Annotated in this window: 47 protein-coding genes (1 of these 47 running past the window's edge); 29 read left to right on the forward strand and 18 right to left on the reverse strand. The window is 32.4% G+C overall.

Going from position 1 to position 57,671, the window contains the following annotated elements:
* Positions 1–347 precede the first annotated feature (347 nt).
* A complete protein-coding gene (locus ACYEKI_RS18370; protein ID WP_459212674.1) occupies positions 348–1,601 on the reverse strand; it encodes an ABC transporter permease in 1,254 nt (417 codons plus the stop codon).
* Positions 1,602–1,877: 276 nt separating this feature from the next.
* On the opposite strand from ACYEKI_RS18370, the gene purH reads away from it, so the two are divergent.
* Genes purH through rodA form a run of 6 tightly spaced genes read left to right on the forward strand, consistent with a single transcriptional unit; the run spans position 1,878 to position 8,946 of the window.
* Positions 1,878–3,410 carry a bifunctional phosphoribosylaminoimidazolecarboxamide formyltransferase/IMP cyclohydrolase gene (gene purH, locus ACYEKI_RS18375; RefSeq protein WP_459212675.1) on the forward strand — a complete coding sequence of 511 codons (1,533 nt, stop codon included), beginning with the start codon at positions 1,878–1,880 and terminating at the stop codon, positions 3,408–3,410.
* Positions 3,411–3,458: 48 nt separating this feature from the next.
* Positions 3,459–4,487 carry a rod shape-determining protein gene (locus ACYEKI_RS18380; protein WP_459212676.1) on the forward strand — a complete coding sequence of 343 codons (1,029 nt, stop codon included), beginning with the start codon at positions 3,459–3,461 and terminating at the stop codon, positions 4,485–4,487.
* Between the two features lie 9 nt (positions 4,488–4,496).
* Positions 4,497–5,321 (forward strand): rod shape-determining protein MreC, encoded by an 825-nt coding sequence (gene mreC, locus ACYEKI_RS18385; RefSeq protein ID WP_459212677.1) that lies wholly within the window; start codon positions 4,497–4,499, stop codon positions 5,319–5,321.
* Positions 5,321–5,827, forward strand: a complete 507-nt coding sequence (mreD, locus tag ACYEKI_RS18390; RefSeq protein ID WP_459212678.1) for a rod shape-determining protein MreD — start codon at positions 5,321–5,323, stop codon at positions 5,825–5,827. Before mreC ends, mreD begins: the two co-directional genes overlap by 1 nt.
* A complete protein-coding gene (mrdA, locus tag ACYEKI_RS18395; RefSeq protein ID WP_459212679.1) occupies positions 5,824–7,686 on the forward strand; it encodes a penicillin-binding protein 2 in 1,863 nt (620 codons plus the stop codon). The genes mreD and mrdA overlap by 4 nt, the downstream gene beginning before the upstream one ends.
* Positions 7,687–7,692: 6 nt before the next feature.
* A complete protein-coding gene (gene rodA, locus ACYEKI_RS18400) occupies positions 7,693–8,946 on the forward strand; it encodes a rod shape-determining protein RodA (RefSeq protein ID WP_459212680.1) in 1,254 nt (417 codons plus the stop codon).
* A gap of 10 nt (positions 8,947–8,956) precedes the next feature.
* Here rodA and ACYEKI_RS18405 read toward each other — a convergent pair whose 3' ends face one another.
* Entirely contained in the window at positions 8,957–9,745 is a 789-nt protein-coding gene (locus tag ACYEKI_RS18405) for a DNA/RNA non-specific endonuclease (RefSeq protein ID WP_459212730.1), read from the reverse strand.
* A gap of 270 nt (positions 9,746–10,015) precedes the next feature.
* Here ACYEKI_RS18405 and ACYEKI_RS18410 point away from each other — a divergent pair, with 270 nt between their 5' ends.
* The 8 genes from ACYEKI_RS18410 to ACYEKI_RS18445 all read left to right on the forward strand — a co-directional run bounded on the left by ACYEKI_RS18410 (position 10,016) and on the right by ACYEKI_RS18445 (position 13,622).
* A complete protein-coding gene (locus ACYEKI_RS18410) occupies positions 10,016–11,614 on the forward strand; it encodes a vitamin K epoxide reductase family protein (protein ID WP_459212681.1) in 1,599 nt (532 codons plus the stop codon).
* Between the two features lie 28 nt (positions 11,615–11,642).
* On the forward strand, positions 11,643–11,801 hold the full coding sequence (locus tag ACYEKI_RS18415) for a hypothetical protein (RefSeq protein WP_459212682.1): 159 nt from the start codon (positions 11,643–11,645) through the stop codon (positions 11,799–11,801).
* 53 nt (positions 11,802–11,854) lie between these two features.
* On the forward strand, positions 11,855–12,010 hold the full coding sequence (locus ACYEKI_RS18420; protein ID WP_459212683.1) for a hypothetical protein: 156 nt from the start codon (positions 11,855–11,857) through the stop codon (positions 12,008–12,010).
* A gap of 270 nt (positions 12,011–12,280) precedes the next feature.
* Positions 12,281–12,487 (forward strand): hypothetical protein, encoded by a 207-nt coding sequence (locus ACYEKI_RS18425; RefSeq protein ID WP_459212684.1) that lies wholly within the window; start codon positions 12,281–12,283, stop codon positions 12,485–12,487.
* Between the two features lie 29 nt (positions 12,488–12,516).
* A complete protein-coding gene (locus tag ACYEKI_RS18430; protein WP_459212685.1) occupies positions 12,517–12,708 on the forward strand; it encodes a hypothetical protein in 192 nt (63 codons plus the stop codon).
* 34 nt (positions 12,709–12,742) lie between these two features.
* Complete coding sequence (locus tag ACYEKI_RS18435) at positions 12,743–12,925, forward strand: hypothetical protein (RefSeq protein WP_459212686.1); 183 nt, start codon at positions 12,743–12,745, stop codon at positions 12,923–12,925.
* A 286-nt stretch (positions 12,926–13,211) separates the two neighbouring features.
* A complete protein-coding gene (locus ACYEKI_RS18440; protein WP_459212687.1) occupies positions 13,212–13,430 on the forward strand; it encodes a hypothetical protein in 219 nt (72 codons plus the stop codon).
* 33 nt (positions 13,431–13,463) lie between these two features.
* Positions 13,464–13,622, forward strand: coding sequence for a hypothetical protein (locus tag ACYEKI_RS18445; RefSeq protein ID WP_459212688.1), 159 nt, complete (start codon positions 13,464–13,466; stop codon positions 13,620–13,622).
* Between the two features lie 62 nt (positions 13,623–13,684).
* Here the strand turns inward: ACYEKI_RS18445 and ACYEKI_RS18450 are convergent, their stop codons facing one another.
* Together ACYEKI_RS18450 and ACYEKI_RS18455 are read right to left on the reverse strand one after the other, a co-directional pair.
* Positions 13,685–14,797, reverse strand: a complete 1,113-nt coding sequence (locus ACYEKI_RS18450) for an ABC transporter permease (RefSeq protein WP_459212689.1) — start codon at positions 14,795–14,797, stop codon at positions 13,685–13,687.
* A gap of 1 nt (position 14,798) precedes the next feature.
* On the reverse strand, positions 14,799–16,931 hold the full coding sequence (locus tag ACYEKI_RS18455; RefSeq protein ID WP_459212690.1) for a carboxy terminal-processing peptidase: 2,133 nt from the start codon (positions 16,929–16,931) through the stop codon (positions 14,799–14,801).
* 261 nt (positions 16,932–17,192) lie between these two features.
* On the opposite strand from ACYEKI_RS18455, the gene surE reads away from it, so the two are divergent.
* The 5 genes from surE (at position 17,193) to ACYEKI_RS18480 (ending at position 22,104) form a co-directional block, all read left to right on the forward strand.
* Complete coding sequence (gene surE, locus ACYEKI_RS18460) at positions 17,193–17,969, forward strand: 5'/3'-nucleotidase SurE (RefSeq protein WP_459212691.1); 777 nt, start codon at positions 17,193–17,195, stop codon at positions 17,967–17,969.
* An 11-nt stretch (positions 17,970–17,980) separates the two neighbouring features.
* Positions 17,981–18,262 carry a hypothetical protein gene (locus ACYEKI_RS18465; RefSeq protein WP_459212692.1) on the forward strand — a complete coding sequence of 94 codons (282 nt, stop codon included), beginning with the start codon at positions 17,981–17,983 and terminating at the stop codon, positions 18,260–18,262.
* Positions 18,263–18,296: 34 nt separating this feature from the next.
* Entirely contained in the window at positions 18,297–19,409 is a 1,113-nt protein-coding gene (lpxB, locus tag ACYEKI_RS18470; RefSeq protein WP_459212693.1) for a lipid-A-disaccharide synthase, read from the forward strand.
* A gap of 12 nt (positions 19,410–19,421) precedes the next feature.
* Positions 19,422–19,979: a C40 family peptidase gene (locus ACYEKI_RS18475; protein ID WP_459212694.1), complete on the forward strand. Its 558-nt coding sequence runs from the start codon at positions 19,422–19,424 to the stop codon at positions 19,977–19,979.
* Between the two features lie 73 nt (positions 19,980–20,052).
* Complete coding sequence (locus tag ACYEKI_RS18480; RefSeq protein WP_459212695.1) at positions 20,053–22,104, forward strand: ComEC/Rec2 family competence protein; 2,052 nt, start codon at positions 20,053–20,055, stop codon at positions 22,102–22,104.
* Here ACYEKI_RS18480 and ACYEKI_RS18485 read toward each other — a convergent pair whose 3' ends face one another.
* From ACYEKI_RS18485 to ACYEKI_RS18500, 4 genes are all read right to left on the reverse strand, one after another.
* The gene (locus ACYEKI_RS18485) at positions 22,105–22,653 is read right to left on the reverse strand and encodes a thioredoxin family protein (RefSeq protein ID WP_459212696.1); all 549 of its coding nucleotides are present in this window, start codon (positions 22,651–22,653) and stop codon (positions 22,105–22,107) included.
* A gap of 153 nt (positions 22,654–22,806) precedes the next feature.
* Positions 22,807–24,375: a peptide MFS transporter gene (locus ACYEKI_RS18490; RefSeq protein WP_459212697.1), complete on the reverse strand. Its 1,569-nt coding sequence runs from the start codon at positions 24,373–24,375 to the stop codon at positions 22,807–22,809.
* Positions 24,376–24,409: 34 nt separating this feature from the next.
* Entirely contained in the window at positions 24,410–25,936 is a 1,527-nt protein-coding gene (locus tag ACYEKI_RS18495; protein ID WP_459212698.1) for a peptide MFS transporter, read from the reverse strand.
* A gap of 36 nt (positions 25,937–25,972) precedes the next feature.
* The gene (locus ACYEKI_RS18500) at positions 25,973–28,144 is read right to left on the reverse strand and encodes a S9 family peptidase (protein WP_459212699.1); all 2,172 of its coding nucleotides are present in this window, start codon (positions 28,142–28,144) and stop codon (positions 25,973–25,975) included.
* A 346-nt stretch (positions 28,145–28,490) separates the two neighbouring features.
* Between ACYEKI_RS18500 and ACYEKI_RS18505 the strand changes: the two genes are divergently transcribed.
* A complete protein-coding gene (locus ACYEKI_RS18505; protein WP_459212700.1) occupies positions 28,491–29,807 on the forward strand; it encodes a hydroxymethylglutaryl-CoA reductase, degradative in 1,317 nt (438 codons plus the stop codon).
* Positions 29,807–30,730 (forward strand): GYDIA family GHMP kinase, encoded by a 924-nt coding sequence (locus ACYEKI_RS18510; RefSeq protein WP_459212701.1) that lies wholly within the window; start codon positions 29,807–29,809, stop codon positions 30,728–30,730. Before ACYEKI_RS18505 ends, ACYEKI_RS18510 begins: the two co-directional genes overlap by 1 nt.
* A gap of 117 nt (positions 30,731–30,847) precedes the next feature.
* Here the strand turns inward: ACYEKI_RS18510 and odhB are convergent, their stop codons facing one another.
* The 3 genes from odhB to ACYEKI_RS18525 all read right to left on the reverse strand — a co-directional run bounded on the left by odhB (position 30,848) and on the right by ACYEKI_RS18525 (position 36,073).
* Entirely contained in the window at positions 30,848–32,062 is a 1,215-nt protein-coding gene (odhB, locus tag ACYEKI_RS18515) for a 2-oxoglutarate dehydrogenase complex dihydrolipoyllysine-residue succinyltransferase (protein ID WP_459212702.1), read from the reverse strand.
* 42 nt (positions 32,063–32,104) lie between these two features.
* Entirely contained in the window at positions 32,105–34,873 is a 2,769-nt protein-coding gene (locus tag ACYEKI_RS18520) for a 2-oxoglutarate dehydrogenase E1 component (RefSeq protein ID WP_459212703.1), read from the reverse strand.
* A gap of 225 nt (positions 34,874–35,098) precedes the next feature.
* Positions 35,099–36,073 (reverse strand): polyprenyl synthetase family protein, encoded by a 975-nt coding sequence (locus ACYEKI_RS18525; protein WP_459212704.1) that lies wholly within the window; start codon positions 36,071–36,073, stop codon positions 35,099–35,101.
* 148 nt (positions 36,074–36,221) lie between these two features.
* Between ACYEKI_RS18525 and ACYEKI_RS18530 the strand changes: the two genes are divergently transcribed.
* Genes ACYEKI_RS18530 through ACYEKI_RS18545 form a run of 4 tightly spaced genes read left to right on the forward strand, consistent with a single transcriptional unit; the run spans position 36,222 to position 42,908 of the window.
* Positions 36,222–36,818, forward strand: coding sequence for a TetR/AcrR family transcriptional regulator (locus tag ACYEKI_RS18530; RefSeq protein WP_459212705.1), 597 nt, complete (start codon positions 36,222–36,224; stop codon positions 36,816–36,818).
* A 3-nt stretch (positions 36,819–36,821) separates the two neighbouring features.
* A complete protein-coding gene (locus tag ACYEKI_RS18535) occupies positions 36,822–38,246 on the forward strand; it encodes a TolC family protein (protein ID WP_459212706.1) in 1,425 nt (474 codons plus the stop codon).
* 14 nt (positions 38,247–38,260) lie between these two features.
* Positions 38,261–39,424 carry an efflux RND transporter periplasmic adaptor subunit gene (locus ACYEKI_RS18540; protein ID WP_459212707.1) on the forward strand — a complete coding sequence of 388 codons (1,164 nt, stop codon included), beginning with the start codon at positions 38,261–38,263 and terminating at the stop codon, positions 39,422–39,424.
* Between the two features lie 7 nt (positions 39,425–39,431).
* Positions 39,432–42,908, forward strand: a complete 3,477-nt coding sequence (locus tag ACYEKI_RS18545; protein WP_459212708.1) for an efflux RND transporter permease subunit — start codon at positions 39,432–39,434, stop codon at positions 42,906–42,908.
* 247 nt (positions 42,909–43,155) lie between these two features.
* Here the strand turns inward: ACYEKI_RS18545 and ACYEKI_RS18550 are convergent, their stop codons facing one another.
* The 3 genes from ACYEKI_RS18550 to ACYEKI_RS18560 form a co-directional block, all read right to left on the reverse strand.
* The gene (locus ACYEKI_RS18550) at positions 43,156–43,506 is read right to left on the reverse strand and encodes a toxin-antitoxin system YwqK family antitoxin (RefSeq protein WP_459212709.1); all 351 of its coding nucleotides are present in this window, start codon (positions 43,504–43,506) and stop codon (positions 43,156–43,158) included.
* 182 nt (positions 43,507–43,688) lie between these two features.
* Positions 43,689–44,996, reverse strand: coding sequence for a RagB/SusD family nutrient uptake outer membrane protein (locus tag ACYEKI_RS18555; RefSeq protein ID WP_459212710.1), 1,308 nt, complete (start codon positions 44,994–44,996; stop codon positions 43,689–43,691).
* A gap of 17 nt (positions 44,997–45,013) precedes the next feature.
* The gene (locus ACYEKI_RS18560) at positions 45,014–48,037 is read right to left on the reverse strand and encodes a SusC/RagA family TonB-linked outer membrane protein (RefSeq protein ID WP_459212711.1); all 3,024 of its coding nucleotides are present in this window, start codon (positions 48,035–48,037) and stop codon (positions 45,014–45,016) included.
* Between the two features lie 240 nt (positions 48,038–48,277).
* Here ACYEKI_RS18560 and aspS point away from each other — a divergent pair, with 240 nt between their 5' ends.
* From aspS to ACYEKI_RS18575, 3 genes are all read left to right on the forward strand, one after another.
* Complete coding sequence (aspS, locus tag ACYEKI_RS18565; protein ID WP_459212712.1) at positions 48,278–50,032, forward strand: aspartate--tRNA ligase; 1,755 nt, start codon at positions 48,278–48,280, stop codon at positions 50,030–50,032.
* 93 nt (positions 50,033–50,125) lie between these two features.
* Positions 50,126–50,389: a hypothetical protein gene (locus ACYEKI_RS18570; RefSeq protein WP_459212713.1), complete on the forward strand. Its 264-nt coding sequence runs from the start codon at positions 50,126–50,128 to the stop codon at positions 50,387–50,389.
* Positions 50,390–50,468: 79 nt separating this feature from the next.
* Positions 50,469–50,660, forward strand: a complete 192-nt coding sequence (locus tag ACYEKI_RS18575) for a cold-shock protein (RefSeq protein WP_459212714.1) — start codon at positions 50,469–50,471, stop codon at positions 50,658–50,660.
* A gap of 64 nt (positions 50,661–50,724) precedes the next feature.
* Here the strand turns inward: ACYEKI_RS18575 and ACYEKI_RS18580 are convergent, their stop codons facing one another.
* Positions 50,725–51,174 (reverse strand): nucleoside deaminase, encoded by a 450-nt coding sequence (locus ACYEKI_RS18580; protein ID WP_459212715.1) that lies wholly within the window; start codon positions 51,172–51,174, stop codon positions 50,725–50,727.
* Between the two features lie 104 nt (positions 51,175–51,278).
* Between ACYEKI_RS18580 and ACYEKI_RS18585 the strand changes: the two genes are divergently transcribed.
* Positions 51,279–53,057, forward strand: a complete 1,779-nt coding sequence (locus ACYEKI_RS18585; RefSeq protein WP_459212716.1) for a 1-deoxy-D-xylulose-5-phosphate synthase — start codon at positions 51,279–51,281, stop codon at positions 53,055–53,057.
* 56 nt (positions 53,058–53,113) lie between these two features.
* Here the strand turns inward: ACYEKI_RS18585 and ACYEKI_RS18590 are convergent, their stop codons facing one another.
* From ACYEKI_RS18590 to ACYEKI_RS18600, 3 genes are all read right to left on the reverse strand, one after another.
* Positions 53,114–55,729 (reverse strand): T9SS-dependent M36 family metallopeptidase, encoded by a 2,616-nt coding sequence (locus ACYEKI_RS18590; RefSeq protein ID WP_459212717.1) that lies wholly within the window; start codon positions 55,727–55,729, stop codon positions 53,114–53,116.
* Positions 55,730–55,840: 111 nt separating this feature from the next.
* Positions 55,841–57,184: a dGTP triphosphohydrolase gene (gene dgt / locus ACYEKI_RS18595; protein WP_459212731.1), complete on the reverse strand. Its 1,344-nt coding sequence runs from the start codon at positions 57,182–57,184 to the stop codon at positions 55,841–55,843.
* A 118-nt stretch (positions 57,185–57,302) separates the two neighbouring features.
* Positions 57,303–57,671: the 3' portion of a ribonucleoside-diphosphate reductase subunit alpha gene (locus tag ACYEKI_RS18600; RefSeq protein ID WP_459212718.1), read on the reverse strand. It continues 2,091 nt past the right edge of the window; 369 of the gene's 2,460 nt are visible here — the last part of the coding sequence; the start codon falls outside the window, past its right edge; its stop codon occupies positions 57,303–57,305.

Genomic DNA, 57,671 nt, shown 5'->3' on the forward strand with positions numbered 1-57,671 from the left:
TACCTCCAATTTTTTCAAAACACCCATTATTTTCTCGAAATTTGCGCTAAAGTTGTGCATATAAATTAAAGTGTCGTTACTTCAATTTACTGCTATTTAGTAGTTTGCACAACTTTCTTCAAATGCACCACGGGTGCATTCTATTATATTCTATTCAAAAACAAGTATTTTTACGTGTTGCCCATAATATCATTAGGGTTGTATCTTGAAACCCAATCAATAATCATATGTGCTCATCTAAAAAAAAGAAATTTTTAAAAATCATTCCAGGCATTGTTATTACTATTATTCTTGTTGCCTTAATTATGAATATCTATCTACTTATATATTTTTTAAACTTATAACAATTACATTCCTGTTCTAATAGCTTCTACAGGATCCAATCTAGATGCCGAAATAGCTGGTATTATTCCCGAAATCAATCCTATTACTGCCGAGATTATAGTTCCTATAAACATATTCCACGGGGATAATATAAATTCAAAATCTCCTGTAAACATAGAAGCTACATAAGACATTATCCATACAAGAACCAGTCCTATTAAACCTCCAATAATAGAAAGAACTATCGCCTCAAATAAAAACTGAAATAAGATAAATCTATTTTTGGCTCCTAGTGATTTTTGTATTCCGATAAGGTTTGTACGTTCCTTTACACTTACAAACATGATATTTGCAATCCCGAATCCTCCTACTAATAATGAAAAACCACTAATAATCAATCCAATAAAATTCATTTGTGTAGTAATATTATCTATAAAATCTGATAAACCTTGTAACTGATTTAAGAAAAACGTACTTACTTCTCCTGGTTTAATCCCTCTAAACGATCTAAGTTTTTGATCTAGATTTGCTTTAAATTCTGCTACATCTACACCTTCTTCAGGTTTAACTACAATTTGAGGAAAAGAAGATCTATTGTTATCACCATAAATTCTTCTTACCATATTCACAGGTAAAAACACCGCACTATCTTTAGAATTCCCAAAAAGTCCTGCCCCTTCTTTTTTCAATACTCCGATTACCGAAAATTTACGTCCATATAATCTTATCTTTTTACCCAATGGATTTTGTTCTCCAAAAAGACCTTTAGCCACCTCATCACCTAATACAATCACAGGTGTTCCACTTACCGATTCAGATTCATTAAAAAAACGTCCTTCTTCAATTTGTAATGCTTCTATATCATAATATTCATGAGATACTGCTCCTATGGCCACATCAGCAACTGTTTGGTCTTCATATTTCACAGCTTCATTCTTAACATTCAGTGCATACGAAGCTGCTTCTAAGTCGGGTAAAGTCCTACTTATATGCTGATATTCTTCAAAAGTAACATCTGGAAATTGTTCTCTCTTCCATTGTGGTATATTAGATGGCCCAAAAGAAAAACGCATAATAATTATAGTACTATTGTCTAAACCACTTATGCTTCCTTTAATTTCTTTTTCTAAGGAATCTACCGCTGCTAATACTGCTATAATTGAAAAAATTCCAATAGTCACTCCTAATAAGGATAAAAAGGTACGAAGCTTATTATTTCTTAATGCATTAATTGCAAAATTAAAGCTCTCTTTTAAGACTCTAAGGTAAATGAGCATATCTAGATTCTTTTAGTTAAGATTATCGATCAATAAAGATAGGACGTTTTCGTCATAGTTTCGTTACACATTTTAACTCGGTTTCTTTTATTAAGCCTATTCTTCACTCTTACCTCCTCTCTTATTTCGCTTCATTTAATAATTTTTTAGTCTCTTATTTTTTACCCTTTATATATTTACCTGTATTCTCTATTATTTTCAAAATTAAATTTGCGTTCATCGTTTTAAACTGATTTCTAAATTGCTACTTTTGCGGTTTATTAACTAAATACACTCATGAACACAACAAAAACGGCAAAATCTGCCTTAATTTCTGTATTTAATAAAGATGGTTTAGCTCCTATTGTTCAACAATTAAATGCATTGGGAGTGACTATCTATTCTACAGGTGGTACCGAAAAATTCATTAAAGATCTAGGTATCGATGTTATTCCTGTCGAAGACATCACTTCGTATCCTTCCATATTAGGAGGTCGTGTAAAAACACTACACCCTAAAGTATTTGGAGGAATCTTAAACCGTCAAAATAATGATAGTGATATTGCCGAATTAGAAACTTATGAAATTCCGCAAATTGATATCGTTATTGTTGACTTGTATCCTTTTGAAAAAACTGTTGCTTCTGGTGCTGATGCTCAAGATATCATCGAAAAAGTTGATATCGGAGGTATTTCTTTAATTAGAGCTGCTGCAAAAAACTTTGCAGATGTAACCTGTGTTTCTTCTGTAGAAGATTATGAAGAGTTTTTACAGGTGATCACAAACGGTAAAGGAGCCATTACTATTGAAGAGCGTAAACGTTTTGCAACTAAAGCTTTTAAAGTATCTTCTCATTATGATACTGCTATCTTTAATTATTTTAATAGTGATAATGAAGAAAAAGCATATAAAGCGAGCTTTACTGAAGGCAAGGTTTTACGTTATGGCGAAAATCCTCATCAAGAAGGTTCTTTTTATGGAGCATTTAATGATATGTTTGATAAACTTCATGGTAAAGAACTTTCTTACAACAATTTATTAGATGTAGATGCTGCCGTAAATTTAATGTTAGAGTTTAAAAATGAAGCTCCTACATTTGCTATTTTAAAACACAACAATGCTTGTGGATTAGCTCAACGAGCAACTGTACATCAAGCTTATGTAGATGCTTTGGCTGGTGATCCTGTTTCGGCTTTTGGCGGAATCTTAATTAGTAATACTGAAATCGATGCTACTACTGCCGAAGAAATTCATAAATTATTCTGTGAAGTAGTTATTGCTCCATCATATACAGAAGAAGCTTTAACAATATTAAAAGGGAAAAAGAATCGTATTATTCTGATTCAAAAAGAAATTGAATTACCTCAACAACAAGTACGTACATGTTTAAACGGGGTACTTGTTCAAGATAAAGACTCAAAAACAGATACTGCAGCAGATTTAAAAACTGTAACTACTGTAGCCCCTACTGCAACACAAATAGAAGATTTATTGTTTGCTTCAAAAATTTGTAAACACACAAAATCAAATACCATTGTATTCTCAAAAGGAAAACAATTACTTGCTAGTGGTACAGGGCAAACTTCTAGAGTAGATGCATTAAAACAAGCTGTAGAAAAAGCAAAAGCTTTTAATTTTGACCTTAATGACGCTGTAATGGCCAGTGACGCTTTCTTCCCATTCCCTGATTGTGTGGAACTTGCACATAAAGCAGGAATTAAAGCTGTCATTCAACCAGGCGGTTCTATAAAGGATCAATTAAGTATAGATTACTGTAATGAAAATGATTTAGCAATGGTTATGACCGGAACTCGTCATTTTAAACATTAATTTTACTAACTTTACCGAATTGTAACCCTATTAACTATAATTGCACCCATGGGATTTTTTGACTTCTTGACCGAAGAGATCGCAATAGACTTAGGTACTGCGAACACATTGATTATACACAACGACAAAGTTGTCGTTGATAGTCCATCTATAGTAGCTAGAGATAGAACCACTGGTAAAATTACTCATGTGGGAAAAGAAGCTGCTATGATGCAGGGAAAAACCCATGAAAATATTAAGACTATTCGTCCGCTTAAAGACGGAGTAATAGCCGATTTTGATGCTAGTGAAAAAATGATCAGTATGTTCATTAAAGACATTCCTGCATTAAAAAAGAAATGGATTACTCCATCGCTACGAATGGTTATCTGTATTCCTTCTGGAATTACAGAGGTTGAGATGCGTGCTGTAAAAGAAAGTGCAGAACGTGTAAATGGTAAAGAGGTTTACCTTATACACGAGCCCATGGCTGCAGCTATAGGTATTGGGGTTGATATCATGCAACCTAAAGGAAATATGATTGTAGATATAGGTGGTGGTACTACCGAGATTGCAGTTATTGCCTTAGGAGGTATCGTTTGCGACAAATCTGTTAAAGTTGCAGGTGATGTTTTTACAAATGATATCATTTATTATATGCGTACGCAACATAACTTATATGTAGGAGAACGTACTGCTGAGAAAATTAAAATCCAAATTGGTGCTGCTACAGAAGATCTTGAATTACCACCAGATGATATGAGTGTTCAAGGACGAGATCTTTTGACAGGAAAACCAAAACAAGTTCAAATCTCTTATCGTGAAATTGCAAAAGCTTTAGATAAATCTATTTTAAGAATAGAAGATGCTGTTATGGAGACTTTATCTCAAACTCCGCCAGAGCTTGCTGCTGACATTTATAATACGGGTATTTATCTTGCTGGAGGTGGTTCTATGTTACGTGGTTTGGATAAACGTTTGTCTCAAAAAACTGATCTTCCTGTTTATATAGCCGAAGATCCATTAAGAGCTGTAGTAAGAGGTACAGGTATTACTCTTAAAAATATTAATCGCTATAAAGGAGTATTGATTAAATAATCCTAAAAGATGCAGCAGATTGTAAACTTTTTTATTAGGAATAAAAACTTCCTATTGTTTCTGCTTCTACTTTTTATTTCTTTGGTCTTAACGATACAGTCACATTCGTATCATAAGAGTAAATTTATTAGTTCTACTAATTTTTTAAGTGGAGGAGTATACGATTGGAGCTATAACATAACTAAGTATTTTAAACTGGCAGACTATAACAAGAGACTGCTAAGTGAAAATGCTTATTTACGTAATCAATTACACCTTCTTGATACCGATACTGTACAACAATATATAGATACCGCTTCTTTTGGCCGTCCATTTACGTTTTCAAAAGCACTGGTAATTCGTAATGATTACAATAAAATAGATAATTACATCCTTATCGATAAAGGGAAAAAAGACAGCGTTCATGCAGATATGGGGGTTGTTACAGATAAGGGAATTATAGGTATTGTAGAGCAAACTTCAAATCACTATTCAAGAGTTATTTCAATTCTTAATAGCAATTCTGAAATCAATGCTGGTTTAAAAAAAACCAATCATTATGGTACTTTAACTTGGGATGGAAAAGATCCTAATATTGTACAATTAGAAGCAATACCTAGACAAGCTCCTATAAAAAAGGGAGATAGTATTATTACAGCTGGGTATTCTACAATTTTTCCTAAAGGAATTGGAATAGGAATTATTGAAGATTTTGATTTAGATCAAAACAATAGTTATTACAACATCAATGTCAAACTACATAATGATATGACAAACATTGGTTTTGTATATACTATTAAAAATAATAATCGAAAAGAGATTGAATCTCTATTAATTGAAGGGGAAACAAATTAATGAATTTAGACATAGCACTTAATCTTGGTAGGTTTATTACATTACTACTGATTCAAGTAATGGTATTAAATCACGTTGATTTTCTGGGGTATCTTGACCCCTATCTTTATATTATATTTATTCTACTTTTCCCTTTAAACGCAAACAGAAGTTTATTTTTATTACTTAGTTTTATATACGGACTTATTTTAGATATGTTTGGAGATTCTGGTGGTATCCATGCAGCTGCATGTGTTACTATTGCTTTTGCTAGGCCTTTAATTCTAAGATCAACTTTTGGTGTTAGTTATGAGTTTCAAACAATCAAATTAGCTAATGTAAGTTTTCTTCAACAATTAGTGTATGTATCTCTTATGGTTATCATACATCATTTTGTTCTTTTTTCTTTAGAGATATTTAACCTATCACATATACTATTATTTGCTAAAAAAGCGTTATTCACTAGCGTTTTCACTATAATACTTAGTATGCTCGTTTTAGTTTTATTTCGAAGAAAAAATTCATGAGGAAATTATTGCTTTATCTTATTATTGTTGTCATTGGAATTGTATTCATTTCTAGGTTATTCTACCTTCAAATTTATAATACTTCTTATGCTGCTTTGTCTGAAGATAATGCGGTAAAAGTTATAAATGACTATCCCGAACGCGGAGCTATATATGATCGCAATGGAACTTTATTAGTTTCTAATCAGCCTTCGTATGATGTGATGGCTATTCCTAGAGAATTAAAACCCTTTGATACCTTAGAGTTTTGTTCTTTATTAAACATTTCTAAAGAACGTTTAATCAAACAAATCGATAAAGCTAAACGTTATTCTTATAGAGTTGGTTCTGTAATTGTTCCTCAACTTACTAAAGATGAGTATGCGTATCTGCAAGAAAAAATGCACAAGTTCAATGGTTTTTATATCCAGAAAAGATCATTACGTGACTATCATACTGATCATGGTGCTAATGTATTAGGGTTTATAGGCGAAGTAAACAATGCTGCTATAAAAAAAGATAATTATTATATCTCTGGAGATTTAATGGGTATACGTGGTGTTGAAAAACAATACGAAAAAATACTACGTGGTAATAAAGGTGTTAAACGTATTTTACAGGATCGATTCAATCGAGCTATAGGACCTTATAAAGGTGGTACTATGGATACACTTCCTGTTCCTGGAAAAGATTTAACACTCACCATAGATAACGAACTCCAAAAATATGGAGAACAGCTGATGGTAAACAAAAGAGGAGGTATTGTTGTTATCGAACCTGCTACAGGAGAAATTCTAGCTTTAATTACAGCTCCTCATTATAAACCAGATTTATTGGTAGGAAGAAAACGTTCTCCCAATTTTACCAAACTGTATAACGATACTATCGCAAAACCTTTATTTGATCGCGGAGTTCAAGGATCTTATCCTCCAGGTTCTCCTTTTAAGACATTAACTGCTTTAATTGGCTTACAAGAAGGTGTTATTGATGATCGTTCGACTTTATTTTGTAGTGGTGCCTATAAATATGGTAAAAAAGCTAAAATGGGTTGTCACTGTGGTACAGGAAGACATAATCTTACTAGTGCCGTTGCTAAATCTTGTAACACTTATTTTGCAACTACATATCGCGGTTTTATAGAAAAATATGACTCTCCTAAAGATGGTATTGATAATTGGAAAGCTCATGCCGCAAGTTTTGGACTTGGTAACTTCTTGAACAATGACCTTTCTTCTGGAAGTAAGGGCTTAATTCCTGATGGAGCATTCTACGATCGTTATTATCCCGGAAATCGTTGGAGAGCTACAACTACACTTTCTAATGCCATAGGACAAGGAGAAGTAAGCACTACTCCTATTCAATTAGCAAATATGACTGCAGCCATAGCTAATAGAGGTTTCTTTTTTACACCTCACATAGTAAAAGCTATTGATAGTATATCTCTTAAAGATGAAAATTATACTGTTCCTAAATTAACTACCATAGACAAAAAACATTTTGCTCCAGTAATTGAAGGAATGCATAGAGTATACACTCATGGTACAGCAAGAGCTTTACAAGTACCCGGTATTGAGATCTGCGGAAAAACTGGTACTTCAGAAAATTATACTAAGATCAATGGCGAAAGAACTCAACTTACAGATCATTCTATCTTTACAGCATTTGCACCTAAAGAGAATCCTAAAATTGCAATAGCTGTTTTTATCGAAAATGGTTATTGGGGATCAAGATCAGCTGGGCGAATTGCTAGTTTAATGATTGAAAAACATATCAAAGGTCATATTACTCGTACTGATTTAGAAAAATGGGTTTTGGAACACAGTCTTGAAGAAGAATATGCAAAACCGTTAAGTGGCGAACCTTTTGAAATTAATAAATAATTCTAGATGGCAAAATCAAGTGTAGCTGCAATAGACTGGCTAACCGTTTTAATTTTTATTTTACTAATTGGTTTTGGATGGGGAAATATCTATTCTGCTTCTTTCAATGAAGACACTATTTCTTTTACAGATCTAAGTCTTTCTTATGTAAAACAAGGATTATGGATTGGACTAAGTCTACTTTTAGTTATTATCATACTCTCTATTGAAGCTAAGTTTTATGAACGCTTTTCTAGTGTCATTTATTTAGCCTCTTTGCTTTCCTTATTAGGTTTATTTGTTTTAGGTAAAAATATTTCTGGAGCTACTTCTTGGTATGTATTTGGCCCTGCAAGTATTCAACCATCAGAATTTGCTAAAGCAGCTACGGCGCTCGCTTTGGCTAAATACCTTAGCGACTTACATACTAATATCAAATACTTTAAACATCAACTTAATGCATTCTTGATCATAATTTTACCTGCATTAATTATCATTCCGCAACCAGATCCTGGAAGTGCCCTGGTATATGCAGCTTTCTTTTTCCCTTTATATAGAGAGGGGTTACCCGCTTTATATTTAATTATAGGGATATCCACTGTGGTTTTATTTGTCCTCACATTGCTATTTGGACCAACTTGGGTTGTTGCTATTAGTGTATTTTTAATTTTTGGGTTATTGTTTATGAATCGTAATCAAAAGCCCAAATACTCAAGATATTTCTTGACTGCTGCTACTATAACTTTATTTTGCTTTTCTGTTAATTATATTTTCAATAATATTTTTGAACAACGACATAGAGATCGTTTTAATATCGTTTTAGGAAAAGAAATTGATACTAAAGGTATTGGTTACAACACTAACCAAAGCGAAATTGCAATTGGTAATGGTAGTTGGTTTGGAAAAGGCTGGAAAGAAGGAACACAAACCAAAGGTGACTTTGTACCTGCTCAGGATACCGATTATATCTTTAGTACTGTAGGTGAAGAATGGGGGTTTGTAGGAGCAACTTTTATCATCCTTCTTTTTGTTATCTTATTACTACGTCTATTACACCTTGCAGAAAGGCAAAAAAATCAATTTAGCCGTGTTTATGGCTACAGTGTCGTAGGTATTTTATTTATTCATTTTACTGTAAATATAGGTATGGTTACAGGTTTATTACCTACTGTAGGAATACCGTTACCTTTCTTTAGTTATGGTGGTTCTAGTTTATGGGGTTTTACAATACTCCTATTTATTTTTATAAAATTAGATGCGAACAGAGTGAATGAATGGTAAATACTCTATTCTAAAACTTCCAAACGCTGGGATATACTTGATTTTCTAATCGAGTTTCTATTTCATCATCAAGTTTAGGGTAGAAATCTATTCCTGTTAACTTTTCTATTTGATCAACTGGTACAATAAAATCTTTTAGCGGTTTGTTTGAATCTTTATGTGGCATCAAAAAACCTATCATTTTTGGATTTGTTGAATTGTTATCCAAAATTACTTTATAAAAATATTCCGGAACAGCCACGTTTTCTTCTCCTATATTTTTTAGATTTTTATGTAATACTCCTCCCGTAACAACATATACTCCATTATATCGCTTTGCCCAATATCTCACTTTCTTTTCTAACTTATTCCATATTCCGCTATTAAATGCATGTTCTTGTGGACTAATATTAGAGGTTAAAAAAGTTTCTTCAAAGGCATCATAAGAAAATCTTCTATCTCCTGCTGGACATAAATGCCCCTTATCATATCCAGATTTTTTATAATTTCTCCAATGAGCAGAAGATGACTTTACCTTTTTATCTTCTTGAAAATATGGCCTTTTAAATTCATTCTTGGATAAATGGTCAGCTTTAAGTTCATAAGCTACCCATTCTGCCTGTTCATAAGCTTCGGCATAAGATAACGTATAGTTATCATGTGTAATAATACTACCCGTAGTAGATGTAGGTAAATAAAAGAAATTTTGTGTTTTTACAACTTCATCTATTTGAGGAGTCTTATCTATATACTCTTCTGCGTATTTAAAGATAGCTGCGACAATAAGAATAAGAATTGGATAAATTAATCTACGGTTAATTTTCATGGTATAGGCTATTTGATGCAAAAATAACAAAACTCTCTATCTTCCTATACCCTCTTTTTATTTCAACATTTACAAAATACGGTTTAAGCGTATTTATTTTATCAATTTACCTCATTACACCGTAACTTATTTATATCTAATTTTAATAACGTTATTTTTTTTAGAATTCAATCATCGTTTCTCCCCCGAATCTAGATATGAAATTCATCCTATGCTAATAGTATTTAATTCAAATTAAACCTATTAATAATTCAGATATATTACATGAAAAACAACATTGAAAGTATTGTTGAAAATGTGTTAATTCATAATGGAATTAACGATTACGACAAGCAAGATTTAGAATTACAATTACAAATCCATCCCAATTACCCTAGTTTCAATGCTATTACCGATACATTAGATTATTTTAATATAGATAATATTGCTGTCGAGGTTCCAAAAGAAGCTTTGGATCAACTACCTGATAGTTATATCTCTTTGGTAACCTCTAGTGAGGATGATCAAGAAATTGTTTCTGTATTAAGAAAAAAGGATACTATTCACATTAAATATCCTGATCAAAAATCTGAAAAAATTTCTATCTCTGAATTTGAAAAAAGATGGATTCCTAAAGTTATTGCAGTAGAACATAATGGCTCTTCTGATTTTACTTCTTCTAGATCTCAATTAAACACACTTTTGATAGCTGGTTTTGCTTTAAGCATAATAGCTCTGACTTTCTTTAAGAATTGGGATATTCAAGCTATTAGCTTTTTAGGTCTTTCTATTATAGGTGGAATTTTTGGTTATTTCGCCGTAAGGGAAAGCTTAGGTTTACAATCACAAACTATGCATCAATTTTGTACTACAGTAGGAAATACAAACTGTGGTGATGTAATCAATAGTGCCAATGGTAAGTTATTTAACAATTTCGGGATTGCAGATGCTAGTTTTGTTTACTTTACTGGTTTAGCAATTTATCAGTTCTTTTTTGGATTCACTTCTGTTTTAGTTTTCCCTTCTTTATTAAGTATTCCTATTATTTTTTATGCATTATATACTCAAGCATTTAAAATCAAAAAATGGTGTGCTATTTGTCTTGCAATTAGCGCCATAACGATTACAATGTCAACTATTGCTATTATTTCATTACCTATAACTTTTGATCTTTTAATTACAGCTCAATTTGTAGCCTTATTGAGTTTAATTACGCTAGGTTATATTCAGGTTAAAGAAAAATTAGTTGAAAATAAAAAGCAAAAAAACGAGAACATCACCCTTAATCGCTTTAAAAGAGATGGTCAAATTTTTAATCATTTATTTTCACAATCAGATCGTATTGAAAATATAAATAGCATTCCTAATGAGATTATTATCGGTAATCCTAATGCTAATTTTAAAATTATAAGTGTAACCAATCCTATGTGCGGGTATTGTAAAGATGCTTTTAAAGCATATGCTAGAGTTGCAAAAAGCTTAGGCGATTCTGTACAAATTGCAATTAGACTCAGTGTACAACATGACAATTTAGATCATCCTGCCACGCAGATCAGTCTTCGTTTAATCGAGATTTATCATCAACAAGGGCAACAAGGTTTTATTAACGCTTATAGCGAATGGTTTGACGATCGTACTCCTACTACATGGATTCAAAAATATGGTAAACATAGTACTGACGAAAAATTCACTACTGTATTGCAAAAACAAGCTGAATGGACTCAAGAAAACAATCTTTTCTACACACCTGCATCATTAATTAATGGTCAGTTTTATCCTAAGAAATATAGTTATGATGAGTTCTATCACTTTGTAAGTATTTTACATGATAGTTATCAATCTGAAGCTTATACTGGAACTCCCGCTAGTTTAGAAATCGTATAATTTAATCTCCATTAATAAAATCAAAATCATGCAAAAACAAATTAAAACTATAAAAGGCATCTCTATAATAGAGAAAATCGACCAACAATATATAATAGGTAGTACCCGTCATACTTTGGAAGCTTTATGCAATACAGATGATGATTGTATAAGTCCTGGAGGGTGTATTGATGGAGCTTGCTTTTAATATAAGTTTTTAACTCACAAATCATTTTATTCTAATCATAAAAAATCAAAATCATGCTAAAGCAAATTCAATTTATTCAAGGGGTAACTTTAATTAAAAAAACTTCTCAACAACAAATTTCAGGTGGTCAAGGACCAAGAGTAGGTTGCAATACAGACGATGATTGTTATGGAGATGCTGTATGTTTAGGAGGTGCTTGCTTTTTATAACCTCTCTCTCTTGTAAATCATTTTACTCTAATCATAAAAATCAAAATCATATTAATACAAGTTTCTAGACAAGGAAAGACATTAACTAAACTGTTTCTACAAACTTTCGATGGTGAGTTGAATACTTGTATGCACAAAAGGTAAAATCGTATGTTCAAAAGGAGAAGAATATAGATAGTCCGGTATTTATCCTGAACAACCTTATACTTGTTAATTGTTATAGGTCTAAATCTTGTTAAATATTAATCTTTAAAAACAGCTTATATCATTATGAAAGAAATTAGAAAAATTAAAACTGCTTCTTTATTAACTAAAAAGGAGCAACAATCTATTCAAGGTGGTATAGGGATCCTAGATACACGAGAAGCTTGTGCTTGTATTGTATTAGGACCTAGAGGGTATCTCGAAATTGTACCTGTAGACTGTGATAGTTTATGTCCAGATGGATCTCAATCCATTTCTGGTCTTGCATATTAATATTAATTTTTAAAACAGCTTATATCATTATGAAAGAAATCAAAAAAATCAAAGATGCTTCTTTATTAACAAAAAAAGAACAACAATCTATCCAAGGAGGAAACCTTCAATTCCCTATTCCTTGCAGATCAAGAAGGGATTGTTTTCTAGCTATAGGGGAACTTGATTGGGCATGTGTATCTCAACCACATTCACCATTCAGTTATTGTCAACCACTATAATTTAATCAAACATTAATCTATAAAGATGCTTATTATGTCTAAAGACCTTTTAAAAACAGCTACTCCATTAACTAAATCTGAGCAGAAAAAAATAAATGGAGGTCAATATACTCCTATTTTATGTAGAACTCGTAGAGATTGTTTTGATGCTACGGGGGAATATGCTTGGGCATGTTCTGCTAGTCCAGGATTTTATGGATACTGCATCCCCTTATAAATTAATTAATCTCAAAAATCAAACATCATGCTTAAAAACATTCTAAACACCAACAAGGTAACAGTTTTACAGAAATCACAACAAAAAAATATCAATGGAGGAGGAGGTTTAAATTCATTTTGCCACAACGATAGTGAGTGTGATCGCGGATTAGTCTGTGCTGGTTGCTTTTGCCGTCCAATAGGTGGACCAGTATAATAAAATAAAGTTAACTTTTTCATAACGATCCAAAATCACTATTACTAGTGATTTTGGATTACTTTTAAATCATCATAAATATATAATCATGAGTCAATTAAAAAAAATCAAAGACATTGTTATTTTAAACAAAAACGAACAAAAAAATATCAATGGAGCTATGTTATCACCTTTTTGTGCAGGAACAGGAACAGGAGGAGTTTCTTCACCTGGGTATTCACAAGCTTGTTTAGGTCGTACAGGAAAATGTATGATTAACGGATATTTAGCTGCTTGTAATCCTAACGGTTCTTTCTGGTTTTACTAATCAATATTAATCATTAAATAAATTACTCTAATCATGTCAAAATTATCAAACATCAAAGGAATTAAAACCTTAGATAAAAGCTCTCAAAAAAATATTGCTGGAGGAGGTCCTCAAGGAGAATTCTCTTGCTATTGTAATGGGACTTACGTTGGAGAAGTTAGCAGCATAGCTGAATGCTGGAATGCTTGCTAATTAAATTCAGTATAAGATTATATTTGAAATTCCATTAATTCTAGAGTTAATGGAATTTCTTTTTACGTTTTTATATCTAAAGCATCTCTTAATGCATTCCCTATTAACATAAATGCCATCACTAAACTCATTATTGCCATCCCTGGTATAATTGCTAGATAGGCTTTTCCTAAAATAATATATGAATAGTGATCTTTTATCATTGCACCCCAACTAGGCATAGGTGGTTGTGCTCCTATTCCTAAAAAGCTCAATCCACTTTCTATCAAAATTGCTCCAGCAAAATTAGCTGCTGAAATTACAATTACTGGCGCAAAACTATTAGGCAATATATGCTTCAGTATAATTCTAAAATTGGTATATCCTAATGCTTTTGCCGCAGTTACATATTGCTGCTGTTTTACGCTCATTACCTGCCCTCTAACTATTCTAGCCACTTCTACCCACATTGTTAATCCTACCGCTATAAAAACTTGCCAAAAGCCTTTTCCTAAAGCTAATGTAATTGCTATAACTAACAATAATGTTGGAATCGACCATGTCACATTAATTAACCACATTATAGCTGCGTCTAATCGCCCTCCATAAAAACCAGCTAAAGCTCCTAAAGGAATTCCTATCAATAAAGATATAAGTACTGCCACAAAACCTATAGCAAACGAAATTCTCGTTCCTATAATCATTCTACTCAATAGGTCTCTACCGTATTTATCTGTACCTAAAACAAATGTTTTAGTCTTTATATATTTTTTTTCAATTTGTTCTAGCGAATATTCTTTAGGAAATTTACTTTTAGATATCCATTTGGTCATCCCATCTTCTTCCCCTTCTCTATAAGGAGTGATCTCGATACCGTCATTTTTAATACTATAACTAGTAATAGGAAGTTCTGTAGCTGTATTTTCTTTTCCAAAAAACAATCGATTTAATGATGATTGCTCTGCTTTATGTCTAGATGGTAGAGTAAGCATCTGAACTGTAAATCCAGGTGCTTTAGAATGAATAGATAAATGCATTTGATTTGCATTTACAGAATTATCTGGAGCTAGTATATATCCAAACAGCGCTATGACTCCACATGCTATAACAAACCAAAAACTCAAAACGCCCCAAAAATTCTTTTTGAATTTTTGGAGCGCTAATTTATTTAGTGATTTAGAAGATTTCTCTTGCACTTTAGTTCTTTATAGTCAACGAATTTGTTTTTGCGTTACGAAGGTTATTAAGCTTCATATCTTCTAATACATTAAGAGCTTCTTCCATATAAACATCTTTGCTTAAGCTTTTATGCCATCTCTTACGCTTCTCTCCTAAAATCGTATCATTTTTAATCAAATCTAACTCGTATGGTAAAGATTTATACTTTAAATCTGTTTTATACTCAGAAATAGCATCAAATCGCTTCGCTTCTTCTTCACCATCTTTGATATTTTTACTGTACTTCTTAAAGTTAAGAGAATATTCATTCACATCTCTTTTATCTTTTACCCATTTTGCATTTTCTCCTATCAATTGCAATTGAGTATTTTTTGACATACGTTCTTTACTATTTGCTATAGTTTTATCAAAATCAATATATCCATCCCAAATCTCATAATCAGCTGCTTTTATTTTATCCCATGGTAATGGATTTTCTTGATCTTTCTCTCCTACATCAATATAACTGTAACGGTCTTTTACTACTACATCACTTTTTACTCCTTCTAATTGAGTAGATCCGCCATTTACACGGTAAAACTTTTGTGTAGTTAATTTTAATGCTCCTAAATCACCTTCATCATTATTACGTACCCATCTGTTTAGGTCCATTACATTTTGAACAGTTCCTTTTCCATAGGTTTGTTTGCTTCCTATAATAATAGCTCTTTTATAATCTTGCATTGCCGCTGCCAATATTTCTGAAGCAGATGCAGACAATTCATTTACTAATAAAACTAATGGGCCATCCCATAAAATATTATGATCTCTATCTGTTAATATCTCTGGAGATTCTCCTCTTCCTTTAACCTGTACTATAGGCCCTTTTTTAATAAATAATCCAGCTATATCAACTACTGTTTGTAATGATCCTCCTCCATTATTTCTAAGATCAATTACTAATCCTTGCATGTCTTGTTTTTTCAGCCTTATGATCTCTTTTTTGATATCACTAGCTGCATTGCGTTGATTATAATCTTGAAGATTAAAATAGAATTTTGGTAAGTTAATTACTCCATATGTTCTTTCGTTTTTCTTTACAACAGAAGATTTTGCATATGTTTCTTCTAATTCTACAACATCTCTTACTATAGAAATATCTTCTATAGTACCGTCTACTTTCTTTATTGTTAATGTTACTGTTGTTCCTTTTGGTCCTTTAATCAAACTTACGGCATCATCTAGTCTCATTCCTACTACACTTACTGGTTCTTCTTCATCTTCTTGTTTTACTTTAAGAATCAAATCACCAACCTCTACTTCTTCACCTCTCCAAGCTGGTCCACCTGATATAATCTCAATAATTTTAACATTATTATTCTTCTTTTGTAAACGAGCTCCAATTCCTTCTAATTTTCCTGACATTGCTATGTCAAAACGATCTTTATCTTGTGGTGCAAAATAATATGTATGTGGATCAAACTCCTCTACTATAGCATTTACATAAATTGCGAACCAGTCTTTACGCTGTAAATCATCAGAAAATTCAAAATACTCTTTTAACGTATTCTTAGTATCTTCTCTAGCTTCTTTTTCTAATTCTTTTAATGATTTTGATTCTTTCTTCTCTTTATCTTCTTCTTGTTCTTCAACTTTATCATAATAATTAGAAAGCGTATTAAACTTTAATTGTTTTCTCCATCTGTTACGCATTTCTTTTTTGCTAGAAACATACTTTAGTTTATCATAATCTGTATTGATATTTTCTTCTTTATCATAATTAAAAGGAGTATCCAAAATTTCTTTATACAATACCCTAGATTCTGCCATACGCTCTTGCAAACGATCATACGTAAGATTAAAGAATGTCAAATCTTTATTTATAATCTGATCATCAATCAATGTTTCATAAGCTTTAAAATCTTCTATATCACTCGCGTAAAAATAACGTTTTAACGGATCTAAAGCATCTACATAGTCTTTATAAACTTCTTTTGAGAAATCATCATTAACGTCCTTTGCATCATAATGTAACTTATTGAGAACATAGCTAATTAAATCAATCAACAGTTTATCTTTATCTGTATCTCCTTCAAACTTCTTTGAAGTGAAACTACAAGATGCACCTGCTAAAATAACAGCCAACATCACTACTAAAAAACTCTTCTTCATATATGTATTTTATATTCTTAATTGGTTCAGGCAAATTACATTAAAAACTATGCCAAGAATAAGTAATAATACTAAATTTTTCTTAAATGAACTAATGGGTTATCTGCAATACTGTTAATTATTTCTAATCATCACATATCTGCCTTTACCTAATTCATTATATACTAGGATATCTATAGTTTTCTCTACTTTTTTTATTTCACAAGCTATACTTCTAATTCCTGTAAAAAACGTAGTTTTACAGCTATAAACTTATAGCTTATGAACTCTGAAAGACCTCTTATTTTAGTCACTAATGATGACGGAATTACAGCTCCAGGTATTCGCGCATTAATTGAAGTCATGAACGAAATCGGTGATGTATATGTAGTTGCGCCTGATAGTCCTCAAAGCGCCATGGGACATGCTATAACAATTAATAATACGTTATACTGTGATAAAATCATTATTGATGCTGATGCGCCTCAAAAAGAATTCAGTTGTTCTGGAACTCCAGTAGATTGTGTAAAAATAGCTACTCATGAGATTTTAACTCGCAAACCTGATTTGTGTGTAAGCGGTATTAACCATGGTTCAAATTCTGCTATAAATGTAATTTATTCTGGAACTATGAGTGCTGCCGTAGAAGCTGGTATTGAAGGAATTCCTGCTATTGGCTTTTCTCTACTAGATTTCTCTATGAATGCAAATTTTGAACCTACAAAACCTTTTATTAAACGTATTGTTGCTAATGTACTTCAAAATGGTTTACCTAAAGGTGTTGTGCTCAATGTAAATTTCCCTAAACTTGAAGAAGATCAAATTAAAGGAATGAAAATATGTAGACAAGCAAATGCACATTGGGAAGAAGAGTTTGATAAGCGAACTAATCCTATGGGTCGTGATTATTATTGGTTATCAGGAAAGTTTGTGAATTCGGATAAAGGAGAAGATACCGATGAATGGGCTTTGGCTAATGGCTATGTTTCTATTGTACCCACTCAATTTGATCTAACCGCCCATCATTATATTCAAGAATTAAATTCTTGGGAATTATAACTTATTATTTTATGAAGGTTAAAGAAATTTTAATTGGTTTTACAGTTGGTCTTATTGCAAACGCTTTGGGAATCGCTCTTTATATTTTAATGTTTTCTAAAATAAGTATTAAAGAAACACTTAAAGCTGCAATGGAACAAGGTTTTTTAGGAAGTCTCATCGCGCTAGGTGCTATCTTAAACTTGGTTGCTTTTTTCTTATTTTTAAAACAGAATAAAACCTTTCGCGCCCGTGGGGTGTTACTTGCTACTGTTATAGCTGCCGTAGTTATTGCATTAAGCAAAATGTATTAAACGTCTATTACAGACAATCTAATTTTATTGTTATATGAAATATTACTTAATCGCAGGAGAAGCTTCTGGAGATTTACATGGATCAAATCTTATGAAAGCTATCCTCAAAAAAGATCCTAATGCAGAGTTCAGGTTCTGGGGTGGTGATTTAATGCAGGAAGTAGGAGGTGTTTTGGTAAAGCATTATCGAGAATTAGCCTTTATGGGCTTTATCGAAGTATTATTTAATCTTTTTACCATTTTAAAAAATATTAAAATGTGTAAACAAGATATTATTGACTTTAATCCAGATGCTATTATTTTTATTGATTATCCCGGTTTTAATATGCGAATTGCAAAATGGGCAAAACCTCTTGGATATAAAACACTCTATTATATCTCTCCACAAATCTGGGCATGGAAAGAAGGTAGAATTAAAGATATTAAACGTGATGTAGATCAAATGTATGTTATTCTTCCTTTTGAAAAATCTTTTTATGAAGACAAGCATAACTACCCTGTTCATTTTGTAGGACATCCATTACTTGATGCTATTGATAATCGCAAAGTAATCTCTCTAGATGATTTTAAAGAAAAAAATCAATTAGACGATCGCCCTATCATTGCTTTATTACCTGGTAGTAGAAAGCAAGAAATCACAAAAATGCTTAATGTAATGCTAAGTGTTACAGATGACTTTAAAGCCTATCAATTTGTTATCGCAGGAGCGCCTAGTCAAGATATTTCTTTTTACAACACATTTGTGCAGCAAAAAAATGTAAATATTATCACCAATCAAACTTATGATTTATTAAGTCATGCTCATGCTGCTTTAGTAACTTCTGGAACAGCAACTCTAGAAACGGCTCTTTTTAAAGTTCCTGAAGTTGTTTGTTACAAAGGCAGTTCTATTTCTTATGAAATTGCTAAACGTATCATTAAACTAGATTATATTTCTCTTGTTAATCTTATTATGGATCGCTCTGTTGTTACAGAGTTAATTCAACATGAGTTCAATCACACTCAATTAAAACAAGAATTAGCCCAAATTCTAGATGGTGAACGCAGACAAGCTATACTTGCAGATTACAATGATCTCGAGCAAAAATTAGGCGGCAAAGGAGCAAGTGATAATGCTGCTCAACTCATTATTGATTTTTTAAACTAATTTAATTTACATATGCTAAGACTACTCCCCTACCTACTATTTATTATCCTACTTGCGTCATGTGGTTCATCCAAACGTGTTCATCAATCATCAAAAAAAACAACTACTAAAACTAAAAAAGTTACATCTACTTCAAGTAAATCCACCTCAAAAAAAACTAAAGCAACAGCAAAATCGACTTCAAAAAAGAAGATTAAAAGCATTATTAATTATGCTGAAACTTTTAAAGGCACACGATATAAATTTGGTGGTACTACAAAAAAAGGAATGGATTGTTCTGGTTTAGTATATACTTCTTTTAAAAAAGAAAACATCACCTTACCTAGAACTTCTAGAGCAATGTCTGTAAAAGGAAAAAAGATCTCACTAAGTAAAGTAGCTCCAGGTGACTTAGTATTCTTTAAAACGAATAAAAATAAAAATGTAATCAACCATGTAGGTTTGGTTATTAGTACCAAAGGTAAGGTACAATTTATACATGCTTCTACTTCCAGAGGAGTAATGGTTTCTAGTTTAAGCGAACGCTATTGGAGAAGTAATTTTGTAAGTGTACGTAGAATCGTCCCCTAATTCATTTATCACAAAAGCTATGTAATCTCATAAGAATTAAGCGTCTAACTTATATATACTATGCTTAATTTTTATGAGATTATTAAATTTACCACTTCTATTTATTACTATAGGACTGTGTTTAGGCATTGGTTTAGGCTATTATTTACCTACAATTAATTTCATTCATTATCTATTCTATATTTTATCTAGCATATTCCTATTATTAGTAATTGGACATAAAATTGCTTCATTTTACACTGCTTTTTCTTCTCTTTTCTTTAAAATTTCAATTTTTATAGTTTTTACTATTCTTGGATATACCTTACTCCATCTTCAAGATGATCGCATATCGACTTTACACTACACTCATCACCAAAATCTAACTACTGATCATACTTTTGTCTACCATATAACAGAACAGTTAAAGCCGAGTTCTTTTTATAAAAAATATAAAATATCATTACAACAGATTGACAGTGATGCTTATCATGGAACGCTATTACTGCGTATACCTAGAGATAAAAACATTCCTGATTTAGTTATTGATTCTTCTTATGTTTCTTTTCTTAAGTTAGCACCAATTCCTAGTACTAAAAATCCTTCTCAATTTAATTACAAAAGCTACTTAAAACGACAACAAATATTCCATCAAGCTACTTTAAATAATACGCCTATATATTCTTTTTTAAGAACCGATTTGTCTTTATTGGATTATGCTTATAAGCTACGTGATCATCTTAAACAAAAATTAAAAGCTACTCATCTATCTCAAGAAACTTTAGCTATTACTTATGCTTTGTTATTAGGACAACGTCAAGATATTGATCAAAAGACACTCACTACATATTCTAGAGCAGGCGCCATCCATATCCTTGCACTATCAGGATTACATATTGGTGTTTTACTCTTTTTCGGAAAGTTTCTTCTTTCTTTTCTATTGACCTTTAAACATGGTAAACTTATAAGGGTTATCTTATTAATGATTTTCTTGTGGTCATTTGCTTTTTTAACTGGATTTTCTCCATCGATCCTCAGAGCAACAACCATGTTTACATTTCTTATGATTGGTCAATACACACCTTCAAGAACCAATTCTTTTAATGCCTTACTTACTTCGTTCTTTATATTGTTATGTTTTAATCCTCTTTTTTTATTTGATGTAGGTTTTCAGTTAAGTTATATAGCAGTTTTTTCCATTCTATGGATACAACCATTACTTGCTTCAGTTTACAAGCCTAAGTCACGGTTTATTCGCTTTTATTGGGATACTTTTACTGTTACTATTGCTGCTCAACTAGGGTTATTACCGCTTTCGTTATTTTACTTCCATCAATTCCCAGCATTATTTATGCTCACTAATCTTGTTATCATTCCTCTATTAGGTATCATATTAGGCCTTGGATTATTGGTTTTACTTTCAAGTCAATTTGATCTAGTATCATTTGACTTTTTGACTTCCTCTTATGATTACAGCATACAAACTATGAATGCATTTATACATTGGATAAGTCAACAAGAAGCTTTTTTATTTTCTAATATCACATTTTCTGGAAAAGCCATGATAATTTGGTATTTGGTTCTCATTTTAAGCATTTCTCTTATTAAAAGATTTCATCCAAAAAAAGTATATGCATTAGGAGTGAGTTTATCTTTATTACTATTTATATATACTTATGAAATTCATATTGCTAATAAAGAACAACGTTTTATAGTCTACCATCAATTAAAAAACAGCATTATTGGTATTCATAAACATCGTCATTTATCTATTTTAAAGTCGAAAGAGATTCCTTCTTCTACATTTAATTATCTATTTAATAATTATCTTATTGAAAAAGACCTCACAGGAATTACTACTAAAACTCTGAAAAATAGCTATCAATTTAATGATAATACCATTCTCATTATTGATAGTACAGCTGTATATCCCAAACATCATTTTGATATTCTTATATTAAATCATTCTCCCAAGGTAAACTTAACTAGATTACTTCATGATATTACCCCAAAACTTGTCATTGCCGATGGTAGTAATTATTCTTCATATATTTCTCGATGGGAACAAACATGTAATAAAACAAAAATCCCTTTTCATCGTACTGACAAAAAGGGAGCTTTTATTTTAGATCTTAAATCTTATTAGTTAATCATTTGAAAATGTACCTACAAAAGAAGATTCATATTCATTCCATGCTTTTTCGGTCTTAATATTCTTATAGGCATCTGTAGCTACCATTTTAAGGTAAATCTCTAATTGCTGTGGTGTTCTATACCCTACTACAGGTGCAATTACGTTTCCTTCTTCATCAAAGAAAACCATACTTGGATATCCTGATATTTTTAAAGCATTGGCAAAAAAGTGTTGGCTATTTCTACCTTTTTTACCTGGTTGATAATTAGGATTTGTATATGTAAAATCATTGTAAACTATTTCCTCTGTTCCTTCAGCATTAAACTTAACAGGATAGAAGTTTTTATTTACATAAGTTACTACATCTTTATTACGAAACGTTTTCTTATCTAATAATTTACATGGTCCACACCAATCTGTATAGGCATCCATAAAAATCTTTTTAGGATCTTTTTTCTGAGCAGCCAAAGCTTCGTTCATAGTCATCCATTCTATCTCTTGAGCCTGCATTGACATTGTGCCTACAACTGCAAGAAATAAGGCTATTATTATTTTTTTCATAAGTAGTATATTATTCGGGTATTAAAGGTAAAAAAAATGCTTTTATTTATTCTTTATATGTCGTTAAAACCTTATATGCTTACTAACAAAAAGCGTTCCTAAAAATTAGGAACGCTTTTTTATACCTTACAAACATAAAAATTATGTTTGTTATTATTTTACTCCGTGCATTAATTTTTTCAATATAGGATTTAATAAAATCATGATTAAACCTGCTATAGCAGGAACTACTGTAAAGATCAAGAAGAAAGTTGTTAATGAATATTCTTTTGTGATTGAATCAATCATTCCTCCTAATTTTCCTGCAGAGAAATTACCTATAAAAATTGCCAAATACCAGATACCAAACATTAATCCGATTAATTTAGCTGGAACCAGTTTACTTACATAAGACAATCCTACAGGTGATAAGAATAGTTCTCCTAGTGTATGAAATAAATATGCTAGAATTAACCATGCCATACTTACTGCTGCAGTTTCTGCTCCTTGTGGTATAGATGACGCTCCAAAGGCTAATATCCCGAATCCAAATCCTAATAAGATTAATCCTATTCCAAATTTAACGGCTGCTGATGGATTGTATTTACTCTCCCAAAGTTTTGAAAACATAGGAGCAAATGATATAATAAATAATGAATTTAATATACCAAACCAAGAAGCTGGTACTTCTGCTGCATCTGCACTAAATTCTCTATATAATTTCCATCCAACAATTCCCCAAATAATAGCAAAACTAAATCCTAATATAATATTTGATAAGGAGATTTTCTTAAATGTTTGTACAAATAATTTATATAAAACCCATGTTATAATCAACAATGGAACTACAGTAATTAACGTATCTACAATTTTAAATATCATTGCAGCATTACCTTCTAACAATCTATTAGTGTATTTACTAGCAAAAATTGTCATTGATCCTCCTGCTTGCTCAAATGCAGCCCAAAAGAATATGGTAAAAAATGCCAAAACTCCTACTACAATATAACGATCTCTTTGTACTCCAGAACTCGTTTTAACTTCTTCAATAGTATCTTCAACTTTGTCTTCTATAACATCGTCAATATCATCAAGCTCAACAGTTTCGTTAGGTGGTAATCCTACATTACCTAAAATACTTCTACCAAACCAGAATTGTAACATCCCCAAGAACATAAAAATTCCTGCAAGACCAAATCCCCAGCTCCAGCTTACTTTTTCTCCTACATATCCACATAACATAATCCCGATAAAAGCACCTGCATTTACTCCCATGTAATAGATAGTATATGCACCATCTTTCTTCTCTTGATGCTTTTCATATAATCCACTTACTATCGAAGTTAAATTAGGTTTAAATAAACCATTACCTATAATCAAACAGGCTAAACCTATATATAAAAACGTTGGTGTTTCTAATGCCATAGAAGCATGTCCCATAGTCATTACAAGAGCACCTAATGCTACAGCTTTTCTATATCCTAATAGTTTATCTGCTATAAAACCACCAAAAATTGGTGTAAGATATACTAAACCTGTATATATTCCGTAAAGTTCAAGAGCATCTTCATTACTCCAACCCCAACCACCTTTGGCTAGTTCTGAAGTTAAAAATAATACAAAGAGTGCACGCATTCCATAATATGAAAAACGCTCCCACATCTCTGTAAAGAAAACCATAAATAAGGATGGTTTATGCCCTAATAAACTAAATACTTTTGAGTCGTCTTGAGTAGTCGTCATACGTAATTATCTTTTCTTTTAGTTATACCTTTATTTAGTCCTCTATTAGCTCTCTTTCGTTATCTTCAGCTCCATGCGTTAGACGCTTTAAAGGCTTTAATAAGGCTATTACTAAGATTCCGAAAACTACTGTAAAAATTGTAATCCCAGCAAAAATTGAATATTCTCCAAAGTCTGAAGCTTTTTCTCCTAATATACCTGCTACTTTGTTTCCTAAACCAGTAGCTGCAAAATATACTCCCATCATTAATGATGCATATTTTACTGGAGCTAACTTCGTAATAAAAGATAATGCAACTGGAGATGAACATAATTCACCTATAGTATGGAATAAATATGCTAAAACTAACCAAATCATACTAGAGCTTCCTCCGCTTTGAAATTCAGAAACAGCAATAATCATAAATACAAAACCAAGTCCCATGATTATTGTTCCTATTGCCATTTTAAATAAAGATGATGCCTCACCTCCTTTAAGTTTTCTTTTTGCCCAAAAACCTGCTATTCCAGTAGCTAAAAGAATAATAAACCCAGCATTTAAACCTTGAAACCAAGTTGCTGGTATTTCCCATCCAAATAACATTCTATCTGTTTTTGTTTTAGTATAGATACTCATCAATCCTCCAGCTTGTTCAAAAGCTCCCCAGAAAACAATTACTATTAAAAAAGAAAGTAATAAGACTAAGAATCTATCTTTTAAAATTTGTGTTTCTAAACTTTTGTAAATCATCATCATGATCCCTGCTACAAAAGCTATAAATATATAAAGTGCTGTATATCCCCAACTATCAACTCCAGCATAAGATAATCCTGCATAAACTGCATATCCTATAATTAATACGACGATACCTAATTGTAATGGTGATTTGAATAATTCTTTAATTAATACTCCTAGAGAAACGTCTTCTTTTTTATCTTCATCAGTAGGTTTATTACCAACATGTATTAAATATTTTTGCCCGTAAAGATATACTCCTAAACCAAACAACATTGCTATACCTGCTAAACCAAACCCATAATGCCATCCTATTTGTTCTCCAACATATCCAACAATGAACGTAGCTAATAAAGATCCTAAATTTATTCCTATGTAGAAAATACTGAATCCCTTATCTCTACGGATATCTCCTTGCTTATATAATCCACCAACCATGGTAGATATATTAGGTTTAAGCAATCCTACTCCAAGTATAATCAATATTAACCCTGTAAAGAAAGCCCACATCTCTTCTACAGCTAAAATTCCATGTCCTGCAACAAGAACTAATGCTCCATATAAAACGGCTTTTTTCTGACCTAAAATCTTATCAGCAATCATTCCTCCTGGAATTGACATTACATATACTAACATGGTATACCATCCATATAACATTATGGATTCAGAATCTGCCCATCCTAATCCTGCATTTGGATCAGTTGTTTTTTGTACTAAGTACAATGTTAATAATGCACGCATCCCATAGTATGAAAAACGTTCCCACATTTCAGTAAAGAACAATATATACAGTCCCACTGGATGTCCAAAAAGCTCTTTTTTATGAGCTGGTAATGTTGCCGACATATGAAAATTATTAAGTTAGTATTCTTTTTTTATATCTTATAAATTCGATTTTACAAAGTTGTGCATTTTAGTATATAAATGTAACCTTGTATTTCCTCCGTAAATTCCGTGATTTTTATCTGGATAGATTGCCCAGTCAAATTGTTTATTAGCTTGAATCAATGCTTCTACCATACGCATTGTATGTTGTACATGCACATTATCATCTCCAGATCCATGTACTAATAAATATTTCCCTTTTAATAATTCTGGGTAATTAAATGGCGAATTATCATCATATCCATTTGGATTTTCCTGCGGAGTCCTCATATAGCGTTCTGTATAAATCGTATCATAGAATCTCCAGCTTGTTACTGGTGCAACAGCTATTGCCATTTTAAATACATCACTTCCTTTTAACAAACAGTTTGTAGACATGTGTCCTCCAAAACTCCATCCCCAAATACCTATTCTATTTTTATCTATAAATGGTAAATCTCCTAACTTTTTTGCGGCAGCTATTTGATCTTCTGTCTCTAATTTTACTAGATTTAAGTATGTAGCTTTTTTAAACTTAGCTCCTTTAAATCCAGTTCCTCTTCCGTCTACACAAGCAACAATATATCCTTGTTGTGCAAGCATATGATACCAATAATCATTTGATCTATTCCATGTATTTGCTACAGATTGTGATCCTGGTCCTGAGTATTGATACATTAACAATGGATATTTTTTTGATGGATCAAAATCTTTAGGCTTGATCATCCACATATTTAAATCTTCTCCATTAACTGCTATCGTAGAGAATTCTTTTGTAGCCATATCATATGTAGCCAAAAGTTCTTCTACTTCCTCATTATCTTTGATATTGCGAACTACCTTTCCATCTTTTGCACTATTCAATGTAAATTCTGGAGCAGTAGCTGCACTAGAAAACTGATTGATATAATATGTAAAGTTTGTACTAAATGATGCGTTATTTGTTCCTTCTTTACTACTTAATCTCTTTTTACTTTTACCATTAAGCTTAATAGAATATACATCTCTGTTAATACTTCCGTTTTCTACACTCTGATAAAAAATTCTTTTACTCTTACTATCATAACCATAATAAGAAGTTACATCCCAAGTTCCTTTGGTTACTTGATTGATTAGTTTTCCATCTTTTGCATAGTGATAGATATGATTGTACCCATCTTTTTCACTAGTCCAGATAAAACTATTATCATTTAAAAATGTAAGATCATCTGTTACATCAACATATGCCGCATCTTTTTCGTTAAGAATTACACTTGCTTTATTTGTCTTATTATCTATAAATAATAAATCCAGATTATTTTGGTGACGATTAATTACTTGAGCACTCAAAATATCTGGATTTTCTGTCCATTCTATTCTTGGAATATAAAAATCTTGATAATCTCCTAATTTGATTTCTGTAGTTGCATTTTTTTCAAGATTAGTAATATGTAATGAAACTATCGCATTTTTTTCTCCAGCTTTAGGATATTTAAATACATCTTGTTGTGGATATAATTGCTTACCGTAAACATCCATTGAGAATTCAGGTACTTTTCTTTCGTCAAATCTAATATGAGCGATATGAGTTCCTGTTTTATTCCAATCAAAAGCTCTTACAAAAGCAAATTCTTCTTCATATACCCAGTCAGTTAATCCATTTATAATTTTATTTTTCTTTCCATCTGTAGTAATCTGCTGTGTTTTTCCTGTTTTTAAATCTAATACATAGATATTGTTAGCAAATACATAAGCTACTTTTGATCCATCTGGCGAAAATGTAGGTTCTTGTATTTTATCTTCTCTTACCTTAGTTAGCTTCTTTGTAGAAGTATCATAAACATGAAAAATCCCTCTTGACGAACGTCTATAAATTGCCTCAACATCACTTGATAACAATAGTTTCTTCTCGTCTGCACTAAATTCGTATCCTGAAAAATAAGGTAAAGTGGCTAGGTCTCCACTATTAACAAGTGTTTTTGATTTTTTTGCTGTTGCATAATCATAAACATCTACCATCGTTGTTCTCGCCTTACGGTCAACATTCAATACCGAGTATTGTTGTCCGTTATTCATAGAGTGTAATGACTCTAATGCTGAAGTTCTAAAAGTTCCTCCCCAAATATCTTCAAGGGTAAATTGTTTGTCTTGTGCTGTTACCAACGTACTTAAAAAAAGCACTGCAGCAGTAAACAATTGTGTGATTTTCATTAATACCAGTTTTTAATGCTATTAATTATAAATAGCGAATTCTTCTTTTCTCTTTAACAAACGTAGATTATAAACCATTATTTTTTACTAGGTTTTAATGGTTTCAAAAAATCTAACGTCAAGAATACTAAAAATTATGTGAAAAATATAACATTTGCTGTTAAATAGCGTAAAAATCGTTTCTATTTTCTTGTTTTAATTATCAATATTACAATTCGATATCTTTTCCCTTTCTTAATCTACTGATACCTAAAGTACTATTACTAAGCATGCTCTTATTCTTTAAATAGTACAAATAGTCATTGATAATGCTATCTTTGTGCACTTATTATTATCAGTATATATTATGATACCACCTATTTCAGGTTTTTCTAAACTTTCTAAAACTGAAAAAATTGAATGGCTTGCTCAGCATCATTTTGACAACAGTGATGCCGCAATAACTGTGCTAAAAACATATTGGAACTCTGATCAACAATTGCAACAATTGCATGATGAGTTTACAGAAAATACCGTTTCTAATTACTATCTACCTTTTGGTATTGCTCCCAATTTTACTATTAATGGGCAACGTTATACCATCCCAATGGCAATTGAAGAAAGTTCTGTTGTTGCAGCAGCTAGTAAAGCTGCCAAGTTTTGGGAATCAAGAGGTGGCTTTAAAGCTTCGGTTATAAGTACTACAAAAATAGGTCAAGTACATTTTAGCTATACTGGTGATTATAAAAAGTTAGAAACCTTTTTTAACTATATAAAACCACAGTTAATTAGCGAAGCTTACCCTATCACAAAGAATATGGAAAAACGTGGTGGTGGTATTTCTAATATTGAATTAAGAGATAAAACTTCTGATCTTGAAAATTATTACCAATTGCATTGTTCTTTTGAAACTGTTGATGCAATGGGAGCTAATTTTATTAATTCTTGTTTAGAGCAATTTGCGCTTACGCTAAAGAATGCCGCATTACAATTTGAAGCATTCAATGATGAAGAAAAGAATATTGAAATCATCATGAGTATTCTGTCCAATTATGTTCCAGAATGTCTTGTACGTGCCGAGGTTTCTTGCTCGATTAATGAATTACCAAATACCAACGATTTAACTGCACAGCAATATGCTGAAAAGTTTGTTCGTGCTATTACTATTGCTCAAATTGAACCATATAGAGCTGTAACTCATAACAAAGGAATCATGAACGGTATTGATGCCGTGGTATTGGCTACTGGTAATGATTTTAGAGCTATTGAAGCTGGAGCACATGCTTATGCTTCAAAAAACGGAAAATATGCTAGTCTTACTCATGCTGAAATCAAAAATGACGCACTTCATTTTAGTATTGAAATTCCATTGGCTTTAGGTACCGTAGGAGGATTAACAAGTTTACATCCGCTTGTAAAATTAGCATTACAAATGTTAAGTTTCCCTAATGCCAAAGAGTTAATGATGATTACTGCTGTAGCTGGTCTAGCTCAAAATTTTGCAGCAGTTAATTCTTTAATCACTACAGGTATTCAACAAGGGCATATGAAAATGCATTTGATGAATATTTTAAATCAATTTAATGCTACCGATACAGAAAAAACATTCCTTGTAGATTATTTTAAATCTCACACGGTAACACATAGTGAAGTGGTTACTCAAATAGAAAAACTACGCAGCTAATGAAACATACCTTTTACAGTCATGGAAAACTCTTATTAACTGGAGAATATCTTGTATTAGATAATACTAATGCATTGGCTTTGCCTACAAAAAAAGGGCAATCCATGACTGTAGAAGAAACCAATGCTAATAGCATTATCAACTGGAGAAGTTATGATGTACATCAAAAATGCTGGTTCGCTTTTGATTTCTCATATAGTGATTTATCTAAATTGCTAGGTATTACAAAATCAGATAAAATTCAACATACTCTTCTTCATCTTTTGTATACAGCACAACAATTAAATCCTAGTTTTCTATCCTCTCAAAAAGGTTTTAAAGTAACTACTTTTTTAGAATTTGAACGTTTATGGGGTTTAGGTTCTTCTTCTACTTTAATTAACAATATTGCTCAATGGGCAAATGTTAATCCTTTTGAACTTTTATATAAAGGTTTTGGTGGTAGCGGATATGATATTGCCTGTGCTCAACACAATTACCCTATTCTTTATAACAGAAATAACAACAATCCTACAGTCAATAAAGTAGATTTTAATCCCATTTTTAAAACACAGTTATTTTTTGTTTATCTCAATCAAAAACAAGACAGCAAAAAATCTATACAACATTATAGATCTTTACCTTCAACTGATCTTGATCTTGCTAAAAAACGTATCGAAGAGCTCACTTCCAAATTATTAATTTGTGATTCACTTCAAGAATTTAATGCTCTTATTGATCTTCACGAAGAAATTATTGCAACCATTATAAAAACTCCTACTGTTAAATCTCGACTATTTTCAGATTATACCGGAAGTATTAAAAGTCTCGGTGGTTGGGGAGGTGATTTTATCATGGTTACTGCTGCATCTCCAGAGCAATTATCATATTTCAAACAAAAAGGTTTTGATACTATTATTCCTTATCAAGAAATGATTTTATAAGATAATGGCGGTTAGTCTTATCGTTTTTGAGTTTATGAACTAAAATATGATTTGATATTTAATAAAAAACCGCTTAAAACGAATTTTAAGCGGCTTATTTTTTATTTAAAAAAGGTATTATAGCTCTAACGCCTTATTAACATTGTTATCCATTAATAACTCTACAGGATTTTCTAGCGCTTCTTTTACCGCTACTAAGAATCCTACAGACTCTCTACCATCAATAATTCTGTGATCGTATGAAAGTGCCACATACATAATAGGAGCAACAACAATTTGTCCATCTCTTACGATAGGACGCTCAACGATGTTGTGCATTCCTAAAATAGCACTTTGCGGAGGATTAATAATAGGTGTTGATAACATACTACCAAATACACCACCATTAGTAATAGTAAATGTACCTCCAGTCATTTCATCAACTGTAATCTGCCCGTCACGTGCTCTAATTGCCAAACGCTTAATTTCTGCTTCAACTCCTCTAAAACTTAAGTTCTCTGCATTACGCACTACAGGTACCATTAATCCTTTAGGTCCAGATACTGCAATACTGATATCTTGGAAATCATAAGATATTTTATAATCTCCATCAATCATTGAATTTACATCTGGGTATAATTGTAATGCTCTTGTTACTGCTTTAGTGAAGAAAGACATAAAACCTAAACTTACACCATGCTTAGCTTTGAAAGCTTCTTTATGTGCTGCACGAAGGTCAAATATTGGTTGCATATCAATCTCGTTAAATGTAGTCAACATTGCTGTTTCATTTTTTACAGCAACTAGACGTTGTGCTACCTTACGACGTAACATTGATAACTTCTTACGTTCTTCTCCTCTGCTTCCTGGTCCAGGAGTTCCCATAGATGGCTTTGCATTTACCGCATCTGCTTTTGTAATACGACCATCACGTCCCGTACCTGTAACTTGAGTAGCATCTATACCACGTTCTGCCAAAACTTTCTTTGCTGCTGGAGATGCTGTTCCTGTAGCATAAGTTTTTGCTGGAGCAGCTGGTGCAGGAGCTGGAGTTTCAACTTTCTTTTCTTCAGCTTTAGGTGCTTCTGCTTTAGCTTCGCTACCTTCAGGTTTAGCTGCATCAGTATCTATTAAACATACTACTTGCCCTACTGCCACTGCATCACCTTCTTCGGCTTTTAGGGTTATAATTCCACTGGCTTCTGCCGGTAATTCTAGTGTAGCTTTATCACTATCTACTTCAGCAATTGCTTGATCTTTTTCTACATAATCACCGTCTTCAACAAGCCATTGTGCTATTTCAACTTCTGTAATTGATTCTCCCGGTGATGGGACTTTCATTTCTAAAGCCATTATTTTACTTTTTAGTTGTATTTATATTTCTGTGGCGTTTTATTAACGCTGATTATTTTTTGTTTTATCGAAAACATAGTCGATTACCTCTGCATGACGTCTTTTAGATCGTGTAGCACTACCTGCTGCTGGTGCTCCATAAGGCCTTCTACTTGCAAATCTAAAGCTTTTTGCTTCATCTAGATGCATCAACATATGACTTAATGCTCCCATGTTGCGAGGCTCTTCTTGTGCCCATACTACATCCTCTGCATTATATTTTGTCATTGCAGTTCTAATCTCCTCTGCTGGTAACGGGAATAATTGCTCTACTCTTACTAGTGCTACATCTTCTCTTTCTGTAGTTTCTTTACGCTCTAATAAATCATAGTAGAACTTTCCTGTACAGAATACTAATGTTTTTACTTTTGTTGGTTCTGCAACTGGATCATCTATGGTCGGCATGAAACTTCCGTTTGCAAAATCGTCAACAGATGAAACTACTTTAGGATGACGTAATAAACTCTTAGGAGTAAACACTACTAAAGGTTTTCTATAATTCGCTTTCATTTGTCTACGTAACAAATGGAACATATTTGCTGGTGTAGTAACATCTGCAATAAACATATTATCTTTTGCACATAATTGCAGGTAACGTTCCATACGTGCCGAAGAGTGCTCTGCTCCTTGCCCCTCATATCCATGAGGTAATAACATTACAATACCATTTTGTAATTTCCATTTATCTTCTGCAGAAGATATATATTGGTCAATCATAATTTGTGCTCCATTACTGAAGTCTCCAAACTGTGCTTCCCATATAGTTAAGGTTTTAGGACTTGCCATCGCATATCCATAATCAAAACCTAGTACTCCATACTCTGATAAGAATGAATTATATACATAGAAATCCCCTTGTTCTCCTTTTAGGTTATTCAACAAGATTACTTCTTCTTCACTTTCTTCTACTTTAATAACTGCATGACGGTGAGAGAATGTTCCACGCTCTACATCTTGACCACTTAAACGTACATCATACCCTTCTTTTAATAAAGATCCATAGGCCAACATTTCTCCCATAGCCCAGTCTAATTGGTCTTTCTCAAAGAATTGTGCATTACGATCTTTAATTAAACGCTCTATTTTACGCAAGAACTTTTTATCAGAAGGTAAGTTAGTTACAGCTTCTGCTATTTCTGTAAGTTTATCTTTAGGATACGAAGTATCAACAGTTTCCATCATTCTGTCTTCTTGAACACGATCAAAACCAGACCATTCGTCTTCCATAAACGGAGTAATAACCGTTTTATCTTGTTGACGAGAAACTTCTAATTCTTCTTCTAGAGAAGCTTTATATTCTTTTTCTAATTGCTTTACATAATTTTCGTCAATAATACCTTCTGCAATCAATTTTGTTGCATAGATATCTCTTGCGTTTTTATGTTTTGCAATTGCTTTATATAATTTAGGTTGTGTAAAACGAGGTTCATCTCCTTCGTTATGACCGTATTTACGGTATCCTAATAAATCTATAAATACATCACGTTTAAATTTCATTCTAAAATCTAAAGCAAATTGCATTGCATGTACTACTGCTTCTGCATCGTCTGCATTTACATGCAATACTGGAGACAATGTGATCTTTGCAACATCTGTACAATATGTAGATGAACGTGCATCTAGATAATTTGTAGTAAATCCTATTTGATTATTTACTACAATATGGATAGTTCCTCCAGTTTTATAACCGTCTAATTGTGCCATTTGCACAATCTCATAAACTAAACCTTGTCCAGCTACAGCTGCATCTCCATGAACTACAATAGGTAATACATCACAAGTATTCTCGGCATAATGGCGATCTTGTTTTGCTCTTGTAATCCCTTCTACAACTGCACCTACAGTTTCTAAGTGAGATGGGTTAGGCGCAATATTCATATTAATTGCCTTACCAGAATCAGTACTACGTTTTGACGTCCATCCTAAATGGTATTTTACATCTCCATCAAAGATTGCTTCTTCATAATCTTTTCCGTCAAACTCACTAAAAATATCCTTTGCACTTTTACCAAAGATATTTGTTAAAGTACTTAATCGTCCACGGTGAGCCATACCCATAACGAATTCTTTTACTCCTTGATCGGCTGCTTTTTCTATTAAAGCATCTAAAGCTGGAATTAAAGATTCTCCACCTTCTAGAGAGAAACGTTTTTGTCCAACATATTTGGTATGTAAGAAACTCTCAAAAGAAACTGCTTGATTCAATTTCTTAAGAATATGTTTTTTCTCTTCGGCAGTAAACTTAGTATGATTATCGTTTACATTAAGTTTATTTTGTATCCATGCAATTTCTTCTGGATTACGGATATACATATATTCTACTCCAATAGCATCGCAGTAAATATTTTCTAAGTGTACTACAATATTGCTTAAAGTAGTTGCTCCTAATCCTAGAATTTCTCCTGCACTAAATACTGTATTTAAATCTGCTTGACTAAGTCCAAAGTTTTCTAAAGCAAGTGTTGGAGTATATTTTCTACGCTCACGTACAGGATTTGTCTTTGTAAAAAGGTGACCTCTTGTTCTATAGCCATCGATCAACTTAACTACTTGAAATTCTTTTTGTAGATTTTCTGGAACTGCTATTTTTTCTCCAGAACCAGGTGTTTCTACATAAATAGTTTCGGTTTCTGCACTTTCAAGTCCAAAATCAAACCCTTGAAAAAATGCACGCCAACTTGGTTCTACACTATCAGGGTTTTGCAGATATTTATCATATAAATCTGCAAAAAATGCGGTATGAGCCGCATTTAAAAATGAATATCTATCCATAATTATGGTTACAATGTTCTTTTAATAACAAAACGCAACAAAAATACAATAAATACGCTATACTAAACACGCAATTAATCATATTTATCTAGCAATCTTTTATAACTTTAACATCTATTGTTATTTCTTTATCACCTTTTTATTGCTTTGGGATTAGTATCTTCAATTTTTGATTCCTTACATTGAAGACTTTTCTTATCCCATAACGGTACTTTATTTTTAAAATTATACCGTTCTATTCATTAAGTCTTGACCAAAACTTTTTAGTAATGTCTTGGCATCATCTTTAATTTTTAATTCTTCTAATACAGCGAAAGCCTCTTCGGTATATTTTTGAATTTCTTTTCGTGTACGTTCTTTTGATCCTGTACCTTCAAATATCATCTTTACAGTTGCTATCTTCTCTGTAGGATCTTCTGGGTTTAATGTAAACAAGCTTTTTAATTGTTTAGCTTCTTCTTCATTAGCATATTCTAGTGCCTTGAGATATAAAAAAGTCTTTTTATTCTCGATTATATCTCCTCCCACTTGCTTCCCAAATGTCTCTGGATCACCAAAAGCATCTAGATAATCATCTTGCAATTGAAATGCAACTCCTAACAACCTACCAAAATCATAAATCTTCTTTTTGCAATCTTCTGTAGCATTTGCAACTATAGCTCCCATCTGCATTGCTGCCCCCACAAGAACAGCAGTTTTATATTCTATCATTTTGAGATACTCAGGAAGTGTTACATCATCTCTAGTTTCAAAATCTATATCATATTGTTGTCCTTCACAAACTTCTATAGCTGTTTTGGTAAACAACATGGCTAACTGTCTAAATGTATCACTTTCGTAATTTTCAAACAATTGATACGCATTAATCAACATTGCATCACCAGAAAGAATACCTGTATTTATATCCCATTTTTCATGAACAGTTTCTTTTCCTCTTCTTAATGGGGCTTTATCCATAATATCATCATGAACCAAAGAAAAATTATGAAAAACCTCAACTGCTAATGCTGCATCTAAAGCCTTTTTGTAATCTTCCCCAAAAATCTCGGCCGTCATCAATACCAATACCGGTCTTAATCGTTTTCCTCCTAAATTGAGAATATATGAAATAGGCTCATATAAATTCTTAGGTTCTTTATTTATCGTCTTTTGAGTTAAGTATTCTAAAAAATAGTGTTGATAATCAAGTATTGTATTCACTTCAAAAAATTTTATGCTAATGTAAACGAATTCCGCAAAATTGTGGTACAACTTTGATAGAATATTATTTTAACACAAAACTTTGGAAACTTTTTTTGTTTAGAAAGTTTCCGTGTTATAAATTTGCACAAAAAACTCAACTATGTCAATGAAACAAAAAATAATAGAGACTGCATCAGAGATGTTCTTGTCATATGGATTTAAGAGTGTCACTATGGATGATCTAGCTTCTAATATTGGTATTTCTAAAAAAACGATATATGCTCATTTTAGTAATAAAACCAAATTAGTGGAAGCTACAACACAACATAGTTTTGATACTGTTTGTTCAAAAATAGATATCATCATTGATGCAGATTTAAATCCTATTGAAGAATTATATACGATAAAAGCAGAAGTAATAAAGCATTTGAAGTATGAAAAAAATTCACCTTCTTTTCAATTACAAAAGTATTATCCAAAAATATATCAAGAATTTAGAACAAAGCAATTTAAGATAATGCAAGAATGTATTCTCAACAATTTGGATCGCGGAATTGCATCTGGCATTTTTAGAAAAGAAATTGATACACAAATCATATCACGTATTTACTTTATGGGAATGACAGGTATCAAAGATCAAGACTTATTTCCATTATCAGATTTTTCGGTGACTCAGCTTATGGCGCACTATTTAGAATATCATGTAAGGGGAATTTCAACAGAAAAAGGACTCACCATACTTAAAAATTTTACAAACAATTAACTTATGAGAAACAACCTTTGGTTATTCATGATTTGCTGTTTCTTCTCTACAGCAATTATGGCACAACAACCGACCTCGAGCAAGTATAGCTTTTCATTGCAAGAAGCTATTGACTTTGCTCTTGAGCATAGTTACACAAGTCTTAATGCAAGACGTGATGTAGCCAAGGCACTACAAAGGAAATGGGAAACAACGGCAACTGGTTTACCACAAATCAATGCTAAAGTCGACTATCAAAATCAATTAAAACAGCCTGTGTCATTTTTACCAGCAGCTGCTTTTGATCCATTTAGTCAAATCAGAAATCTTGAGGATTATTATAATGTAACACCTAATCCTAATAACCCTGTTCCAGATGTACCTGACGGATTTATTCCTATTGTCTTTAGCCCAAAACAACAAGTAACAGCTACTGCAACTTTAACACAGTTGATCTTTGACGGTTCATACTTAGTAGGGTTAAAAGCAGCAAAAAGCTTTTTGAACTATACTTATACTAGTGAAGAAAAAACGCAACTAGATGTACGTAAAGGAATCATTAATGCTTATGGTAGTGTTTTATTGGCTAAAGAAATTGTAGCTGTAACTACAAATAATAAAGAAACTTTAGAAAAAAACCTTTCAGATATTACTCAAGTATTTGAAAACGGTCTAGAGGAAGAAGAAAGTGTTGAGCAATTGCAAATTACATTGGCTCAAATCGAAAGTCAACTTAACAATGCAAAACGTACTGAAGCAATCGCGATTCAAATGCTTAATCTTGCTTTGGGATTAGATGTAGAAACACAACTTAGTTTAACAGATGAACTAGAGACACTTACTCAACAAAATATGGATATAGCAATTACAAAATCTACATTTTCTATTGAAAATAATATAGATTATAAACTTGCTTATCTATTAACAGAGCAACGTAGTCTTGAATTAAAATTAGAAAAGAGTAGAGCTTTACCTACTGTTTCTGCTTTTGTAAATTATGGAACAAATTCTTCTGGAGATAAGTTTACATTTTTTGATAGCGATCAAAGATGGTTTCAATCATCAATTTTTGGAGCATCTGTCAACATTCCTATTTTCAGCTCATTAGGAAGAGCTTCTAAAACGAAGCAAGCAAAAATTGCGCTAGAACAAGCTAATACACAATTTACAGAAGTACAACAACAAATAAAATTAGGTATCAATCGTGCTAAGAGTGATTTTCAGTTTGCAGTTGAGAACTACTCTACTTCAAAAAAGAATCTAACTCTTGCCGAACGCATTGAAAATAAAAATCAAATAAAGTTTAAAGAAGGACTTGCTACAAGTTTTGAATTAAGACAAGCACAATTACAATTGTATTCTGCCCAACAAGAGAGTTTAAGTGCTATGCTTGATATCATTCTTAAAAAAGCCGAATTAGAAACGATTTTAAATACACCATCTAAATAAAAATATCATTTATAATGAAAAAAATATTTTCAATATTCACTATATCTCTTCTTGTAGTCTCTTGTGGAGACAATAAGGCTCCATCTGTCGAGGCTGTTATCGAAAGTAACAACCTTAACGCTATACGATCTAAGAGAACAGAAATTGTTGCTCAACAACAAGAAATCGCAAATCAAATTAAAGAATTAGATCTTGCCATTTCTAAATTGGATACCCTTAAAAAATTACCTCTTGTAACAACTATAGTTGCCAAGGATTCTTTATTTAATCATTATCTAGAATTACAAGGTAATGTTGATACTAAACAAAATATTGTAATCGTTGCTGAGGCTCCTGGTATCATCAATCGTGTTTATGTAAAAGAAGGACAACGTGTAAGTAAAGGACAATTACTAGCTTCTATAGATGATGGTGGATTAAGCCAAAACTTAGCTCAATTAGAAGTTCAAGCAGAATTAGCTAAAACTACTTATGACAGACAAAAAAGGTTATGGGATCAAAAAATTGGTTCCGAAATTCAATACCTTCAAGCAAAAACCACTTATGAAGCTCAACAAAATGCTATTGGTCAATTAAAGAAGCAAATTGCCAAAACGCAAATCACAGCTCCATTCAGTGGTGTATTAGATGATGTTATCTCAGAACAAGGAAGTATTGTTTCTCCTGGTGCTTCTGTATTTAGAATTGTGAACTTAAACAATATGTACATTCAAGCTGATGTACCAGAAAGTTATATCAGTAATGTTACTAAAGGTAAAGCTGTAGAAGTATTCCTTCCTATTTTAGGAAAAACAATTCAAAGTAAAGTTAGACAAGCTGGTAACTACATTCACCCTAGCAACCGTACGTTTACTGTAGAAATAGCAGTACCAAATGAGAAATCTTTGGTTAAACCAAATCTTACTGCTAAAATCAAAATTAACGACTATACAAATCCTAAAGCGATCTTAATACCTCAAAGTATCATTTCTGAAAATGCAGAAGGTGTACAATATGTATATGTTACTACAGGTAAAGACGCAAACAAAGAAGCTACTGCAAAAAGAGCATTTGTAAAGACTGGAAAAACACAAGGAGATTTAATAGAAATTCTAGAAGGAATTAATAATGGTGACGCTATTATCCTAGAAGGAGCTCGAAGTGTAAAAGATGGTCAAAAAGTAAAAATCTTAAACTAAGCATTCTATGCAAGTAAATGATAAAAAAGTAAACAAAGAGTTTGGACTCTCCTCTTGGGCCATAGACAATAAGACTACGATCTATGTGATGATGGGACTCTTTTTAGTTCTTGGTCTTTCGGCTTATTTTTCGATGCCTAGAGAAAATTTTCCAGAAATTAAAGAGACTAAAATATATATCAGTACACTCTATCCAGGGAATACTGCCGAAGATATCGAACGTTTAATTATTGATCCTTTGGAGGATAAATTAAAAAACGTAAGTAATGTTGTAGAAATTGAGTCTACTGCTCAAGAAGATTACGGAATCATTACTATTGAATTTGATGAGGAACTTACCGTTGCCGAAGCCAAACAAAAAGTAAAAGACGAAGTTGATAGTGAAAAAGCTAATGAAGACTGGCCAACTTTTAATGATGCAAAAGTTGAACCTAACGTTTTTGATCTAAGTATCTCTGAGGAGACTCCGATTATGAATATCAATATCTCTGGAGATTATCCTGTAGAAAAACTTAAAGAATATGCAGAATATCTTGAAGACGAAATCGAGGATTTACCAGAAATCAAGAAAGCTGATATTCGTGGTGCACAAGACAAAGAAGTCGAAGTTGCTGTAGATATCTATAAAATGATGGCTGCTCAAGTGAGTTTTGACAATGTTCTTAATGCGATTAGAAATGGTAATGTTACTATGTCTGCAGGTAATTTAATAACTAGTGGACAACGCCGTACTTTACGTATCTTGGGAGAGATTGATCAACCTATAGAATTAAATGATTTTGTAGTAAAATCACAAGGTGGTCCTGTATATCTTAAAGATATTGCTAAGGTTTCTTTTAAAGAAGAAGAAAAAACTACGTATGCACGCGAGTTTGGTCATAGTGTAGTTATGCTTGATGTTAAGAAGCGATCTGGTAAAAACATGGTTGAAGCTGTTGAGAAAATTAATGTTATTCTAGAAAATGCTAAAAAAGATATTTTCCCAACCGATCTTTCTGTTACTGTTGCAAATGATCAATCTGCAAAAACAATTAACCAAGTAAATGACTTAGTAAACAATATCATATTTGGTATTATCTTAGTTGTAGGAGTATTAATGTTCTTTTTAGGATTTAGAAATGCCTTGTTTGTAGGATTTGCAATTCCTATGTCTATGTTCATGTCCTTTATGATTCTATCCGCGCTAGGATATACAATGAATACCATGATTCTTTTTGCTTTAATCATGGGATTAGGGATGCTTGTAGATAATGGTATTGTGGTAGTAGAAAACGTATATCGCTTGATGGACGAAGAAGGAATGTCTCGTCTTGAAGCTTCAAAAAAGGGTATTGGTGAAATTGCCTTCCCTATCATTATTTCTACAGCAACTACTGTTGCTGCTTTTATTCCTTTAGGAATGTGGCCTGGAGTTATGGGACAATTTATGATCTATTTCCCTATCACTTTATCTGTAGTACTTGGATCTTCATTATTCGTTGCCATCTTTATCAACTCTATGTTGGTATCTCAATTTATGGAAGTAGGGCAACGTGTATTGACCACTAAACAATTAATTAGATTAAGTATTCTCTTAGGTGGATTCGGAATTTTAATCTTAATCATTGGAGATGAAGTACGAGGTCTTGGTAGTGTTATGATTTTTACTGCTATTATGTTCTGGTTATACAAATATGTATTAAAGAAAATGGCAAACTTTTTCCAAAGTAGAATTCTTACTTGGTTAGAAAATAAATATCAAAATTTCTTAAGCTTTGCGCTAAAAGGGTGGAGACCTTATCTATTCTCATTCGGTACTTTTGTTTTACTTATTGTTGTATTTATGGCCTTTGGTGCATCTATAGGAAGTAAGCGCACTAGTGTTGAATTCTTTCCTGATAATAAGCCGAACCAGATTACAGTATATATAGAGTATCCTCAAGGTACTGATATCGAAAAGACCAATCTTATTACCAAAGAGATTGAACAACGTGTATATGATGTAGTTAACGCTCCAGAATATACTGAAGCAGATGGATATAATTTCTTAGTAGAATCTGCAGTTTCTCAAGTTGGTGAAGGAGCTGGTAACCCTCAAACTGATGGTGGTAGTAATGCAGAAATGCCTCACCGTGGTAAGATTACAGCTACTATGAGAGAATATAAATATCGTAAAGGTAAAGACAGTGAAATTCTAAGACAAAAAGTACAAGAAGCTTTAAAAGGAATTTATCCTGGAGTGGCTATCTCTGTAGAAAAAGATCCTGTTGGACCTCCTGCTGGTTATCCGATCAACATAGAAATTGAAGGTGATGATTATGATGAATTAATTGTTGTTGCCGAAAAAATGCGTGACTTTATCAATACCAAAAACATTGCTGGTATTGAAGAATTAAAAATTGACGTAAACAAAGGTAAACCTTCAATGCAAGTAGTAGTTGATCGTCAAAAAGCAGGTGAGCTAGGCGTTGCTGCAGGACAAGTAGGAAACCAATTAAGACGTTCTATTTTTGGAGATAAAGGTGGTGTTTATAAAAAAGATGGTGAAGACTATGATATCTATGTTCGTTTTGATAAAGATATTAGATACAATTCAAGTGCTTTATTTAATCAAAATATCATTTTTAGAGATCCTACTGGCCAGATTAAAGAGATTCCAGTTTCTGCTTTAGCAAATCAAAAGAATACTTCTTCGTTTAGTGCTATTAAACACAAAGACACAAAACGTGTGGTTACTGTTTATTCTGCATTACAACCTGGATATACAGATGCTGGTGCGATTGTAGCACAGATTCAAACAGAAATGGCAAACTTTGAGGGACAACCAAAAGGTGTTAAAATTGATTATACTGGACAAATTGAAGAGCAAGCAAAACAAATGTCTTTCTTGATGGGTGCATTCTTTGCTGGTTTAGGTTTAATCATGTTGATCTTGATTTTCCAATTCAGTTCTATTTCTAAACCTACCATTATCATGATTGCTATTTTCTTGAGTTTTATCGGTGTATTTGGTGGTATATTAATTACAGGAGCATCTTTTGTAATCATGATGACTATGATGGGTATTATATCTCTCGCAGGTATCGTGGTAAATAACGGGGTGGTATTACTAGATTATACACAATTATTAATTGATCGTAAGAAAGTAGAATTAAACATTCCAGAGAATGAATTATTATCTAATGACGAGGTAATGAAATTAGTCGTAAAAGGAGGTAAAGCGCGTTTACGTCCAGTATTATTAACAGCTATTACTACAGTTTTAGGGTTAATTCCATTAGCAATAGGATTCAATATTGATTTCTTCTCTTTATTTACGGAGTTCGATCCTAAAATATATATGGGTGGAGATAACGTAATTTTCTGGGGACCTCTTGCATGGACTGTGATCTATGGATTAATTATTGCCACATTCTTGACATTAATTATTGTTCCTGCTCTATTCTTTATTGTTAATCGCTTTAAAGTATGGATAAGATCAAAAAGAAAACCTTCTATTGCTTAATTAGAAGAACTTTAAACTAAATAAAAACAACGGTTGTAATATATCAATTACAACCGTTGTTTTTATTTATAGCACTCTTTAAATTGAATGTAATTAGAATTTAATCGATTCTCGTTACAACTATACAAATTCTATAACTTAATAACTAATCCTGATCAACTCTTTATTTTTTCTTTTAGAAATCATAGTATATAAAAAGAGGCTTGAAAATATCAAGCCTCTTTTTATCACAAAAATTAAATAAATATTAATTACTTACTAAACGCTTTGAGTTTTCCCAACTCGTTACTTCAGTAATTTGGTTTGAAGCATAGTCTACTTCAGTTAATTTTTTCTCATTCCAGAAAAACCACTTTCCAGTTTTCTTTCCGTTAAGGTATTGTCCCATTGCGATTTTTTCACCTTCCGCATTATATGAAATCCACTCACCATCTAATTTACCTTGTTTGTTGTAATATCCTGATTGGCGAACTGTCCCATTATCGTGAAAAAAGGTTCCTTTTATTTTTTCTCCTTCTTTTTCAAAGGTAGGCTTATCGTTTTGCGCCATTAAAGCTACTGAACAAAACATCATCGCCATCATTACTGCATTTTTCATATGTAGGATTGTTTTAGGTTCTTTTAAATCAATATATTAACAAATCTAACATTAATTTTACTTTTAAACAACAATTACATAACAATAAATTAACATACAAACCGTAAAAATATTACTGTCAACACTTTAAAACACAAAAAGCAGCACAAAATGCTGCTTTTCAGATAATTTAAGTTCTTTTTTTATTGATTCTCATTTGCTGGTATAGGAAATTGAGAAAATGTTGCATCTCCTGCTCTATCAATTGGTAAATCTCCAAGCCTATCAAATCTTCTTAAATCAATCCATCTATGTCCACCTTCTGCAAACAAAGAGTATCTTCTTTGATTTAAGATTTCGTCAACCAATTCTGCTGCAGTATTTCCTCCAGAATAATTAGGTAAACCCGCTGCATTTCTAATAACATTTATAGCATTAACTGCTTCTGTAGGATTAGAAATATGATTAGCTTCAGCATAAAGAAGTATTAACTCTTCGTTTCTAATAATCGGTACAGAAGCTACATTACTATCATAAATAAACACATCATATTCTCCTGTCAAGTTTGATTGTGTTAAAGGTTGATCTCTTAACACCACTTTATTAAGTCTAGTATCCCCTACTTCAGCATCTGTGATAAAAGACGGATGTGCTATCCTAGCATTTGCCCCAGTTGAGTTTAATGCAAAAAATAGTGGGTTTGCTATATCTGCTCCAGTTAGACTAAAAGTCATATTTACTCCTGTATTTAAATCTCCTCCCATACTCATAAATGAATCTTGTAAAAAGGAATTTGCAGCATTATAATCTCCTCTATATACTTCAACTCTAGCCGCTAATGCATTTACAAAAGTCATAAAAGAAGAAGGTTCATTTACTAAATCAAAACCTGAAGGTATTGCAAAAGGGAAACTATTTCCACCATTAGCTAAATCTGTTAATGAAGAGGTTAATAACCCCATAATTGTTGTCAATGCTTGATCATAGCTTTCAAAAGCCCCTAGGTTATCTGGGTCAGCAACATCTGTTCTTATTCCATTTTGATATTGTAGATTCAATACCATTAACAATTCATGTGCTTTAATCGCATTAGCAAAACCTCTAGTAGCAGCTGCTTCTTCATCTGTAAATCCAGCAGTTGAATTTGAAAGCCCTTCTAATAACAAATTAATGTTTTTTATAGTCGCATATCTAGAAGCATATGGTGCTGTTGTATAAAAAGTATTGTTATCCAAAGTTCCTGTTAACAAATCTGCAGTCCATCTAGGGTCAGAACTCTGGAATCTCCAGTATTCTCTACCAGCTACAGCCTGAGCATCAATTTGTGTTCCTAGTCTATCTCTCATATCAGATAAGACTCCCGCCATTGTTTGTATTAATTCTGCTCTAGAAAGATCTTCGGCTATAGAGCTTGTTGTTGGTCCATTCAAATTTTCTCCATCTTCTACATCACATGATATCATGAAAATTGAAGAAAAAACTATTATTAAAAATGTTCTTAATATTTTCATTTCTTTATTTTTTTGTATTAAAAATCAACTGCTAAGTGAAATAAATATCGTTTTGAAGATGGAAATGGTGTTACTTCAACTCCAGTTGATAATCCATTTGATCCAAAGTTTGACACTTCTGGATCATAACTATTGTAGTCAAAAATGTTGATTAAATTATTTCCTGAGAATCCTAATTTCACATTAGAAACATATCCTCTAAATACTCCTTTTAAAAATTTATCTGGTAAATTATAATATAGTCCTATTTCTCTTAATCTTAAATAAGAAGCATCCTCTACAAAAGGCGTCGCATTTCCATTTCTAAATGCATTAACTCTAAAAGGCCCATTTCCTAATTGTCCTGTAGGGTCTAATTCTATATCATCATAATCTGCACTTGTACCTCCAAAATCTGTTAATAGATTCGTTAAATTAACATTATCTCCACCTTGTTTCCAATGCCACAAAAATGATAATGTGAAATCTTTATATCTTATATTATTTGTGAATGTAACCTGAAAATCAGGTTCTGCATCACCTAATACAACTAAGTCACCATCGGCATTATTTCCAACAATTTGAGTAGCACTTTTTCCTTCTTCTATTCTAAATGTTCCTAATCCAGCTCCAAATCCACCTAAATTAAAAGCAGGAACATCTAATTCTGTAATTTCTGATTTATTCTTAAAAAACAAGATACCAGAGTTCCATTCAAAATCTTCTCCTTTGAACACATCTGCATTTAACGAAACTTCCACCCCTCTATTGGCCAAATTTCCTGCATTAGCAAATCTTGATGTAAAACCTGATGAAGGTTCCGTATTTGCTTCTAGAATAAGATCATCTACTGTTTTATTATAGTAAGAGAATTCTAAATTTATTCTATTGTTAAAGAATCCAGAATCAAAACCTATTTCAAATTCTTTTTGTCTCTCTGGAGAAATAGAAGGATCACCTAAAGTAACAGGTACTACAATTCCTACATTTCCATCAATTAATGAATTAGTGTATGCAGTAAACAATGCACCATTAGGAGCAAAGTTTCCAGCCTCTCCATAAGCTGCACGTACTTTCATTTGATTTAAGAATCCAACTTTCCAAAAATCAAACTTGTGCAAATTAACTGCTGCTGAAGCTTTTGGATAATAAAACAATTTATTAGCATCTCCATTATTACTTGATTTATCCCCTCTTATCCCTATTGTTCCTATAACTTTATCTTGATAATTGATTTCTTCTTGTATAAAGAATCCTGCATCTTCTTGTTCTTGTCTAAATTGGGTTACACTTACATTTGCTCCTTGATCCAAATTTGTTTGAGTTGCTATTAAATCTGAAGTTATATTTCTAACGGTATTTCTAGAAAATGTCTGCTTAGTTAAACCTCCCTGAGTTGTAAAACTCAACTCATTATTGGTATTATAATTATGTACTAAAAATGCCGAGTAATTTGCGTCTTTATTCTCTGTTGTACCTAAAGCCGAAACTCCATTTAACCCTTGAGGTGGTCTTTGAAATTGCAGTGTTTCAGGAAAAATAGCTGTTGTAATTAATTCATAATAATCAACTCCTCCTCTAAGTATTAATTTTAAATTAGATTTCTCACTTTCAAATAATCTAACATCCAAAGTACCTCCAGTAATAAATCTATTTACATCTTCTCTATTTGTAATCAAATCTCTTGTTTGTAGTGGATTTGATGCTGCATATGGATTGTCCGGATATACGCCATTTTCATCTGGGAATAAATCTGCCCAAGGTAATGTTGAAGTTAAAGCAACTCCGATTGTTGTTCCTGTATTATCATTATTAAAGAAACCTCTATCTGAAGATGAATTAATATAATTACTAGTCAATGTTAACTTTGCCCTATTTTCCCAAAAATTATGCCCTATATTAAACCTAATCGATTTCTTATCATATCCTGTATTCTTTACAATTCCATCTTCAGAATTATTAGAGAATCCTGCATAAAAAGAAGTATTTTCACTTCCTCCAGAAACACTAACATTAGTATTGGTAATAAATCCTTCTTCACCAAAAATTTCTCTTTCATAGTCCACTAATCTACCATTATCTCTAGCGTCTCTAAAGAGTGCTACTTGTGCATTAGCAGCATCTCTAGATTCCTGTTCTTCAACAGGGTCACTACTTGGATTAAAAAAGAAATCAAATACTCTATCTTCAGTAAAATTTCTTTGTCCTCTAAAGTTAATGATAGTATTAAAACCTACATCTTGAGAAAATGACACTTTTGTTCTTCCTTTTTTACCTCTTTTAGTCGTAATTATAATCACCCCTGCTGCTGCTCTAGCTCCATATATAGCCGCTGCAGACGCTCCTTTTAGTACTTCTAGACTTTCAATATCCTCAGGATTAATATCTGCTATCCTGTTTGATGGGTTATCTTGATTAGAAGCATTTCCTCCACTCGCTGCTCCAGAAACAGCATTTAATCCTGCTCCAGCTATACTATTATTATTAACGTATACTCCATCAACAATATATAATGGCTGAGAATTACCATTAATCGAAGTAACTCCTCTTAATTTTACTGAGATACCTCCTCCTGGTGCTCCAGAATTTTTAGTAACCAAAGCTCCTGCAAATTTTCCTGCTAATGCTCCATCTAAAGTAACTGGCGGAGTATTTCCTGCCAATTCCTCAGCTGTAATTGAAGCTACTGCATTTGCAGCATTACTTCGTTTAACCGAAGATGCTAATCCTGTTACAACAACTTCTTCTAATGCTGCTGCAGATTCTTGTAGCACAACATTTACTGTTCTGTTACTTTCTACTGTGATTTCTTGTGTTTCAAAACCTAAAGATGAATACACCAGAGTCACAGGAAACCCTCCTACTCTTATCGAGTAATTACCATCAATATCACTTGTTGTTCCATTGGAGGTTCCTTTTTCTATAATGTTTACAAATGGTATAGCTTCCCCCGAAGATCCATCTGTTATTTTCCCTAAAATGGTTTCTTGCGCCCACAAGACCACTGGAAAAAAAATAAATAATAGCAATAATAAATTGCTATAGCCCGCTTGTTTTTTCATAATGATTCGCTTAAATATTTCTTTAAAGCTATCAAAGATTGTCTAAAAAAAATGTTAACAAATAGCTAATCCTTGTAAATAACCATCAAATAAAAACACAAAAAACTATTTATTTAATTAAAAAAATCAATACTAATCATTAAAAAAGTTAATTTGATAACAATTTAATTTCTATTGATACTTCTCAATTTTTAGTACAAACTTCTTACTTTTGCATCTTCAAATATTAAAGACATCATCATGTATAGATCGCATACTTGTGGCGAATTGAATGCTACACATATTAATACTACTGTAACGCTTTCTGGTTGGGTTCAAAAAAGCCGTGACAAAGGGTTTATGATTTGGGTTGATTTACGTGATCGTTATGGAATCACTCAACTTATATTTGACACAGAAAGAACACCAAAAGATGTTGTTGAAAAAGCAAAAACATTAGGTCGTGAATTTGTTATTCAAGTTAAGGGATCTGTGATCGAACGTGAATCTAAAAATCCTAATATAGCTACTGGAGATATTGAAATTCTTGTAGAAGAATTAATTGTACTTAACGAAGCATTATTACCTCCTTTTACAATTGAAGACAATACTGATGGTGGAGAGGATATTCGTATGAAATATCGTTATCTAGACATTCGTCGTAATCCTGTTAAAAATAGTTTGATGTTCCGTCATCAAGTGGGTATGCAAGTGAGAAATTACTTATCAAATCAAGGATTTATCGAAGTAGAAACTCCTTATTTGATTAAATCTACACCAGAAGGTGCTAGAGATTTTGTAGTTCCTTCAAGAATGAACGAAGGGCAATTCTATGCATTACCTCAATCTCCTCAAACTTTTAAACAACTATTAATGGTCGGTGGAATGGACAAATATTTCCAGATCGTAAAATGTTTTAGAGATGAGGATTTACGTGCAGATAGACAACCTGAATTCACTCAGATTGACTGCGAAATGGCTTTTGTAAATCAAGAAGACATTCTTTCAATTTTTGAAGGTATGACACGTCATCTTTTAAAAGAAATTAAAGATGTTGCTATAAATAAATTCCCTCGTATGACTTATGACGAGGCTATGCGTACTTATGGTAATGATAAACCAGATATTCGTTTTGACATGAAATTTGGTGAATTAAATGCTGTTGCACAACATAAAGAATTCAAAGTTTTTAATGATGCTGAATTGGTAGTAGGAATTGCTGTTCCTGGAGCTGCTTCTTATACAAGAAAAGAAATCGATAAACTTATTGATTGGGTAAAGCGCCCTCAAGTTGGTGCTTTGGGAATGGTTTATGTTAAGTGTAACGAGGATGGCTCTTATAAATCTTCTGTAGATAAATTCTATGACCAAGACGATTTAGCAAAATGGGCTGAGGCAACAGGTGCCAAAGCTGGAGATTTAATCTGTGTGCTTTCTGGTCAAACTAATAAAGTTAGAGCTCAATTAAGTGCATTACGTATGGAAATGGCAGAGCGTTTAGGATTACGTAATCCTGAAGAATTTGCTCCTTTATGGGTAGTTGATTTTCCTTTATTAGAATGGGATGAAGAAACTGAACGTTACCATGCTATGCATCACCCATTTACTTCTCCTAAACCAGAGGATATTCCTTTATTAGAAACTGATCCTGGTAAGGTTAGAGCAAATGCTTATGACCTTGTTCTTAACGGTAATGAAATTGGTGGAGGGTCTATTCGTATTCACGATAAAAATACACAAGCATTAATGTTTGATCATTTAGGATTTACTCCAGAAGAAGCCAAAGCTCAGTTTGGATTCTTAATGGATGCATTCCAATATGGTGCTCCTCCACATGGTGGTTTAGCATTTGGTTTTGACAGACTAGTTGCTATCTTAGGTGGCCAAGAGACTATTAGAGATTTTATTGCTTTCCCTAAAAACAATAGTGGTCGTGATGTTATGATTGATGCTCCTGCTGCTATTGATAATGATCAATTACAAGAATTAAGTATTCAACTTTCTATTCAAGAATAATATACTTATATCATATACACTAAAAAGAGCTCTATAATAGAGCTCTTTTTATATCCTTTAAACATATCGTATCTTTGCTAAAATTCATTTCAAATGAAATATGTTATTCGCATCTTATTTTTTGCTTTATTAATTTCTGGAAGTATTGGGTTCTATATTAAATCTCAAGATCCAATTGTAGGAAATCGCATTATAGGTATTACTGTTTTGGCTACTTCTTTTATTTTAATGCCTTTATTTATTTATCACCGCTGGAAAGGAAAAAATGTAAAAGATTATTTGCTTACTGATGATAATCTTAAAAAAATGAAAGATTTTAATAATAGTAAGGAAAAAAACAACACTAATTCACTGTAATAATTTACATTTATTTAACAAACCCTTTTTTTTTAACACTTACCTTTGTTATATTAAATTACATTATTACGTTATTACAATGGAAGGAACAGTTAAGTTTTTTAATGAATCTAAAGGTTATGGATTCATTGTGAATGATCAAACAGGAAGAGACATTTTCGTTCACGCAAGCGGTTTAAACGGTGAAGTTTTAGCCAAAGGAGATAAAGTAGAATATCAAGAAGAAGAAGGTAGAAAAGGGGTTATTGCCTCTAGAGTACGCGTTCTTTAAAACATATATATTCAAAATATTTCGAGGAAAGAGGCTGTTGATATCAAAACAACCTCTTTTTTTGTTAATTCGTTTTTCTTCTTTCTTTAAAAAATCGTTGTAATAACTCACTACATTCTCTTTCCATTACTCCTCCATTAAGTATTGTTTTGGGATGCAATTTGGTTCCTAAAGCAATGCAGCCTCTTTGTTCATCTCTTGCTCCATAGACAATACGACCTATTTGGCTCCAAAATAATGCTCCCCCACACATTTGACAAGGTTCTATAGTCACATACAATGTGCAATCTTTTAAGTATTTTCCTCCTATAAAATTTGCTGCCGAAGTAATTGCTTGCATTTCTGCATGTGCCGTTACATCATTTAATCGCTCTGTAAGATTATGTGCTCTTGCGATTATTCTATCCGCTACTACAATCACTGCTCCAATAGGAATTTCGCCTTCTTCAAAAGCTAATTCTGCTTCTTGATAAGCTTTACGCATAAAATACGCATCGTCAAAAGGTGTTATCATCTAATTATTATCATCGATTATACTGCAAAAATACGATTTCAAAATAGTATTTTTGTTTTCGCTATAGCTTTATATATTGTAAGCAAAGCTTTAATTATTTTTTTATGAAAGCATCCTTACTTTCTAATATTACCTACCCAGAAGATCTTCGGAAATTAAAACCAGAAGAATTACCTTTTTTAGCTAAAGAATTACGTGATTTTATTATCAATATAATAGCTACCAAAGAGGGGCATCTAGGTGCTAGTTTGGGTGTTATTGAATTAACTATTGCTTTACATTATGTCTTTAATACGCCTGAAGATTTACTTGTGTGGGATGTAGGGCATCAAGCTTATCCCCATAAAATTCTTACTGGTCGTAAGGCTATTTTTCATACGAATAGGCAGCTTAATGGTCTTAGTGGCTTTCCTAAACGTAGCGAAAGTATTTATGATACTTTTGGAGTAGGTCATTCGTCTACTTCTATCTCGGCTATACTAGGTATGGCAATTGCTTCAAAATTATCTGGTCATCACCATAAACAACACATCGCTGTGATAGGCGACGCATCAATTGCTAGCGGTATGGCTTTTGAAGGTTTGAATCATGCTGGAGTCACTGATACAAACCTTTTAATCATTCTTAACGATAATGCCATCGGAATTGATCCTAGCGTAGGTGCTTTAAAGGAGTATCTCACCAAAGCTCTAATTGGAATTAAGCCTCATCATGATAATATTATTGAAGCCTTAAACTTTAATTATTTTGGTCCTATCGATGGTCATGATTTTAATAGTTTATTGGACACTTTAGAAAAACTAAAGAATACTCCCGGACCTAAACTACTTCATATCATTACAACAAAAGGAAAAGGATTAAAAAAAGCCGAGGAAAATCAAGTAAAATATCACGCTCCAGGTAAGTTTAATAAACATACGGGTGAGTTATTACCTAAGCCAGATACGCCACAACCACCCAAATATCAAGATGTTTTTGGTCATACCTTAGTTGACTTAGCAAAGCAAAATGAAAAAATCATAGGAATCACTCCTGCTATGCCTACAGGAAGTTCTTTAAAATATATGATGGAAGCATTTCCTGATCGGGCATTTGATGTAGGTATAGCTGAGCAACATGCTGTAACTTTAGCTGCAGGTATGGCTACTCAAGGTTTAATCCCTTTTTGTACCATTTATTCTACATTTTTACAACGTGCTTATGATCAAATTATTCACGATGTAGCCTTGCAAAATCTTCCTGTAATTTTTTGTATAGATAGAGCTGGATTAGTAGGTGCAGATGGCGCTACACATCACGGTATTTTTGATATCGCTTATTTACGTTGTATTCCTAATATGGTAATAGCAGCACCTGCAAACGAAATTGAACTTAGAAACCTACTCTATACGGCTTCTCTTGGCATTTCATATCCATTAGCTATCCGTTATCCTAGAGGTAGAGGGACTATCTTAGATTGGAAAAAACCATTTAAGGCTATTACATCTTATAAAGCTAAGTTAGTACATCAAGGATCACAACTTGCCATATTATCTACAGGCACTATTACAAAAAATGTAAAAGAAGCTCTTCAACAGCATGTTTCGCCTCATTTAATAGCGCATTATGAGTTTTGTTTTATCAAGCCTTTAGATTTAGATACATTACATACTATTTTTAAAAGTTTTAAAACCATTATTACTATTGAAGATGGTTGTATTACAGGTGGGTTTAGTTCAAGCATATTAGAATTTGCTAATCAGCATCATTTTACTGCTCACCATATTGATGTTTTAGGAGTTCCTGATGAGTTTATACATCAAGGCACTACCGAAGAGCTTTATGATTTATGTGGTATCTCTCCTAAAGCTATTTTATCAAAAATAAATTCGTATTTATCATAAATTAAAAAAGCCTGAGAGCATATGTTCTCAGGCTTTTTTAATATCATATCTTAGTCTTATTGCACAACTAATTTTGATGTAGTAACCGCTGAGCCATCTTCTGCCTCAATTCTCAATACATATACTCCTGCATTAAGATCTGCACTTACTTGATATACGTTTTCTAATTGCGCATTTTGCTTAAATACTGTTCTACCATTAAGGTCATAAATAGTGATTGCACTATTACCAATATTTTGCTTCACTCTAATGTTAAATACTCCATTAGAAGGATTAGGTTCTATAATGAATACTCCTTCATTAAAATCATCTGTACCTAATGTTTGACAATCAAGCTCTGATGCTGGTGGCATATCAAAAGCTACTGTTTGATCTGTTCTATTATTTGAGGATCCTTGATCTGCGCTATATCCAACTCCTCTTCTTGCAAAAACTTCCCAAATTAAACATTTGTTAGCTTCGCTATTTGGTAATTGATCTGCTGCTGCCAGGATACCATCTCTACCGTCAACAAAACCTGGACTACAGCTTTGTAACTTCATTCCGTCCATTACTAATTGCATAGCCAAGTTATTTCCTCCATTTCCGTTATAAAGATCGGCATCAAAACCATCTCTTTCTATAAATGCCCATGATAAATCCCAAAGGATAGCTGCCCAAATTGATCCTATTCCGTGAGGTCTAGTAAATTGTGCTTCGTTAGCAACATCTTCATAAGTAACTGGATTTACAGTCATATCTGTACTGTATGGGAAAGGCCTGATTCCTCCTCCTGTAGTAGGCTGACCAATAGCAAAAGTTCCTATTCCTCTTGCATCTGTTCCTTGATCCCCAGGTTCTATCGTCATCATTAAAGCTACCCAGTCTGACCAACCTTCACCCATTTGCTCAACATTTCCTAAACAGCTTGCATTAGCTGGTCCTCCTGTTAATCTATTTGAGATTCCATGACCGTACTCATGTGCTATAATTCCGTTATCAAAAGATCCGTCTTCTGCTACATAATCTTCAATTCTTACTCTACCAATAGTAGCATTCATTGATTCTGACGATAGCGCTGAGATAATTGTCTCTCCATCTGTTCTATTGATACTCATTGCTGGGATAGTAATAGCTCCATCGCCACCTCCCATTGTTATGTTTCCATCTTGATTATTTACCACTAATACAGCAACTGCTCCTGCATTTTGACAAGCTATTACTTTTGCTGTAAAGTTACAGGAACCTCTTCTTACTACTGCTATTTTACCATCAAGCTCAGCTCCATTTGTAATTGCACTACAAGCATCATTAGGATCTGGATCTGCATTGTCATCTATAGCTAAGGCAACATCTGCAGTAATTCCAGCTGGTAATAAAGGTGGTTGTACATTTCCTGGGAAAAAGTTGTTATCTATCGCTCCATAATTTCCTGCAATAGAAGTATTGTTTATAGTAAAACGAACTACTTCATCCGGGTTCCATACAAACATCGACATCACTGGATTAAATCCATCTGGTGGTGTTCCAAAAGTTGCATTATTTAATCCTGATCCGTCTTGAGCATCTGCTAAAACGTGATCGTTTCCTGTTCCTCCTTTTCCGTAGTTATTAGTCTGGAAGTTACCTGATTCTTCATCAAATCCATACTTATACCATACATCGTGAATTACATTATTCACATAGAATAAATTTGTTATTGATGCGTCTTCATAATCTGCTATTCTATCTGATGCATCATAATCATAATCAAAAATTAAATCTGCACCTCCGTCAGGTCTATGCCCAACCCCATTATTTCCGTTTCTATCTTCTGTAGCTAAAACATTGTTTCCTGTAGTAGTTGTATGCTCTGCTCCAGCAACACCATTTGTATCGTGCCACCCAAAAGGAGAAGCTTCATTATCTTCTTGACCAGAAACTAACTGTCTTGCTCCATGGTTAGGACTTTCTACATATGGTAATGGAAATACTCTATATGATGGATTCATCACCATATTTGCACTTTCTGCTTTAGATTCTAATACAGAAGTAGTGTTTATCTCTTTTGACTTTACTTGAGCATGTCCATGATTTTCGAAAGTACATTCTAATATCCAATCATTTTTTTCTAAGAGTTTTCCGTCTTTAGCATCAACTCTTACGCTATACCAGTTTTTACCATCTACTGTATGGATACTTAAATCCCATGATAGTATTAAACGGTCGTCTTTTTGCTGATACATTAAACGTACAGGGATATTATCTACAGATACATCTCCTCCAGAAAATAAAATATCATTTCCTGATTTTCTTTCAATAACATCAAGCCCTCCTGCATTTCCAAGCTCTAAGGCAGCTACTGCTTTTCTTATAGCTTCTTCTGCATTAATTTCTGGGTTAATTCTATTAACCTTTGTTGCTAAGTCATTAATGTATTTTCCTGCAAAGTGAACAACTTCGCCATTTTTAATTGCAAAGCTACCTACAGCATTATGTACAGGAATGTTCTTATATTCCTGTATTGCATAGACATTAATAACTTTAGACTTTTTTGAATTTGACATAGATTGGATTTTTAATCCTTCTACGTCTGCATTACGCATTCCTGAATTTCTTAAATAATCTTTTAGAATTTCGCCATCGACGTTTTGTGCTGAACAAAGATTTATCCCTAACACAAACATCATTAGTTTGAGGTAAAATCGTTTCATAAGTAATAAAATTGAGTTTTAAGTTAATTGTGTGATATTTTGCAATTTATTAAAAAACATTTTATTACAAAAACTGTTTTTTACCTCTTTAATCTACAAGTGTAATATTATTTACACTTTTAATCCTTTAATTTTTTGAAACTTCATTAATGCATTTCCATCCGTTAAACTCGCTACATACTTGCAAATACTGATTAATCTCGTATAAATATCAAGACTTTTATAGTCAAAATGCTCGCCTTCAGCTTTTAGGATTAAAGTATCATAATTGGATAATTTATTATCATTATATCGATCTGCTGCTCCGCAGTATTTATCTAATAATGTCGCTAATATCTCATAACCAGCTATTTCCTTTTCCACAACTTCTCTACTCTGATATATTTTTGAGACACATAATTTTATAATATCATTAATTTGTGCTTCATATTTACTTTTATCGATTAATGCAGCATCAAATGTTCCTAATAATATCTTTTCTTCGTTCGCTACAAAAATAGCGGCAGCTTCTTGTATAAGTGTATTAATAGCTAATGCTCTTAAATAACTTAATCGATCTGCTGTAGTTGATAAGCTATGATATTTTGAAGTATTTATAGATTCTTTAACCAAATTGATTAAATATTCTAGCGCGTATTCTTCTTGAATCAATCCTAAATTAATTCCATCTTCAAAATCTATAATGGTATAACATATATCGTCTGCGGCTTCAACTAATAAGGATAACGGATGACGACTATAAGTCATTTCTCCATTAATAATATTAGGTATCAAACCTACTTCTTCTGCTATATCTTTAAAAAACGCTTTTTCACTTTGAAAATATCCAAACTTTTTATGTGCTACATGAGCTGTTGGTTTTTTGGGTAACGATTCTTTAGGATATTTCATAAAAGCTCCCAAAGTTGCATAAGAGAGTCTTAATCCTCCTTCTATTCCTTTTCTAGATTCTGTTAATATTTTAAATCCGTTAGCATTTCCTTCAAAATCTATCAAGTCTTGATATTGTTTAGGAGTCAAATACTCTTTATAAGCTAATCCTTTTCCTGTTTTAAAATATTCTCCTATAGCTTTTTCTCCAGAATGTCCATAAGGAGGGTTTCCTATATCATGTGCAAGGGCTGCTGCTGCTACAATAGCTCCAAAATCATTAAAATGATATCCGTGAACTTCGGCTAAATGAGGATGTTTTTCTATAATTTTCTTTCCTACTACTCTTCCTAACGAACGTCCGACAACTGATACCTCTAGACTGTGTGTTAATCGTGTATGAACAAAGCTTGTTTTGGATAAGGGTATTACTTGTGTTTTATCTTGTAAACTTCTAAAGGCTGACGAAAATATTACACGGTCATAATCTACTTCGAATCCTAATCGTGTTTCGTCTTGTTCTATACGTAATCGTTTATTTGTATCTCCAAATCTTTTAAGTGACAGGAGTCTTTCCCAGTTCATCATCTATTTTAATATATAAAAATACTGTTGCTTCTATTTTGCTTCAAAAATAACTAAAAAGAGAAGCATACAAACGTAGCTTCTCTTTTAATATTGCGTTTAATAATTTTTATTAGGGTTAAGAACCACACATTAAACAATCATCTCCCTCACTTTCTTTTGATTGTTGTATTATTGCTTTTAGTTCTTCTGGTGTTAATGCACTTCCTTCTACAGATACTGGTTGCGTATTCATCATAGGTTTTGGTTTTGATTCCATCACCTGAGCTGCCGCTGCTGCTACCTGTTTTGTTTGAGGAGTTTCTTTTTTATCATTACTCAATGTAAACTTAATAGCATCTACTGCAGATTTTGTTCTTAAGTAATACATTCCTGTTTTTAATCCACTTTTCCATGCATAAAAGTGCATCGATGTAAGTTTTGCCATCGTTGCTCCTTCCATAAATAGGTTCAACGATTGTGATTGATCTATAAAGTATCCTCTATG

It is taken from the genome of Aquimarina rhabdastrellae (genome assembly GCA_947387485.1).
GTDB lineage: Bacteria > Bacteroidota > Bacteroidia > Flavobacteriales > Flavobacteriaceae > Aquimarina.

What these genes read in the sequence shown, in the direction of transcription:
- ACYEKI_RS18540 (WP_459212707.1), top strand. Translation starts at nt 38,261, where the DNA reads ATGAAAAAAATATTTTCAATATTCACTATATCTCTTCTTGTAGTCTCT.
- dgt (WP_459212731.1), bottom strand. Translation starts at nt 57,184, where the DNA reads ATGAACTGGGAAAGACTCCTGTCACTTAAAAGATTTGGAGATACAAAT.
- ACYEKI_RS18380 (WP_459212676.1), top strand. Translation starts at nt 3,459, where the DNA reads ATGGGATTTTTTGACTTCTTGACCGAAGAGATCGCAATAGACTTAGGT.
- ACYEKI_RS18520 (WP_459212703.1), bottom strand. Translation starts at nt 34,873, where the DNA reads ATGGATAGATATTCATTTTTAAATGCGGCTCATACCGCATTTTTTGCA.
- ACYEKI_RS18590 (WP_459212717.1), bottom strand. Translation starts at nt 55,729, where the DNA reads ATGAAACGATTTTACCTCAAACTAATGATGTTTGTGTTAGGGATAAAT.
- ACYEKI_RS18425 (WP_459212684.1), top strand. Translation starts at nt 12,281, where the DNA reads ATGAAAGAAATTAGAAAAATTAAAACTGCTTCTTTATTAACTAAAAAG.
- ACYEKI_RS18455 (WP_459212690.1), bottom strand. Translation starts at nt 16,931, where the DNA reads ATGAAGAAGAGTTTTTTAGTAGTGATGTTGGCTGTTATTTTAGCAGGT.
- ACYEKI_RS18410 (WP_459212681.1), top strand. Translation starts at nt 10,016, where the DNA reads ATGAAAAACAACATTGAAAGTATTGTTGAAAATGTGTTAATTCATAAT.
- ACYEKI_RS18570 (WP_459212713.1), top strand. Translation starts at nt 50,126, where the DNA reads ATGAAATATGTTATTCGCATCTTATTTTTTGCTTTATTAATTTCTGGA.
- odhB (WP_459212702.1), bottom strand. Translation starts at nt 32,062, where the DNA reads ATGGCTTTAGAAATGAAAGTCCCATCACCGGGAGAATCAATTACAGAA.
- ACYEKI_RS18485 (WP_459212696.1), bottom strand. Translation starts at nt 22,653, where the DNA reads ATGAAAAAAATAATAATAGCCTTATTTCTTGCAGTTGTAGGCACAATG.
- ACYEKI_RS18420 (WP_459212683.1), top strand. Translation starts at nt 11,855, where the DNA reads ATGCTAAAGCAAATTCAATTTATTCAAGGGGTAACTTTAATTAAAAAA.
- ACYEKI_RS18475 (WP_459212694.1), top strand. Translation starts at nt 19,422, where the DNA reads ATGCTAAGACTACTCCCCTACCTACTATTTATTATCCTACTTGCGTCA.
- ACYEKI_RS18530 (WP_459212705.1), top strand. Translation starts at nt 36,222, where the DNA reads ATGAAACAAAAAATAATAGAGACTGCATCAGAGATGTTCTTGTCATAT.
- ACYEKI_RS18445 (WP_459212688.1), top strand. Translation starts at nt 13,464, where the DNA reads ATGTCAAAATTATCAAACATCAAAGGAATTAAAACCTTAGATAAAAGC.
- mrdA (WP_459212679.1), top strand. Translation starts at nt 5,824, where the DNA reads ATGAGGAAATTATTGCTTTATCTTATTATTGTTGTCATTGGAATTGTA.
- mreC (WP_459212677.1), top strand. Translation starts at nt 4,497, where the DNA reads ATGCAGCAGATTGTAAACTTTTTTATTAGGAATAAAAACTTCCTATTG.
- ACYEKI_RS18440 (WP_459212687.1), top strand. Translation starts at nt 13,212, where the DNA reads ATGAGTCAATTAAAAAAAATCAAAGACATTGTTATTTTAAACAAAAAC.
- ACYEKI_RS18505 (WP_459212700.1), top strand. Translation starts at nt 28,491, where the DNA reads ATGATACCACCTATTTCAGGTTTTTCTAAACTTTCTAAAACTGAAAAA.
- ACYEKI_RS18480 (WP_459212695.1), top strand. Translation starts at nt 20,053, where the DNA reads ATGAGATTATTAAATTTACCACTTCTATTTATTACTATAGGACTGTGT.
- ACYEKI_RS18555 (WP_459212710.1), bottom strand. Translation starts at nt 44,996, where the DNA reads ATGAAAATATTAAGAACATTTTTAATAATAGTTTTTTCTTCAATTTTC.
- ACYEKI_RS18575 (WP_459212714.1), top strand. Translation starts at nt 50,469, where the DNA reads ATGGAAGGAACAGTTAAGTTTTTTAATGAATCTAAAGGTTATGGATTC.
- ACYEKI_RS18435 (WP_459212686.1), top strand. Translation starts at nt 12,743, where the DNA reads ATGTCTAAAGACCTTTTAAAAACAGCTACTCCATTAACTAAATCTGAG.
- ACYEKI_RS18415 (WP_459212682.1), top strand. Translation starts at nt 11,643, where the DNA reads ATGCAAAAACAAATTAAAACTATAAAAGGCATCTCTATAATAGAGAAA.
- ACYEKI_RS18535 (WP_459212706.1), top strand. Translation starts at nt 36,822, where the DNA reads ATGAGAAACAACCTTTGGTTATTCATGATTTGCTGTTTCTTCTCTACA.
- aspS (WP_459212712.1), top strand. Translation starts at nt 48,278, where the DNA reads ATGTATAGATCGCATACTTGTGGCGAATTGAATGCTACACATATTAAT.
- mreD (WP_459212678.1), top strand. Translation starts at nt 5,321, where the DNA reads ATGAATTTAGACATAGCACTTAATCTTGGTAGGTTTATTACATTACTA.
- ACYEKI_RS18585 (WP_459212716.1), top strand. Translation starts at nt 51,279, where the DNA reads ATGAAAGCATCCTTACTTTCTAATATTACCTACCCAGAAGATCTTCGG.
- ACYEKI_RS18495 (WP_459212698.1), bottom strand. Translation starts at nt 25,936, where the DNA reads ATGTCGGCAACATTACCAGCTCATAAAAAAGAGCTTTTTGGACATCCA.
- ACYEKI_RS18580 (WP_459212715.1), bottom strand. Translation starts at nt 51,174, where the DNA reads ATGATAACACCTTTTGACGATGCGTATTTTATGCGTAAAGCTTATCAA.
- purH (WP_459212675.1), top strand. Translation starts at nt 1,878, where the DNA reads ATGAACACAACAAAAACGGCAAAATCTGCCTTAATTTCTGTATTTAAT.
- ACYEKI_RS18560 (WP_459212711.1), bottom strand. Translation starts at nt 48,037, where the DNA reads ATGAAAAAACAAGCGGGCTATAGCAATTTATTATTGCTATTATTTATT.
- ACYEKI_RS18465 (WP_459212692.1), top strand. Translation starts at nt 17,981, where the DNA reads ATGAAGGTTAAAGAAATTTTAATTGGTTTTACAGTTGGTCTTATTGCA.
- ACYEKI_RS18550 (WP_459212709.1), bottom strand. Translation starts at nt 43,506, where the DNA reads ATGAAAAATGCAGTAATGATGGCGATGATGTTTTGTTCAGTAGCTTTA.
- ACYEKI_RS18490 (WP_459212697.1), bottom strand. Translation starts at nt 24,375, where the DNA reads ATGACGACTACTCAAGACGACTCAAAAGTATTTAGTTTATTAGGGCAT.
- rodA (WP_459212680.1), top strand. Translation starts at nt 7,693, where the DNA reads ATGGCAAAATCAAGTGTAGCTGCAATAGACTGGCTAACCGTTTTAATT.
- ACYEKI_RS18500 (WP_459212699.1), bottom strand. Translation starts at nt 28,144, where the DNA reads ATGAAAATCACACAATTGTTTACTGCTGCAGTGCTTTTTTTAAGTACG.
- surE (WP_459212691.1), top strand. Translation starts at nt 17,193, where the DNA reads ATGAACTCTGAAAGACCTCTTATTTTAGTCACTAATGATGACGGAATT.
- lpxB (WP_459212693.1), top strand. Translation starts at nt 18,297, where the DNA reads ATGAAATATTACTTAATCGCAGGAGAAGCTTCTGGAGATTTACATGGA.
- ACYEKI_RS18370 (WP_459212674.1), bottom strand. Translation starts at nt 1,601, where the DNA reads ATGCTCATTTACCTTAGAGTCTTAAAAGAGAGCTTTAATTTTGCAATT.
- ACYEKI_RS18430 (WP_459212685.1), top strand. Translation starts at nt 12,517, where the DNA reads ATGAAAGAAATCAAAAAAATCAAAGATGCTTCTTTATTAACAAAAAAA.
- ACYEKI_RS18510 (WP_459212701.1), top strand. Translation starts at nt 29,807, where the DNA reads ATGAAACATACCTTTTACAGTCATGGAAAACTCTTATTAACTGGAGAA.
- ACYEKI_RS18545 (WP_459212708.1), top strand. Translation starts at nt 39,432, where the DNA reads ATGCAAGTAAATGATAAAAAAGTAAACAAAGAGTTTGGACTCTCCTCT.